This is a genomic window from Rouxiella sp. Mn2063 (assembly GCF_049319665.1).
In the GTDB taxonomy this organism is placed as follows: domain Bacteria; phylum Pseudomonadota; class Gammaproteobacteria; order Enterobacterales; family Enterobacteriaceae; genus JBMOUD01.
Genome location: NZ_JBMOUD010000001.1, coordinates 57,672 through 115,342, shown reverse-complemented (window position 1 = coordinate 115,342; position 57,671 = coordinate 57,672). Strand labels below are relative to the sequence as shown.

48 protein-coding genes (1 of these 48 only partly in view) are annotated in these 57,671 nt (G+C 48.1%); 14 read left to right on the top strand and 34 right to left on the bottom strand.

What is annotated here, in order from left to right; all coding sequences use genetic code 11:
- Positions 1–218: the 5' end (the start) of a two-component system sensor histidine kinase RcsC gene (gene rcsC / locus ACL9RG_RS00515; protein WP_422790615.1), read on the bottom strand. The gene continues 2,641 nt to the left of window position 1, outside the view; only the first 218 of its 2,859 coding nucleotides appear in the window; its start codon is at positions 216–218; the stop codon falls past the left edge of the window.
- Between the two features lie 167 nt (positions 219–385).
- Positions 386–3,034 carry a DNA topoisomerase (ATP-hydrolyzing) subunit A gene (gene gyrA, locus ACL9RG_RS00510; RefSeq protein WP_422790614.1) on the bottom strand — a complete coding sequence of 883 codons (2,649 nt, stop codon included), beginning with the start codon at positions 3,032–3,034 and terminating at the stop codon, positions 386–388.
- A 405-nt stretch (positions 3,035–3,439) separates the two neighbouring features.
- Between gyrA and ubiG the strand changes: the two genes are divergently transcribed.
- The 4 genes from ubiG to yfaE all read left to right on the top strand — a co-directional run bounded on the left by ubiG (position 3,440) and on the right by yfaE (position 8,481).
- Positions 3,440–4,177, top strand: a complete 738-nt coding sequence (gene ubiG / locus ACL9RG_RS00505; protein ID WP_422790613.1) for a bifunctional 2-polyprenyl-6-hydroxyphenol methylase/3-demethylubiquinol 3-O-methyltransferase UbiG — start codon at positions 3,440–3,442, stop codon at positions 4,175–4,177.
- A 499-nt stretch (positions 4,178–4,676) separates the two neighbouring features.
- On the top strand, positions 4,677–6,956 hold the full coding sequence (gene nrdA, locus ACL9RG_RS00500) for a class 1a ribonucleoside-diphosphate reductase subunit alpha (protein ID WP_422790612.1): 2,280 nt from the start codon (positions 4,677–4,679) through the stop codon (positions 6,954–6,956).
- A gap of 126 nt (positions 6,957–7,082) precedes the next feature.
- Positions 7,083–8,213 carry a class Ia ribonucleoside-diphosphate reductase subunit beta gene (gene nrdB / locus ACL9RG_RS00495; protein WP_422790611.1) on the top strand — a complete coding sequence of 377 codons (1,131 nt, stop codon included), beginning with the start codon at positions 7,083–7,085 and terminating at the stop codon, positions 8,211–8,213.
- A gap of 1 nt (position 8,214) precedes the next feature.
- Entirely contained in the window at positions 8,215–8,481 is a 267-nt protein-coding gene (gene yfaE / locus ACL9RG_RS00490) for a class I ribonucleotide reductase maintenance protein YfaE (protein WP_422790610.1), read from the top strand.
- Between the two features lie 145 nt (positions 8,482–8,626).
- Here yfaE and ACL9RG_RS00485 read toward each other — a convergent pair whose 3' ends face one another.
- Both ACL9RG_RS00485 and ACL9RG_RS00480 read right to left on the bottom strand, forming a co-directional pair.
- Positions 8,627–9,820, bottom strand: coding sequence for a nicotinamide mononucleotide deamidase-related protein YfaY (locus ACL9RG_RS00485; RefSeq protein ID WP_422790609.1), 1,194 nt, complete (start codon positions 9,818–9,820; stop codon positions 8,627–8,629).
- Between the two features lie 251 nt (positions 9,821–10,071).
- Positions 10,072–10,620, bottom strand: a complete 549-nt coding sequence (locus ACL9RG_RS00480) for a YfaZ family outer membrane protein (RefSeq protein ID WP_422790608.1) — start codon at positions 10,618–10,620, stop codon at positions 10,072–10,074.
- 441 nt (positions 10,621–11,061) lie between these two features.
- Between ACL9RG_RS00480 and ACL9RG_RS00475 the strand changes: the two genes are divergently transcribed.
- A complete protein-coding gene (locus ACL9RG_RS00475) occupies positions 11,062–12,498 on the top strand; it encodes a catalase (protein ID WP_422790607.1) in 1,437 nt (478 codons plus the stop codon).
- 706 nt (positions 12,499–13,204) lie between these two features.
- Here the strand turns inward: ACL9RG_RS00475 and ACL9RG_RS00470 are convergent.
- From ACL9RG_RS00470 to lrhA, 17 genes are all read right to left on the bottom strand, one after another.
- Positions 13,205–14,524: an MFS transporter gene (locus ACL9RG_RS00470; RefSeq protein ID WP_422790606.1), complete on the bottom strand. Its 1,320-nt coding sequence runs from the start codon at positions 14,522–14,524 to the stop codon at positions 13,205–13,207.
- A 312-nt stretch (positions 14,525–14,836) separates the two neighbouring features.
- On the bottom strand, positions 14,837–15,160 hold the full coding sequence (locus ACL9RG_RS00465; RefSeq protein ID WP_422790605.1) for a DUF883 family protein: 324 nt from the start codon (positions 15,158–15,160) through the stop codon (positions 14,837–14,839).
- A gap of 235 nt (positions 15,161–15,395) precedes the next feature.
- On the bottom strand, positions 15,396–16,859 hold the full coding sequence (gene nuoN / locus ACL9RG_RS00460) for an NADH-quinone oxidoreductase subunit NuoN (RefSeq protein ID WP_422790604.1): 1,464 nt from the start codon (positions 16,857–16,859) through the stop codon (positions 15,396–15,398).
- A gap of 6 nt (positions 16,860–16,865) precedes the next feature.
- Entirely contained in the window at positions 16,866–18,395 is a 1,530-nt protein-coding gene (nuoM, locus tag ACL9RG_RS00455; protein ID WP_422790603.1) for an NADH-quinone oxidoreductase subunit M, read from the bottom strand.
- A gap of 101 nt (positions 18,396–18,496) precedes the next feature.
- Positions 18,497–20,341, bottom strand: coding sequence for an NADH-quinone oxidoreductase subunit L (gene nuoL / locus ACL9RG_RS00450; protein ID WP_422790602.1), 1,845 nt, complete (start codon positions 20,339–20,341; stop codon positions 18,497–18,499).
- Positions 20,338–20,640: an NADH-quinone oxidoreductase subunit NuoK gene (gene nuoK, locus ACL9RG_RS00445; RefSeq protein WP_422790601.1), complete on the bottom strand. Its 303-nt coding sequence runs from the start codon at positions 20,638–20,640 to the stop codon at positions 20,338–20,340. Before nuoK ends, nuoL begins: the two co-directional genes overlap by 4 nt.
- Positions 20,637–21,191 (bottom strand): NADH-quinone oxidoreductase subunit J, encoded by a 555-nt coding sequence (nuoJ, locus tag ACL9RG_RS00440; protein ID WP_422790600.1) that lies wholly within the window; start codon positions 21,189–21,191, stop codon positions 20,637–20,639. The genes nuoK and nuoJ overlap by 4 nt, the downstream gene beginning before the upstream one ends.
- A gap of 12 nt (positions 21,192–21,203) precedes the next feature.
- Complete coding sequence (nuoI, locus tag ACL9RG_RS00435) at positions 21,204–21,746, bottom strand: NADH-quinone oxidoreductase subunit NuoI (RefSeq protein ID WP_422790599.1); 543 nt, start codon at positions 21,744–21,746, stop codon at positions 21,204–21,206.
- Positions 21,747–21,765: 19 nt separating this feature from the next.
- A complete protein-coding gene (gene nuoH, locus ACL9RG_RS00430; protein WP_422790598.1) occupies positions 21,766–22,752 on the bottom strand; it encodes an NADH-quinone oxidoreductase subunit NuoH in 987 nt (328 codons plus the stop codon).
- Positions 22,749–25,475: an NADH-quinone oxidoreductase subunit NuoG gene (gene nuoG / locus ACL9RG_RS00425; RefSeq protein ID WP_422790597.1), complete on the bottom strand. Its 2,727-nt coding sequence runs from the start codon at positions 25,473–25,475 to the stop codon at positions 22,749–22,751. Before nuoG ends, nuoH begins: the two co-directional genes overlap by 4 nt.
- Before the next feature lie 154 nt (positions 25,476–25,629).
- Complete coding sequence (nuoF, locus tag ACL9RG_RS00420; protein ID WP_422790596.1) at positions 25,630–26,994, bottom strand: NADH-quinone oxidoreductase subunit NuoF; 1,365 nt, start codon at positions 26,992–26,994, stop codon at positions 25,630–25,632.
- Positions 26,991–27,539: an NADH-quinone oxidoreductase subunit NuoE gene (nuoE, locus tag ACL9RG_RS00415; protein ID WP_422790595.1), complete on the bottom strand. Its 549-nt coding sequence runs from the start codon at positions 27,537–27,539 to the stop codon at positions 26,991–26,993. The genes nuoF and nuoE overlap by 4 nt, the downstream gene beginning before the upstream one ends.
- Positions 27,540–27,541: 2 nt before the next feature.
- A complete protein-coding gene (gene nuoC, locus ACL9RG_RS00410; protein WP_422790594.1) occupies positions 27,542–29,341 on the bottom strand; it encodes an NADH-quinone oxidoreductase subunit C/D in 1,800 nt (599 codons plus the stop codon).
- 130 nt (positions 29,342–29,471) lie between these two features.
- Positions 29,472–30,146 (bottom strand): NuoB/complex I 20 kDa subunit family protein, encoded by a 675-nt coding sequence (locus tag ACL9RG_RS00405; RefSeq protein ID WP_422790593.1) that lies wholly within the window; start codon positions 30,144–30,146, stop codon positions 29,472–29,474.
- Between the two features lie 18 nt (positions 30,147–30,164).
- Entirely contained in the window at positions 30,165–30,617 is a 453-nt protein-coding gene (locus tag ACL9RG_RS00400) for an NADH-quinone oxidoreductase subunit A (protein ID WP_422790592.1), read from the bottom strand.
- A 275-nt stretch (positions 30,618–30,892) separates the two neighbouring features.
- Positions 30,893–31,084, bottom strand: coding sequence for a hypothetical protein (locus tag ACL9RG_RS00395; protein ID WP_422790591.1), 192 nt, complete (start codon positions 31,082–31,084; stop codon positions 30,893–30,895).
- A gap of 233 nt (positions 31,085–31,317) precedes the next feature.
- The gene (gene lrhA / locus ACL9RG_RS00390; RefSeq protein ID WP_422790590.1) at positions 31,318–32,259 is read right to left on the bottom strand and encodes a transcriptional regulator LrhA; all 942 of its coding nucleotides are present in this window, start codon (positions 32,257–32,259) and stop codon (positions 31,318–31,320) included.
- A gap of 995 nt (positions 32,260–33,254) precedes the next feature.
- Between lrhA and ACL9RG_RS00385 the strand changes: the two genes are divergently transcribed.
- Together ACL9RG_RS00385 and yfbR are read left to right on the top strand one after the other, a co-directional pair.
- A complete protein-coding gene (locus ACL9RG_RS00385) occupies positions 33,255–34,469 on the top strand; it encodes a pyridoxal phosphate-dependent aminotransferase (RefSeq protein WP_422790589.1) in 1,215 nt (404 codons plus the stop codon).
- A gap of 135 nt (positions 34,470–34,604) precedes the next feature.
- On the top strand, positions 34,605–35,204 hold the full coding sequence (gene yfbR, locus ACL9RG_RS00380) for a 5'-deoxynucleotidase (RefSeq protein ID WP_422790588.1): 600 nt from the start codon (positions 34,605–34,607) through the stop codon (positions 35,202–35,204).
- Between the two features lie 112 nt (positions 35,205–35,316).
- Here the strand turns inward: yfbR and ACL9RG_RS00375 are convergent, their stop codons facing one another.
- Together ACL9RG_RS00375 and yfbV are read right to left on the bottom strand one after the other, a co-directional pair.
- Positions 35,317–35,970, bottom strand: a complete 654-nt coding sequence (locus ACL9RG_RS00375) for a sugar phosphatase (protein WP_422790587.1) — start codon at positions 35,968–35,970, stop codon at positions 35,317–35,319.
- Positions 35,971–36,076: 106 nt separating this feature from the next.
- Entirely contained in the window at positions 36,077–36,532 is a 456-nt protein-coding gene (gene yfbV / locus ACL9RG_RS00370; RefSeq protein WP_422790586.1) for a terminus macrodomain insulation protein YfbV, read from the bottom strand.
- Between the two features lie 353 nt (positions 36,533–36,885).
- Between yfbV and ackA the strand changes: the two genes are divergently transcribed.
- The gene (ackA, locus tag ACL9RG_RS00365) at positions 36,886–38,088 is read left to right on the top strand and encodes an acetate kinase (protein WP_422790585.1); all 1,203 of its coding nucleotides are present in this window, start codon (positions 36,886–36,888) and stop codon (positions 38,086–38,088) included.
- Positions 38,089–38,265: 177 nt separating this feature from the next.
- Positions 38,266–40,395: a phosphate acetyltransferase gene (gene pta / locus ACL9RG_RS00360; RefSeq protein WP_422791151.1), complete on the top strand. Its 2,130-nt coding sequence runs from the start codon at positions 38,266–38,268 to the stop codon at positions 40,393–40,395.
- 108 nt (positions 40,396–40,503) lie between these two features.
- On the opposite strand, the gene ACL9RG_RS00355 is transcribed toward pta, so the two are convergent.
- The 3 genes from ACL9RG_RS00355 to ACL9RG_RS00345 all read right to left on the bottom strand — a co-directional run bounded on the left by ACL9RG_RS00355 (position 40,504) and on the right by ACL9RG_RS00345 (position 42,888).
- Positions 40,504–41,871: a PTS ascorbate transporter subunit IIC gene (locus ACL9RG_RS00355; RefSeq protein ID WP_422790584.1), complete on the bottom strand. Its 1,368-nt coding sequence runs from the start codon at positions 41,869–41,871 to the stop codon at positions 40,504–40,506.
- A gap of 167 nt (positions 41,872–42,038) precedes the next feature.
- Positions 42,039–42,311: a PTS sugar transporter subunit IIB gene (locus tag ACL9RG_RS00350; RefSeq protein ID WP_422790583.1), complete on the bottom strand. Its 273-nt coding sequence runs from the start codon at positions 42,309–42,311 to the stop codon at positions 42,039–42,041.
- A gap of 133 nt (positions 42,312–42,444) precedes the next feature.
- The gene (locus tag ACL9RG_RS00345; protein WP_422790582.1) at positions 42,445–42,888 is read right to left on the bottom strand and encodes a PTS sugar transporter subunit IIA; all 444 of its coding nucleotides are present in this window, start codon (positions 42,886–42,888) and stop codon (positions 42,445–42,447) included.
- 388 nt (positions 42,889–43,276) lie between these two features.
- Between ACL9RG_RS00345 and ACL9RG_RS00340 the strand changes: the two genes are divergently transcribed.
- On the top strand, positions 43,277–44,293 hold the full coding sequence (locus tag ACL9RG_RS00340) for a LacI family DNA-binding transcriptional regulator (protein WP_422790581.1): 1,017 nt from the start codon (positions 43,277–43,279) through the stop codon (positions 44,291–44,293).
- Between the two features lie 80 nt (positions 44,294–44,373).
- Here the strand turns inward: ACL9RG_RS00340 and yfcD are convergent, their stop codons facing one another.
- Positions 44,374–45,003 carry an NUDIX hydrolase YfcD gene (gene yfcD / locus ACL9RG_RS00335; protein WP_422790580.1) on the bottom strand — a complete coding sequence of 210 codons (630 nt, stop codon included), beginning with the start codon at positions 45,001–45,003 and terminating at the stop codon, positions 44,374–44,376.
- Positions 45,004–45,315: 312 nt separating this feature from the next.
- Between yfcD and yfcG the strand changes: the two genes are divergently transcribed.
- Both yfcG and ACL9RG_RS00325 read left to right on the top strand, forming a co-directional pair.
- Positions 45,316–45,939: a GSH-dependent disulfide bond oxidoreductase gene (gene yfcG / locus ACL9RG_RS00330; protein ID WP_422790579.1), complete on the top strand. Its 624-nt coding sequence runs from the start codon at positions 45,316–45,318 to the stop codon at positions 45,937–45,939.
- A gap of 141 nt (positions 45,940–46,080) precedes the next feature.
- The gene (locus tag ACL9RG_RS00325) at positions 46,081–46,974 is read left to right on the top strand and encodes a TIGR01777 family oxidoreductase (protein ID WP_422790578.1); all 894 of its coding nucleotides are present in this window, start codon (positions 46,081–46,083) and stop codon (positions 46,972–46,974) included.
- A 396-nt stretch (positions 46,975–47,370) separates the two neighbouring features.
- Here ACL9RG_RS00325 and ACL9RG_RS00320 read toward each other — a convergent pair whose 3' ends face one another.
- A complete protein-coding gene (locus ACL9RG_RS00320) occupies positions 47,371–48,579 on the bottom strand; it encodes an FAD-dependent oxidoreductase (RefSeq protein ID WP_422790577.1) in 1,209 nt (402 codons plus the stop codon).
- An 821-nt stretch (positions 48,580–49,400) separates the two neighbouring features.
- Positions 49,401–50,993 carry an ABC transporter substrate-binding protein gene (locus ACL9RG_RS00315; RefSeq protein WP_422791150.1) on the bottom strand — a complete coding sequence of 531 codons (1,593 nt, stop codon included), beginning with the start codon at positions 50,991–50,993 and terminating at the stop codon, positions 49,401–49,403.
- A gap of 126 nt (positions 50,994–51,119) precedes the next feature.
- Between ACL9RG_RS00315 and pepT the strand changes: the two genes are divergently transcribed.
- Positions 51,120–52,358, top strand: coding sequence for a peptidase T (pepT, locus tag ACL9RG_RS00310; RefSeq protein WP_422790576.1), 1,239 nt, complete (start codon positions 51,120–51,122; stop codon positions 52,356–52,358).
- Positions 52,359–52,429: 71 nt separating this feature from the next.
- Here pepT and ACL9RG_RS00305 read toward each other — a convergent pair whose 3' ends face one another.
- Entirely contained in the window at positions 52,430–53,320 is an 891-nt protein-coding gene (locus tag ACL9RG_RS00305) for a LysR family transcriptional regulator (protein ID WP_422790575.1), read from the bottom strand.
- A 126-nt stretch (positions 53,321–53,446) separates the two neighbouring features.
- On the opposite strand from ACL9RG_RS00305, the gene ACL9RG_RS00300 reads away from it, so the two are divergent.
- Positions 53,447–54,268: a nuclear transport factor 2 family protein gene (locus ACL9RG_RS00300; protein WP_422790574.1), complete on the top strand. Its 822-nt coding sequence runs from the start codon at positions 53,447–53,449 to the stop codon at positions 54,266–54,268.
- Between the two features lie 70 nt (positions 54,269–54,338).
- Here the strand turns inward: ACL9RG_RS00300 and hisP are convergent, their stop codons facing one another.
- From hisP to ACL9RG_RS00280, 4 genes are all read right to left on the bottom strand, one after another.
- The gene (hisP, locus tag ACL9RG_RS00295) at positions 54,339–55,112 is read right to left on the bottom strand and encodes a histidine ABC transporter ATP-binding protein HisP (RefSeq protein WP_422790573.1); all 774 of its coding nucleotides are present in this window, start codon (positions 55,110–55,112) and stop codon (positions 54,339–54,341) included.
- 41 nt (positions 55,113–55,153) lie between these two features.
- On the bottom strand, positions 55,154–55,870 hold the full coding sequence (locus tag ACL9RG_RS00290; protein WP_422790572.1) for an ABC transporter permease: 717 nt from the start codon (positions 55,868–55,870) through the stop codon (positions 55,154–55,156).
- Entirely contained in the window at positions 55,867–56,553 is a 687-nt protein-coding gene (locus tag ACL9RG_RS00285) for a histidine ABC transporter permease HisQ (protein WP_422790571.1), read from the bottom strand. Before ACL9RG_RS00285 ends, ACL9RG_RS00290 begins: the two co-directional genes overlap by 4 nt.
- Before the next feature lie 136 nt (positions 56,554–56,689).
- On the bottom strand, positions 56,690–57,469 hold the full coding sequence (locus ACL9RG_RS00280) for a lysine/arginine/ornithine ABC transporter substrate-binding protein (RefSeq protein ID WP_422790570.1): 780 nt from the start codon (positions 57,467–57,469) through the stop codon (positions 56,690–56,692).
- Positions 57,470–57,671: the final 202 nt, after the last annotated feature.

Sequence of the window (57,671 nt, the reverse complement as noted above, 5' to 3'; positions counted from 1 at the left end):
ATATCGCGCACAATGTCCGCGGTATTTTTCATATAGCTCTGCGCCTGACTATAATTCAGGTTATCTTCTTCGCGGATTTCGGCTTCTTTGGTGTGGAAGATATTTAACACATAAAAGGTGGTCAGCAGCGCGCCAAGCGACCACAGCATAATCGCCAATACCCGGAACAGGTAGCGGGAGATGCGCAGTGTTGTTCTAAATGAGGTTAAATACTTCAAGCGGTTACCATTACCATGCAGGGACAGACCGAGATCAACGGCGATCGGGATACACTACTTATATCAACGGAAAAAAGCCAGTTCTACACCATGTAACAAAACAAAGGGCATAGCACGTTATATGCTATGCCCTTCAGATTGCGACATTCACTCGCTGCTAAAGAAGATTACTCGTCGTCAGCAGGTTGCTCATCATCTTCAGCATCGCTTTCATCTGGCGCATCACTCGCGCGCGCAGCTTCCAGTTCACCTTCTTCAGTCGCAACGGCATCGAGTTCTTCGTCTTCAACCGGTTCAGCCACGCGTTGTAAGCCAACAACATGTTCATCTTCCGACGTACGAATAAGCGTGACACCTTGAGTATTACGGCCCACGGTACTGACTTCTGATACGCGGGTACGAACCAGAGTGCCCGCATCAGTAATCATCATGATCTGGTCAGCTTCATCAACCTGGATCGCACCAACTACCGGACCATTACGCTCACTGACTTTAATCGAGATAACCCCTTGCGTCGCACGCGACTTGGTTGGGTACTCGCCAGATTCAGTACGCTTACCGAAGCCATTTTGCGTCACGGTCAGGATACAGCCGTCGCCACGAGGAATAATCAACGAGACAACGCTATCACCTTCGCCCAGACGAATACCGCGCACACCAGTGGCTGTACGACCCATTGAGCGTACCGCTTCTTCAGAGAAACGCACCACTTTACCCGCCGCGGAGAACAGCATGACTTCATCTTTACCGTCGGTCAGGTCAACACCAATCAACTCATCACCCTCATTGAGGTTGATAGCGATAATCCCGGCGCTACGTGGACGGCTGAAATCTGTCAGTGCGGTTTTCTTCACGGTGCCGCTGGCGGTTGCCATAAACACATGACGCCCTTCTTCATACTCACGTACTGGAAGGATAGCGGTAATACGTTCGTTCGGCTCAAGCGGCAACAAGTTGACGATTGGACGTCCACGCGCACCACGGCTGGCTTCAGGCAGTTGATAGACTTTCATCCAGTACAGACGACCGCGGCTTGAGAACATCAAGATCGTGTCGTGAGTATTAGCAACCAACAAGCGGTCAATGAAGTCTTCTTCTTTTATACGTGCCGCAGACTTACCTTTACCACCGCGGCGCTGGGCTTCGTAATCGCTCAGCGGCTGATATTTCACGTAGCCTTGATGCGACAACGTCACCACAACGTCTTCCTGATTAATCAGGTCTTCGATGTTGATATCAGAAGTATTAGCCGTAATTTCGGTACGACGCGCATCGTTGTACTGGTCACGAATCGCTTCGAGTTCTTCACGAATGACTTCCATCAAACGATCTGGGTTTTCCAGAATAAACATCAACTCTGCGATTTGTGTCAGCAACTCTTTGTATTCATCGAGCAGTTTTTCGTGCTCAAGGCCGGTCAGTTTCTGCAAACGCAGATCCAGAATCGCCTGCGCCTGTTGTTCAGTCAGGAAGTATTTTCCATCATGAATACCAAACTCTGGCTCCAACCATTCAGGACGTGCCGCGTTATCACCAGCACTTGCCAGCATAGCCGCAACGTTGCCTAACTCCCACGAGCGCGCGATCAATCCCGCTTTTGCTTCGGCTGGTGTAGGTGCAGCACGAATCAATTCGATAATTGGATCGATGTTTGCCAGCGCAATCGCCAATGCCTCAAGGATATGAGCACGGTCACGCGCTTTGCGCAGTTCAAAGATAGTACGACGAGTCACAACTTCGCGACGGTGGCGGACAAAGGCAGAAAGAATCTCTTTCAGACCGAGGATTTTCGGCTGCCCTTGGTGCAATGCCACCATGTTGATACCAAAAGAGGTCTGCAACTGGGTCAGTGAGTACAGATTGTTCAGTACCACTTCGCCGACTGCATCACGTTTAATCTCAATAACGATACGCATCCCGTCTTTATCAGACTCGTCGCGCAGCGCACTGATACCCTCAACACGTTTTTCTTTAACCAGCTCAGCGATTTTCTCGATCAAGCGCGCTTTGTTCACCTGATAAGGGATCTCGTGAACAATGATAGTTTCACGGCCTGTTTTCGCGTCAGCTTCCACTTCAGCACGAGCACGGATGTAGATCTTACCGCGACCAGTGCGATAAGCATCTTCAATTCCGCGGCGGCCATTGATAATGCCGGCAGTTGGGAAGTCAGGGCCTGGGATATGTTCCATCAGCCCTTCAACGCTGATGTTTTCATCGGCGATATAAGCCAGACAGCCGTTGATAACCTCAGTCAGGTTATGCGGCGGAATGTTGGTAGCCATACCAACTGCGATACCGGAAGCACCATTAACCAACAGGTTAGGAATGCGCGTCGGCATCACCGCAGGAATTTGCTCTGTACCGTCGTAGTTCGGTACGAAATCTACCGTTTCTTTTTCCAGATCGGCCAGCAATTCGTGGGCAATTTTGGACATGCGGATTTCGGTATAACGCATCGCAGCAGCGGAGTCGCCATCTACTGAACCGAAGTTACCCTGTCCATCCACCAGCATATAGCGTAGTGAGAACGGTTGAGCCATACGAACAATGGTGTCGTAGACCGCGGTATCACCATGTGGGTGATATTTACCGATAACGTCACCGACCACACGGGCGGATTTTTTATAGGCTTTATTCCAGTCATTACCCAGAACGTTCATGGCGTAAAGCACGCGCCGGTGCACCGGTTTCAAACCATCGCGAACATCTGGCAGCGCACGCCCGACGATAACGGACATGGCGTAATCCAGGTAAGAGTTTTTCAGCTCTTCTTCGATGTTAATCGGTGTGATTTCTCTGGCAAGATCGCTCATGGAGCTGCTATCCCTCTACTGATTATTCATTGCCGGTGCCTGTATAGGCAAAGGTGTAAAATTATACCACAAACTCACGAATCGTGGGAAAGAACTGCACGGTGTTGCAGACTATTATCCAACATCTTTCAATTCGTTGCGTATCGAATGTCCATTTTGGACAAAGAGTGACCACAAAGACAAAACTGAACCTAGACCTCGGAATATGTATAATCAGCGCATATTGCTAAGAGTCTATCCTAGTAGGCGTTATTGTTGCAGGCATGTTGGACACGGACAGAAACCGGTACGTACACGCAGTACGTGAGGATTTCGAGCACTGTCCTGGTTCAACATGGCAAATTAAATAGCCTTGGGGATAGGTTCTAAATCTGTGCATGCTGTTATTAAGGAGCGCCTGGTCTAATGACAACCCAATTGAATACCGAACCACAAAATATCGACCACAGCGAAATTGCTAAATTTGAGGCGCTGGCCTCACGCTGGTGGGACCTCGAAGGTGAATTTAAGCCTTTGCATCGTATTAATCCTTTACGCCTAAGCTATATCCTCGATCGCGCCAATGGACTCTTTGATAAGAAAGTGCTCGATGTTGGCTGCGGCGGCGGTATTCTCAGTGAAAGTATGGCCAGCGCTGGTGCACATGTGACCGGACTTGATATGGGCGGAGAACCACTCCAGGTTGCCCGCCTGCATGCGCTGGAAAGCGGCGTTAGCGTCGAGTATGTCCAAGAAACTGTCGAAGCCCACGCCGATGCGCACGCTCAGCAATATGACGTTGTTACCTGTATGGAAATGCTTGAGCATGTTCCCGACCCTGCATCCGTTGTTGCCGCCTGTGCTCGTCTAGTAAAACCCGGCGGCCATGTATTCTTCTCTACTATCAATCGCAACAGTAAAGCGTGGCTGATGGCGATTGTCGGCGCAGAATACGTATTGAAGATGGTGCCGAAAGGCACGCACGACATTAAAAAGTTTATTAAACCTTCAGAATTGCTTTCTTGGGTTGATAACACGCAGCTACGTGAACGAGACATCATCGGTTTACATTACAATCCGCTGACCAACATCTTCAAATTGGGTGCCAATGTAGATGTGAACTACATGTTGCATACTCAATCACAGGACCCTGTCGCAAACTGACATTTCGTCAAGGTCTAAAAAACCTTTCGGGGCCAATAAAATGGCATTTTTGCATGATTGCGCCCCGCGAGTTTCTATTAAAAGCTTAGTTTTTAGCGTATTGGCCCAATCTACTACCCCAACATGATTTTTTAGAATAGTTATACACATCAATATAGCGTTTTTTTCTAATGTTTAATAAACCGGCAGTCGATCATATTTTCTAAAAATATAAGAAAATCCTATCTGGGATATTGACACTTCTCTCATCCCAGACACGCTGGGCGCTGTCGAGCCTCGTTAAAAATTCTTCCCCAAGTTATCCACAAATCTGGCGATTTTGTCCTATTGCAAAGCTGAGGATCGATCACTATCTTGTCTCCCCAGAATAACAAACCCACAATATGTTGTGTTTATATCCTGACCAATGACTACACTTTGTTTACCCATGTGTAGATTATTGTGCTGCCAGTCGGCACGGATGTCAGTTTTTCTATAAACCCTTAAGGTAAAGCGCCCCATGAATCAGAGTCTGCTTGTTACTAAACGCGATGGCCGAACAGAACGTATCAATCTTGATAAAATTCACCGTGTCATTGACTGGGCGGCTGAAGGTCTCCAAAACGTCTCAGTTTCACAAGTAGAACTGCGCTCGCATATCCAGTTTTATGACGGCATTAAAACTGCTGATATCCATGAAACCATCATCAAAGCAGCGGCTGATTTGATTTCTAAAGATGCACCAGATTATCAATATCTGGCTGCGCGCCTGGCCATTTTCCATCTGCGTAAAAAAGCTTACGGCCAGTTTGAACCGCCAAAACTACTCGACCATGTGACTAAAATGGTTGAGATGGGTAAATACGACAAACATCTGCTGGAAGACTACACCAGTGAAGAGTTCGAGCAGATGGATAGTTATATCGACCATTGGCGCGATATGAATTTCTCTTACGCTGCGGTAAAACAGCTGGAAGGGAAATATTTGGTGCAGAACCGCGTTAGCGGTCAGATTTATGAAAGCGCTCAGTTCCTGTACATTCTGGTTTCAGCATGCCTGTTCTCTGGCTATCCGCGTGAAACCCGTCTGGATTACATCAAGCGTTTCTATGATGCCATCTCGACCTTTAAAATTTCGCTGCCAACGCCAATTATGTCCGGCGTTCGTACCCCGACTCGTCAGTTCAGCTCTTGCGTATTGATCGAGTGTGGCGACAGCCTGGATTCAATCAATGCCACCTCTAGCGCCATTGTGAAATATGTTTCTCAACGCGCAGGCATTGGTATTAACGCTGGCCGCATTCGCGCATTGGGTAGCCCAATCCGCGGCGGTGAAGCTTTCCATACCGGCTGTATCCCGTTCTATAAGCATTTCCAAACTGCTGTTAAATCCTGCTCTCAGGGCGGCGTGCGCGGCGGTGCGGCTACGTTGTTCTATCCAATGTGGCATCTGGAAGTTGAGAGCCTGTTGGTTCTGAAAAACAACCGTGGTGTTGAAGGCAACCGCGTCCGTCATATGGACTATGGCGTGCAAATCAACAAACTGATGTATCAGCGTCTGGTAAAAGGCGGGGATATCACCCTGTTCAGTCCATCTGACGTGCCGGGCCTGTACGATGCATTCTTCGCCGATCAGGACGAGTTTGAGCGTCTGTATACGCAATATGAGCAAGACGACAGCATCCGTAAACAGAAAGTAAAAGCGGTTGAGCTGTTCTCCTTGATGATGCAAGAACGCGCCTCTACCGGCCGTATTTACATTCAACACGTTGACCATTGCAATACTCATAGCCCGTTTGACCCAGCGGTTGCACCAGTGCGTCAATCTAACCTGTGCCTGGAAATTGCCTTACCAACGACACCATTGACCGATATCAATGATGAAAATGGTGAGATTGCGCTATGTACACTGTCAGCATTTAACCTTGGCGCCATCGATAGTCTTGATGACCTTGATGAGCTAGCAACGCTTGCCGTTCGTGCACTCGACGCCCTGCTCGACTATCAGGACTACCCAATTTTGGCCGCTCAACGTGGCGCAATGGGCCGTCGTACGCTGGGTATTGGCGTGATCAACTTCGCTTACTATTTGGCGAAAAATGGCGTGCGTTATTCAGATGGCAGTGCGAACAATCTGACTCACAAAGCCTTTGAAGCTATCCAGTATTACCTGCTAAAAGCCTCAAATGAGCTGGCGCGTGAGCAAGGCGCTTGTACCTGGTTCAAAGAAACTACTTATTCACAGGGCATTCTGCCAATCGACACCTATAAAAAGGATCTCGATACCATTTGTGACGAGCCGCTGCATTACGACTGGGAAACCCTGCGTCGTAACATTCAAGAGCACGGTCTGCGTAACTCGACGCTGTCAGCATTAATGCCATCAGAAACCTCGTCGCAAATTTCCAATGCGACTAACGGTATTGAGCCACCTCGTGGTCACGTGAGTATTAAAGCTTCAAAAGATGGGATCTTGCGCCAGGTTGTTCCAGAATATGAGCGTCTGAAAGATCAGTACGAATTACTGTGGGATATGCCAAGCAACGACGGTTACCTGCACTTGGTTGGCCTGATGCAGAAGTTTATCGACCAGTCGATTTCTGCTAACACCAACTATGATCCATCTCGCTTTGCCAACAGCAAAGTGCCGATGAAGCAATTGCTTAAAGACCTGCTGACGGCTTACAAATTTGGAGTAAAAACCCTTTACTACCAAAACACCCGCGATGGTGCAGATGACGTGCAAGAAGACATGAAAGCTGAGGTTGACGACTGCGAAAGCGGCGCCTGCAAAATCTAAGCCCTCTGCTAATAACTGCCCCTCAATAGGGGCAGCTTATTCTGAACGTGATACTCGCCCCACTATTTCGGGTCACATGACCCATAACTGATTTTGTTTTGCCTAATCGATTTCCCCGAGGATGTCATGGCCTATACCACTTTCTCTCAAAATAAAAATGACCAACTGCTTGAACCGATGTTTTTTGGTCAATCGGTCAACGTTGCGCGTTTTGATCAGCAAAAACATGAAATTTTTGAAAAACTGATCGAAAAACAACTTTCCTTCTTCTGGCGTCCTGAAGAAATTGACGTTGCGCGCGATCGCATCGACTTTGCCGGTTTGCCAGATCATGAAAAGCACATCTTCCTTAGCAATCTGAAATATCAAACGCTGCTCGACTCAATTCAAGGCCGTAGCCCGAACGTCGCACTGCTGCCGTTGATTTCTATTCCAGAGCTGGAAACTTGGGTTGAAACCTGGGCATTCTCAGAAACTATCCATTCCCGCTCTTATACCCATATCATCCGTAACATCGTTAACGATCCGGCGCTGGTATTCGACGATATCGTCACCAACGAAGAGATCCTTAAACGTGCGAAAGATATCTCCGGCTACTATGATTCGCTGATCGAAATGACCAGCTACTATCATTTGCTGGGTGAAGGCACACATCAGGTCAACGGCAAAACAATCGTCGTGAATCTGCATGAGCTGAAGAAAAAACTGTACCTGTGCCTGATGAGCGTTAACGCGCTGGAAGCCGTGCGTTTCTACGTCAGCTTCGCCTGCTCATTCGCTTTCGCTGAACGTGAATTAATGGAAGGTAACGCGAAAATCATCAAAATGATTGCCCGCGACGAAGCCTTGCATTTAACCGGTACTCAGCATGCACTTAACCTGTTGCGTTCTGGTGCTGATGATCCCGAGATGGCGGAAATTGCTAAAGAGTGTGAGCAAGAGTGTTTTGACCTATTCGTCCTGGCAGCTCAGCAAGAGAAAGAGTGGGCTGAATACCTGTTCCGTGACGGCTCGATGATTGGCCTGAACAAAGACATCCTGTGCCAATACGTGGAATACATCACCAACATCCGTATGCAAGCCGTTGGTCTGAAAGCACCGTTCCAAACACGTACTAACCCAATTCCATGGATTAATGCCTGGTTAGTATCAGATAACGTGCAGGTTGCTCCGCAAGAAGTCGAAGTGAGTTCTTATCTGGTCGGCCAAATTGACTCTGAAATGAACGCTGATGACCTGAGCGATTTTGAGTTCTGATATGAGTCAGCCTCGCCCCACGGTAACGCTGAATCATTGCGGCAAAAAGCTGGCCTGTCAGGCCAGCCATAGCAATTTGCTGGAAGTGTTTGAACATCATCAGGTGCAAGTGGAATATCAGTGCCGCGAAGGCTATTGTGGCTCCTGCCGCATGCGGTTAGTGAAAGGCCAGGTTGCCTATCAACAGCAGCCCCTCGCGTTTATTCAGCAGGGCGACATCCTGCCCTGCTGTTGCCTGCCAATAGAAGATATTGAGCTAGAACTGTAAGCCGATCAAAGCCGTCACCCCACCAGACACAAGCAAATCCCGTTATTAGGGAGAGCATCGCGTTGGGGGGCGTAGCGGCTCGCCCCTAGCGCTGCTATGCCAGGGTATCTCAGTCTTCCAGACGACGATTCATCCCTCACAGCGATTAGATTTTCTCTACTCTATCCAGCCACGGGTAATCTGCCACTACGGGCCAACCATTAAGATAACGACGCAACATATCCATCCCAACCATCACAATCGTTTCTTGACGCAACGTCAATCCATGGCGAGTTGCGGTATAACGGATAGTTAATCCATTTGAGCCTGTAGGCGTATAGAGCGCCAAACTAATCACCCCTTCAGATAAAGAACTCACCGCGAGTGCTAAGTCTGCCCCGCTACGTTTGCCAATATCTTCCGCTCTCTGCACCGTTGATAACAACGCAGCTTGGCTATCATTGGGTAATAACTCGCCATTCACTAAGGGAACTGCAGCACTTTGCAAACGCCAATTGAGCAAACCCGCGGTAAAACTTTCGCTAACAGCCAAGCGCAAATTTTTAGCAGATAAACGCAGTGCTAATTGTTCTGGCAAGCTACTCACGCCTTCAAAAATCGTACTCTCGCCAGCGACTTCTCTTACCCGTTCAAACGCCTTTTGCATGGCGATTTCTTCACTACGGGGCCCGGTCAATTTGAGCTCAATAATTGGCGAAGAAGAACGATAACCCATCACAACACCTGCGGGTAAAACCAAGCCATCCAGCTCATTGGCCAAATCACTTTCACCGCGTCCGAAAGTCGTTAATCGCAAGCATAACTGCTCTGCCAATGCTGGGAATTGCTGGTGCAGGCGCGGAATAATTTGCTGTTCCACCATTACCTTAAACTCGGAAGGCACGCCCGGCGTAAAGAAGATTTGGCAACGATTGAGGATGACTTTAAAACCACAGGCTGTGCCGACCGGATTATCCAACACTTCGGCATTAGCAGGGATCTGCGCTTGTTTACGATTTGACGCCGCCATTGGTCGACCGCGCTCTGCAAAGAAAGCCTCCATTTTGGCCAGCCACGCCGCATCCTCAACCAATTCCACACCACAGGCGGTTGCAGCGGCTAACGCGCTTAAATCATCGCTGGTTGGGCCTAATCCGCCGTTAACGATCAAGACATCGGCAATATGACTACGTTCAACTAATACATCGATCAATGCCTGCAAGCTGTCGCCGACCGTTTCACGGCTGGTCATCGGCAACCCTTGCTCGAAAAGAATATTCGCCAACCATGCAGAATTGGTATCTACAATTTGGCCATGTAGTACTTCGTCACCCGTGCTGAGCATCTCAACCCTAAGCATTGTTTTTTCCTTCATTCATTGTTTTGCTGCGGTAATTGGTTTATTGCGGTAACCGTTTTACTGCGTTTTAGCTGATAGCAAACACTGTAGAAAGGCTAAGAGAGAAACACAATCGCTGAGCGGATAAAAGCGAGGGAAACCAATAGAGGAAGGACAAAAAAGCATGACAAAATATTGCTGAACAGCAGATATCTCAATACTTAAAACGATTTGGGTACCAAATTTAGGGGCTGCATGCAGCCCCCTGGTATTTAGAAATTAAACGCTGCACCGACGTAAGGGCCGTCAGAGATAACATTATTCAAATTACCATGCTCGCCATTAAGCGCGGTATAACGATAACCCACATCAACGCTCAACAAAGGAATTGGCTTCAAACGCACGCCTGCATTGGCTTCTTTATAATTGTTAATCCCGCTAGTCAGCGCGTTAGGCGCGTAATAAGCCTCACCATAGAGAGACAGATAACGGTTCATCGACCATTGTAAGCCGCCCCCCAAAGGAATCGCATAACCACTCCGGCCATCATCAGGGCGAACATAAAGCGCCTTCGCCCCAACCGTCGCCATAAAAGGTCCAACAGGAATATTATATCCCAGCCCCAGGCCACCAAAATCACCATCACGACTGCTATGCGACCAATTACCGCTCAGCGCAATGCCGGACGTTGTCGTGCCTAACCCGATACCAACGTTAGTGTAATGTTTGCCCACTTCAGTGCTCACACCAATCGCGTTAGCTGATGAGGCAACGGCCATTAATGCGGCAGTAGCGATACCAGCAGCAAGGATCTTTTTCATGTGTTATCCCGAATAATCATAAAATAGCGATATTTGCCGCCAGTATATGCAGTCTTATAGTTGGTGCAATCAGGTAATGGATTAAAACTGCATTTTTTAATAACAAATTATGAGGTTATGTATCGCATATACCTAAGAAACGTCGAGATACAGGTCGGAGGCAATTAAGAAAATCCCCTGAAGCTTAGATAACTAAGTGACCGGGGTAAGCGAGTGCAGCCCCCCCTGCAACTTGAAGTATGACGGGTATATACCCCGCCCGATTACATTGATACCCCCTGCCTATTTGCCCCTGATCAACAAGTGGTCTAAAACTAACGAGTAGAGTGAATATCTCCGCAAAGTAGTAACTCAGTATTAAAGCGAGATGATGTCTCTCATAAAAACTGTCTGTCGTCTTTATTTTCTTAGCCACCCTATTGTTTACTGGAAGGAATTATCATGACTAAACGAGGTTTAACCACTGCTGCTGGCGCCCCCGTCGCCGATAACAACAACGTTATTACTGCCGGTCGTCGTGGTCCGTTGTTGCTGCAAGATGTGTGGTTTTTAGAAAAGCTGGCCCATTTTGACCGCGAAGTCATTCCCGAGCGTCGTATGCACGCTAAAGGTTCTGGGGCCTACGGAACATTTACCGTGACACATGACATCAGCAAATTTACCCGAGCGAAAATTTTCTCCGACATTGGTAAACAAACCCCAATGTTTATCCGTTTTTCGACCGTAGCTGGCGAACGTGGCGGTGCGGATGCCGAGCGTGATATTCGCGGCTTTTCGATGAAATTCTACACCGAGCAAGGTAACTGGGATTTAGTCGGTAATAATACGCCAGTATTTTATCTGCGTGACCCGCTGAAATTCCCTGATTTGAACCACGTGGTAAAACGCGATCCACGCACTAACCTGCGCAACCCAGCGTATAAGTGGGATTTCTTCTCTCATCTGCCAGAAAGCCTGCACCAATTGACCATTGATGTTAGCGACCGTGGCCTGCCAAGTTCCTATCGTCACATCCACGGTTTCGGTAGCCATACTTATAGTTTCATCAACGAAGATAACGAGCGTTTCTGGGTTAAATTCCACTTCCGTTGCCAGCAAGGCATTCAAAACCTGATGGATGACGAAGCAGAGAAAATCATTGGCTCCGATCGTGAAAGCTCACAACGTGATTTGTACGATGCGATTGAACGTGGTGATTTCCCACGCTGGAATCTGCAAGTGCAGGTGATGCCGGAAAAAGAAGCCTCGGAACTGCCATATAACCCGTTTGACCTGACTAAAGTCTGGTTACATAGCGACTATCCGCTGATTGACGTCGGTTATTTCGAGCTGAACCGCAATCCAGATAACTACTTTGCCGAAGTTGAGCAAGTCGCTATGAGCCCGGCAAATGTGGTACCAGGCATTGGTTTCTCTCCGGACAGAATGCTACAAGGTCGTCTGTTCTCCTACGGCGATGCGCACCGCTATCGTTTAGGTGTTAACCACCATCAGATCCCCGTTAACGCACCAAAATGCCCGTTCCATAACTATCACCGTGATGGCGCGATGCGCGTGGATGGTAACAGCGGCAATGGTGTTACCTATGAGCCAAACAGCGCGGGCCTGTTCCAAGAGCAGCCTGATTTCAGCGAACCACCATTAAGCATTGAAGGCGCGGCGGATCACTGGAACCACCGCGAAGATGAAGATTACTTCAGCCAACCGCGTAAGCTGTTCCAACTGCTGTCGGATGAAGAGCATCAACGCATGTTCGATCGTATCGCTGGCGAATTGAAGCACGCTTCTCTGGAAACCCAGAAGCGTCAGGTTGGTCTGTTTACACAGGTTGACCCGGCATACGGAGAGGGGGTTGCTAAGGCGCTTGGCCTTAGCTGATCCGCGGGCTGGTTTTTAGAAAACCAGCGGAAAATAACACAATATAATTTCTGGTTTTATAAGCAATGACCGTGCTTTTTTCGGTTATTAGAACCAGAAAAGTGGATTTTTCGGCTTATCAAATGCAGTGTTCAATGTAACATTGCAGCCTAAGCCGCCTTAAGGGTAGCGCGCTACCCTTAAGAATCCCGCGCTTTTTTGATACTTCAATATCCAGTTCAGTGGCGGCCATGTTTCAGCTACCGCAACGACAGGCGCAAATTTCATGGCTCCGCCATCCCCTCCTCGGATTCAAGCCAGCTCAATAAAACCTTCGCCGTCTCTCCATCGCTCGTCAGTGAAATTTTGAGTGCGCCACCAAACTTTTACTTCAAAAGCTAAACTGCCTTTGCTTCTGTCTTGTTGCTGTTGATTTAAAAGCCGCTAAGCGCACTCAAAATGCCACCGGTGGAGTGGTGAAAGACAATGGAACTATCGTTGGCTTGAACCCGGAGGCGGGAAGCCCGGAGGGCTGGCATTTACGCTATCACAGAAGCTACTGAAACATGGCCTCCACTGGACTGGGAGTTAATGTTTGAAAGGGCGCAGGATCGCAAAGGAACGCGCCTTCGTTCCTTTGCTCGATTCCGGCTGCGTGGTCACATTGAACACCGCATTTGAGAAACCGAAATATTCACCGTTTCATTTTAAAAATCCCAGCGTTGATTCAAACGCCAGCCCTCGTCGCCGAAGAAATGGCCCGCTCCCGTGAGGTAATCCTCGGTAACACTAATACCGCGATCAACCCGCACACTGCGGCGATTGAGAGCCATACGCCCGGCATTGCTTTATTCCCAGTGACATGAATCATATAACTCGATATTGCCGGGGTGAAACCACCAAAAATAGCGGTAGCCAGGCTATATGCCATCGAGAAGCCCGTTGCGCGGACTTCAGCAGGCATCAATTCGGTCAGGGCCACAACCATCGCTGAGTTATAACTGGCATACATAAATGATAACCACAGCTCAACTTCAATCAAACGAGCAAAGCTTGGTGCACCGACAAGCCAATTTAGCGCGGGGTAAGACGTCACGAGAATCAACGCACTGAATACAATCAGCAATGGGCGGCGACCAACTTTATCCGAAAACGCCCCCATCACAGGCAGCCAAAAAAGATTAGAAATCCCCACGCATAAGGTCACGATAAAACTTTGCTGTTCGCTAAATTGCAGCACACTTTTGCCGTAGGTTGGTGTAAAGGCAGTAATCATGTAAAACGATACTGTTGTGGTGACTACCATCAACATGCCGACTAAAACAATCGGCCAGTTAGCACCGACTGAGCGAACAATTTCACTCATTGCAGGGTGACGACGACGCTGTTTGAATTCATCGGTTTCCTCCATCATGCGACGGATCCAAAACAGGAAAGGAACAATCAGGCAACCAATCGCAAAAGGAATACGCCAGCCCCACTCATCCATTAGTGTTTTACCCAGCAGATGATTCAATAACACGCCGAGCAAGGCGGCAAAGACCACAGCAACTTGCTGACTGGCTGATTGCCAACTGACATAAAACCCTTTTTTACCCGGAGGTGCGATTTCAGACAGATAAACCGACACGCCTCCCAGCTCGACACCGGCAGAGAATCCCTGTAGCAGACGCCCGAGTAAAATGAGTACCGGAGCCATCACACCGATACTGTTATATCCCGGTACACAGGCAATAGTCAGCGTACCAAGCGCCATTAGACCAAGCGTGATCAATAGCCCCTTGCGTCTGCCGTGATGGTCGATATAGGCACCGAGTACAATAGCGCCAAGCGGGCGCATCAAGAAACCGGCACCGAAGGTCATTAGGGTCAACATTAATGACGCAAAAGGATTAGAGCCTGGGAAAAAGGTATGAGCAATTGCGCTGGCATAATAACCAAACACCATAAAATCATACATTTCCAGAAAATTGCCGCTAGTGACGCGGAAAATATTAGTTGCCGTTCCTTGTCGAGTACCAACTGAACTACTGCTATGTGATGACATAATGTCGACTCCTGATTTTTATTATCAAGTAGTTAACATTTTTTTATCATTTTTCAGTGTGATCTAACCTGCATTTCCTTGTGGCTTAACGAGCCTTTAGGTAACACAATGTAAATCTAGGAGATTGATTTGATTCGTTTTATTTTTGGATAATCACACTATAGCTAATAGTGGGAACACTGAAGGATAGACAATGAATGTGGAGTTACATTTTAGATTTGGAACTAGAGAGAAAGTACGGATGCTTAAATAATACTTGCCGCCCCATCATCAAAAACGGATAAAAGGCGGCATCTTACTAAAGATATACCCTTAACGTCGTAACAGTAGCCCGATAACTAACCCTACCGCAGCACCAATACCTACGCCCTGCCAAGGTTTCTCGCGCACATAGCTATCGGCATGCTCAGCAAGATCTTTTACCTTTGCACAGCACGAATCTTTGCCAATCGACAGTCGTGACTGCACATCACTTAACGCCTGTTCAGCACGAGATTTAATCTCTTGATACTTTTCATCGGCTTTATCACCAGATGATTTCAGGACTTCTTCTAGTGTTTCACTGAGCATTCTCAGATCATCATCTAAAGAGCTTTGCTGTGCTTCAAATTGTTGTGATTTAGATTGGGTGGGCATTGTTATCTCCTTGTCTTGTCATTAATACAACGCCTATTAACCCTAGCGTAAATTTCGATATTACGCTTTGTGGAATATTGGCATCAGGATAATTAATTGCCTTTTAAGAACGTTCTGACACTTTTCGAGCGTTGCCCGCGAAGCCATTTAATTGCACTTATTTTGAGCTCAATGCACAAAAAAGCCGCCCATCTAAGATGGGCGGCTTATTCACTTCGCAACTACGCTGTATCTATTAGAACAACGGCTGTGCCATTTGAACTATGTTGATCAGCGGTTGTGGGTAAACACCGAATACTACAACTAAGATGGCAGAAATGAGTACCACGATACCACCGGCAGTTAATGCCCAGTTGTTTGGGGTATCACGCTGCAGACTCGCTGGGGCACTCAAGAACAAACTGACAGTAACGCGCAGGTAATAATAAATACCAATCGCACTACCTGCCACGACAGCACCAGTCAGCCACCACAGATGTGCAGTCACACCCGTTGCCAGCACGTAGAATTTACCGATAAAGCCGAGTGTCAGCGGGATACCAGCCAGTGACAACATCATCGTTGTCATAACTGCTGCCAAAATCGGCTTATGCCAGAACAAACCACGGTAAGAGAACAGAGATTCAGCATCTGCGCCCCCGCCTTTGTAAGGGCTGGACATCAGGCTAACCACACCGAATGCACCTACGGTAGTGAACAGATAACCCGCTAAGTAAACGCCAACGGTTTCCATCGACAATACGTGTGTTTGTACGGCTACCAATGCCACCAGCAGATAACCCAAGTGAGCAATAGAAGAGTAGCCCAGCATGCGCTTGATGTTGCTTTGGCTCAGCGCCATCAAGTTACCAACCAGAATCGAGCAGAAGGCAATGATGCCCAGCACCAGGCGGATTGAATGGTTTTCTGCCACAGGCACGTAGAGGAATAAACGCATGACCACTGCAAAAATCGCAATCTTGCTGGCGGTAGCCAGGAAGGTTGAAACAGGTGCAGGTGCGCCTTGATAAACGTCTGGCGTCCACAGGTGGAAAGGAACCAACGACAGTTTAAAGCCAAGACCAACAATCATCAGTCCTACGCCTGCCAACAATAACGGCTGGTGAACGGCTGAATCGGCCAAGCTTTTGCCCAATGCAACGAAAGACAAATCGCCAGATTGTGCATACACCAACGCCATACCAAACAGCAGGAACGATGATGCTGCCGCAGACAGAAGCATATATTTGATACTGGCTTCCAGCGAACGGTTGAGGCGGTAAGCGTAACCAACCAGACCAAACAGTGGCAGAGAGATAAGTTCAATCCCTAAGAACAATGAGGCCATATGATTAGCGCAGGCCAGCAAGATGCCGCCCATTGCCGCGATAAGTACCAGCAAGTAGAACTCTTCGCGGTTATCTGGGTAACCCTGCAACCATGGATAGGCAAATGTACTGGTTGCCAAACTGGCCAGCAGTACCAACCCAACGTAGAACATTGAGTAGCCATCAACACGAATCAGCGGAGTAACATCCTGTACACCAGCGTGTCCCACAAAATAAAGTGAAATCAGCGCCAGATTCAGGCCAATTACCGTCAACGTGGCATTAACAAAGTGGTCGCGTCGCCACGCAATGGATAGCATCACTACCACCACAGTCAATCCGACGATCAACAGTGGTGACAGTGCGATCAGATTTTGAGGAGTAATTGTCATGGCGAGTTACGGCCTTGTCGTTGAAATTGATGAAACAGATGATCCGAACCAGTGCTGCACATTACTCATTGCAGCGCTTGAGGTGTCTAGAATCGGTTGTGGGTAAACGCCCAACAACACCAGCAAGACGACCAGCAGCAGGATAATCGACATTTCACGAGCGGTCATACCTTGCAGAGGTTCTTCAGATTTTGGCGCGCCGTAATAAGCACGTTGCATCATGATCAGAGAGTAAACTGAAGCGAAGACCAGAGCGAAAGTAATGATAACCGTGATCGTCGGCACCAGAGGGAAGCTGCCGAACAGGATCATGAATTCACCGACGAAGTTCCCTGTCCCCGGCATACCAAGGTTGGCAACCGCAAAGAACAGCGCCAATGCTGGCAGGTATTTAATTCTTCCCCACAAGCCGCCCATTTGACGTAAATCACGAGTATGCAGACGCTCGTAAATCTGACCACAGATAATGAACAGACCAGATGCAGACAGACCGTGAGCAATCATCTGAATTACCGCACCTTGGTAAGCCAACTGGCTACCGGTGAAGATGGCAATCAGTACGAAGCCCATATGCGAGATACTGGTGTAAGCAATCAGGCGCTTGATATCGGTTTGTGAGAAAGCCATCCACGCACCGTAGAAGATACCGATAACACCTAACCACATTGCAATAGGTGCAAACTCGTGTGAAGCATTCGGGAAGAACGGCAAGCTAAAACGCAACAGACCATAAGCTGCGGTTTTCAGCAAAATACCTGCCAGGTCAACAGAACCCGCGGTTGGCGCCTGACTGTGTGCATCTGGCAACCAGCCGTGTAATGGAACAACCGGCATTTTCACCGCGAAGGCGATAAAGAAGCCCAGCATCAATACATATTCAACATTATGTGACATTGGCGTTTTCAGCAGTTGTTCATAGCTGAAAGTCCACACGCCTGTTGCGTTGAAATGTACAAATACCAAACCAAGGATCGCCACCAACATAATCAAGCCGCTGGCTTGCGTATAGATGAAGAATTTGGTTGCGGCACTGATACGGGTTTTGCCGTCCGATCCTTTATGGCCCCAAAGTGCGATCAGGAAGTACATCGGTACCAGCATCATCTCCCAGAAGAAGAAGAAGAGGAACATGTCGATGGACAAGAACACCCCGATAACGCCGCCGAGGATCCACAGCATATTCAGGTGGAAGAACCCCTGATGCTTTTGAATCTCACGCCATGAACAGAGTATCGCAAGAATACCGAGCAACCCGGTCAAGACCACCATCAGCAGTGACAAGCCATCTAAAGCCAGATGGAAGCTAATGCCGAAACGCGGGATCCACGGCAGTTCAAACTCTGACTGCCACTGAGGAATACCTTTAGGTGTTGCTAGTGTATAGCCTCCCTGCAACCACAATTGCAGGGAAAGGGCTAAGGTCAACCCCATTGCAATTAAGGCGATCCAGCGCGGTACTTTGCTACCGATGCGCTCAGACTGCCAACATAACAGCCCGCCAATGAAGGGGATAAGAAGTAGCCAAGGTAATAGCATGGCAATATGTGTCCCTATTTGAATAAACTTAAAACTTGCTACCGGGTGTCTTTGGTCGCATAGGCTCCTGCCACCCGGTACCGTTTACAATGTGTTATTCATTAAACAATTAACAACAGCGCCAGAACGACCACTGCACCCAATCCCATCGACGCGACATACCAACGCGTTTGACCATTCTCACTCAACGTCAGCCCACGGTTACCCAAACGGGAAACCAGCGCTGGCAAGTTCATCACCGAGTTGAGCGGATCGCGTTTCAGCAGATACGCCACGGCAAGGTACGGCTTAACAAAGACCTTGTCGTACAACCAGTCGAAGCCCCAGGCATGGAACCACCACACCGTGAAGAAACGGCCAGGTGCGCTCTTAGCAATGCTGTTAACCAGTGAACGTTTACCAAGGTAAAGTGCCGCAGCCAGCAAGATACCGACGATAGCTACGATGCCTGAGGCGATTTTCAGCGTCAGCTCGCTACCGTGAGCCAAATCTGTGGTTTCAGGCAATACGCCTTTCAACGGTGGCACAATCAGCGCGCCAACGAAGGTAGACAATACCAACAGAACCAACAGTGGCAGATGGTGAGTAATACCTTTACCCGCATGTGCTTTAATCTTCTCTTCGCCATGGAACACGATGAAAATCATACGGAAGGTATACAGAGAGGTCATGAATGCACCGGCCAGGCCAGCAACCATCAGATTCAAATGGCCATTTGCCCAAGCACCCGCCAAGATCTCATCCTTACTGAAGAAGCCGGATGTGATAAGTGGCAAGGCAGACAACGCCGCGCCACCGACCAGGAAGCAGACATATACCAGAGGGATAGACTTACGCAGCCCACCCATTTTGAAAATGTTTTGCTCGTGGTGACAGGCAAGAATGACCGAACCAGATGAGAGGAACAGTAACGCTTTAAAGAACGCATGAGTCATCAGGTGGAAAATTGCTGCATCCCAAGCTTGCACGCCTAACGCCAAGAACATGTAGCCGATTTGGCTCATAGTCGAGTACGCGAGAACACGCTTGATATCGGTTTGCACCAACGCAGCAAAACCTGCCAACACTAAGGTGACAGCACCGATAACACCAACCAGATGCAGAATCTCTGGCGCCATCAGGAACAGGCCATGAGTACGAGCAATCAAATAAACGCCCGCGGTTACCATGGTTGCGGCGTGGATCAATGCAGATACTGGCGTTGGACCCGCCATCGCGTCTGCTAACCACGTTTGCAATGGCAACTGCGCCGATTTACCGACTGCGCCGCCAAGCAACATCAAGGTCGCCCAAGTAATTGCCGTATCGCCAACCGCCAGTTTTTGCGGTGCCAATATCATCAGCTCACGAATGTTCAGGGTGCCCAGTTCGCGATAAAGGATAAACAGTGCGAAAGCCAGGAACACGTCACCCACGCGAGTCACGATAAAGGCTTTCATCGCCGCAGCGCCATTAGCTGGATTGGTGTAGTAGAAACCGATCAGCAGGTAGCTACACAGCCCCACCCCTTCCCAACCGAGATACATCAGCATCAAGTTATCAGCCAGCACCAGAACAACCATGCTGGCAATAAACAAGTTGGTGTAAGCGAAGAAGCGAGAATAGCCCTCTTCACCACGCATGTACCATGACGCGAACATGTGGATGAAGAAACCAACGCCGGTAACGACAGACAACATGGTCAGTGACAGACCATCTAATGTCAGCGTGGCGGCGATATTGAAATCGCCAACGCTCATCCAGTTCCAGAGGTTCTGGCTAAACGCTTCTCCCGCCGCTTTATGGCTCAGGAAATCAACGGCGGCATAGATAGTCACCAATGCTGCAAAGCCGATTGAACCAACACCTACAGTTGCTGAAGTATTCTCAGACCAGCGGCCGCGTGAAAAGGCCAATAAGAGAAAGCCAATCAGCGGGAACAGTATTGTTAAATATAATAGGTTCATCCGTGCATCTCACTGATAGTGTCAATATTCAGGGTATGACGACGACGGTAGAGCTGTAGCAACAACGCCAGACCAATACTGGCCTCCGCTGCGGCTAAGCTAATTGCCAGGATATACATCACCTGTGCATCTGCCTGCCCCCAATAGCTACCGGCAACGATAAATGCCAGCGCTGCCGCATTGATCATCACTTCAAGGCTTATCAACATAAACAGCAGATTACGACGGACTAACAGACCGGTAAGCCCTAACACGAACAAAATAGCCGCCAGAATTAGGCCATGCTGTAGAGGGATCATGCTCTCTCCTCCGTTTTTCTCTTCGCCATTTCACTGCCAGGTGCGGTATTCAATACTTCACCCGGTTTGTGTTCACGGCCAATATGGAAGGCAACCACCAACCCTGCAAGAAGCAACATTGACGCCAATTCCACTGCCAATACATAAGGCCCAAACAGGCTAATGCCGACCGCTTTAGCATCAACAATCGTGCCTTTAATTTCGCTGCCCGGAAGACCGTGGATAGACGCGATAATGACGGCGAGTAACACCAACGCCAGAATCGAGGGTCCGATCCAGGTAGAAGGCTTCAGCCATGCGCGTTCCTGCTCTTGGACATTACCCAAGTTGAGCATCATCACCACAAATACGAACAGCACCATAATGGCCCCGGCGTACACAACGATTTCCAACGCACCGGCAAAATAGGCGCCGAGCGAGAAGAACACCGCAGCGATGGCTAACAGTGAAACAATGAGGTACAGCAGTGCATGCACCGGATTGGTATGCGTTATTACGCGCAACGTCGCCAACACGGCCACCAAGGCTGCAATATAAAATGCAAATTCCATGCTTGCGGCTCCTTAAGGCATCAGGCCTTTGACGTTGATCGGTTTGGCTTCATTTTCTGCATCGCCTTTCGACTTGCCGTCAATTGCCATACCGGCCATCCGGTAGAAGTTATATTCCGGATATTTACCCGGACCAGAAATCAGCAAATCTTCTTTCTCGTATACCAAGTCCTGACGCTTAAACTCGCCCAGCTCGAAATCCGGTGTTAACTGGATAGCGGTAGTAGGACAAGCTTCTTCACACAGGCCGCAAAAAATACAGCGAGAGAAGTTGATGCGGAAGAACTCTGGATACCAGCGACCGTCTTTCATCTCGGCTTTCTGTAGTGAAATACAGCCAACCGGACAAGCAACAGCACACAGGTTACAAGCTACGCAACGCTCTTCACCGTCTGGATCGCGAGTTAACACGATGCGCCCACGGTAACGAGGCGGCAAATAAACCGGCTCTTCCGGGTACATCAGCGTTTCGCGCTTGGAGAATGTGTGCAGCCCGATCATCCACAGGCTACGAACCTGGGTACCAAAGCCGACGAGTAACTCTTTCAATGTCATGGTTTTTCGCCCCAATTATTTACGGCAAAGAGTGCGCGTTGTACAAAATGACCGCAGCGGTCGCCAGCAGGTTCAATAACGTCAGCGGCAGGCAGATTTTCCAGCCGAATGACATAACCTGGTCATAGCGAGGACGCGGCAATGCTGCACGGATCAAAATGAACATCACCATGAAGAAGGCAGTTTTCAGCGCGAACCAAATAAACGGAGGCAAGAATGGACCCTGCCAGCCGCCGAAGAACAGCGTCACGATCAGTGCAGAAACGGTCACAATCCCGATGTATTCACCGACAAAGAACAGACCGAACTTCATGCCGGAATATTCGATGTGATAACCATCAGACAACTCTTGCTCAGCTTCTGGTTGGTCAAATGGATGACGGTGACACACGGCCACACCGGCAATCGCAAAGGTTAAGAAGCCAAAGAATTGCGGGATGATGTTCCACATATGCGCTTGTGAAATCACAATGTCTTGCAGATTGAATGAACCTGCCTGAGCAACAACACCCATCATTGATAGACCGAGGAACACTTCATAGCTCAGCGTCTGGGCCGAAGCACGTACCGCACCTAATAACGAGTATTTGTTGTTACTTGACCAACCTGCAAATAACACACCATAAACTGCCAGGCCTGCCATCATCAGGAAGAACAAAATACCGATATTAAGGTTCGCGCCGTACCAAGTCGGTGCAACAGGAACGATAGCGAATGCTGCCAGCATTGAGCTGAAAGCGATCATCGGTGCCAGCGTAAAGATCATGCGATCGGTAAAGCGCGGCACCCAGTCCTCTTTAAAGAACATTTTGATCATGTCGGCAACTAATTGCAGTGAGCCGCCCCAACCGACACGGTTTGGTCCGTATCGGTTTTGGAACAGGCCAAGCAAGCGACGTTCAGCAAAACTCATAAACGCACCAACGCCGACAACCACAAGCAAAATCACCACCGCTTTAACGACGGCAATAATTGTTTCGATCACTTCCGGTGTAAACCAACTCATCGGGTTGCCTCCCGCAGATTTTCAATCGTTGCGCCCACCAGCACCGGAGGAATACCCGGTAAGCCCAGTGGTAAACCTAGCTGCCCTTGATTAAGGGTGGCGCTCAGACGAACAGGCAACGTCAGGGTTTGACCTGCACAGGTAAACTCAACCTGCGTTCCTTGATTGACACCGAGAGCGGCCGCATCTTCTGGGTTAACCATGACGTAGGCTTGCGGCATACGGCTTTGGATAACAGCAGAACGTTGTGACATCTCTTCACTACCAAACAGGTGGTAGTAAGGCGCAACACGCCAGTGTTGATTGCCAGCAACGAAAGCAGCAGGAATTTGAGTAAAGTACTCAAGACTCCCCTCACCCGCTTCGATCAGACGCACACCTGGATCACCGTGACGCAGCTTGCCACCCACTTCGCTCTGGAATTTGTTCCAGGCTTGTGGTGAGTTCCAACCTGGAGCCCAGGCAAATGGAATCTGCTGACGATTAGCGGTTGGGCTGTTGTTCCCTTCCATTGAGAAGGCAAACATAGTGTCTTTATCTTGTGGCTGACGCGGCTCATGTACGCTGATATTAGCGCGCATAGCGGTACGACCACTGGAACGATGCGGAGAACGCGCCAGTTTTTGACCACGGATACGGAAACTAGCATCTGGAGCCGCATCAACAATACCCTGCAATTGTGGCAGTTCGTTAACACAAGCGGCGATGACATGATCCAACTGTGTCCAGTCGATTTCGCGGCTGTTGATCGTTGATTCCAGAGAATGCAACCAACGCCAGCTTTCGAGCATGCTGACTGTCGTATCGTAGTAGGCAGGATCATAAACCTGGAAGAAGCGCTGAGCGCGACCTTCCTGATTGACCAGTGTACCGTCACTCTCTGCAAAACTCGCAGCAGGCAGGATCAAACGCGCTTTATCCATAATGCTGGTACGTTGATGATCAAGCACTAACAGGTTTTTAACCTTATCAAGTGCAGAGTCAACTTTAGCCAATGGCGCATGACGATAAAGATCATTTTCCATCACGATGGCGCTATCAACACCGCCGGCTTCCAACACATTAAGTGCATCATCTAGCGAGCCGCCGCCCATCATTGCCAAGCCGATGCTGTTAGCAGAGGAAGCAACGAAGGTAATGCCGACATCCAGACCACGGACTTTCAACGCTTTAGCAACGTTAGCGGCAGCCGCAATAATCGCATCACTACCTGCATTGCTACCGGTGATGATTAACGGTTTTCTTGCTCCGGTCAGCGCTTGTACGATGACATCAACTTTCTTATTTAGCCCTTCAGCCAAATCCGTCACCGCAGGCGCAGATGAATCAATAGCATTGGCGATAGCAAAGCCAAAACGTGCTTGTTCATCCACCGGCGCGCGATAGTTGTAAGCGGCGATGTCGTCGAGTTTGGTGTTATCAACGTTAGTGATAAACAGCGGATGCTTAGAATGCTGGCCAATGTTTTGTATTGCAGCAATCTGCCAGTCTGCAACGCGCTGCGCCGCAGCCATTGCACGAGCTTTGCCTTTCACAGCCTGACGAACGGACAGCGCAATACGCGCACCGGTTTGCGTCAAGTCTTCACCCAACACCAACACGGCATCATATTCTTCAATTTCGCGCAGCGCTGGCGTGTGAACACCGCTGTTTTTCAACACATTGAGCATCAAGTCAAGACGACCCTGCTCTTGTGCGCTGATACCGGTATAAAAGTTCTCAGCACCAACGAGTTGACGCAATGCGAAGTTACTTTCCAGGCTGGCACGCGGCGAACCGATACCGATAGTTTTCTCTGCCTGACGCAGAATATCGGCAGCACCTTGCATCGCCTGCTCGGCATTAAGCTCGATCCAGTCATTACCACGGCGTTGCTGTGGTTTTTTAGGACGATCTTTCAGATTAACGTAACCATAACCAAAGCGACCACGGTCACAAAGGAAGTAGTGGTTTACGGTACCGTTGTAACGGTTTTCGATACGGCGTAATTCACCGTAGCGCTCACCAGGGCTGGTATTACAGCCTACGCTGCACTGATGGCACACGCTTGGGGCAAACTGCATGTCCCATTTACGGTTATAGCGCTCAGAATGCGTTTTATCGGTGAACACACCGGTTGGACAGACTTCAACCAGGTTACCCGAGAATTCGCTTTCCAGCGGACCGTCTTCTGGGCGACCAAAGTAGACGTTGTCATGCGCACCATAAACACCCAAATCAGTACCGTCAGCATAATCCTTGTAATAACGGACGCAGCGATAACAGGCGATACAACGGTTCATTTCGTGAGAAATAAACGGACCGAGGTCTTGGTTGTTATGAGTACGTTTGGTGAAGCGGTAACGGCGCATACTGTGGCCGGTCATCACTGTCATATCCTGCAGATGACAGTTCCCCCCTTCCTCACAGACTGGGCAGTCGTGAGGGTGATTAGTCATTAACCACTCAACCACGCTTTCACGGAACTGTTTGGCTTCCTGATCGTCGATGGAAATAAAGGTTCCATCAGACGCAGGCGTCATACATGACATCACCAAACGACCGCGAGTATCTTCCGCGTTTTGGTATTGCTTAACCGCACATTGGCGGCAAGCGCCGACGCTTCCTAGCGCCGGATGCCAGCAAAAATAAGGAATATCAAGGCCAAGAGAGAGGCAAGCCTGTAGAAGGTTGTCCGCTCCGTTAACATCGTATTCTTTGCCGTCTACATGAATCGTAGCCATAGTCAGCATGCTTCCATGAGGCCCACTTTATCGCGGGCGTTAATCAAAAATTCTGGCCGGGTTGGTGATTATCAGTTTGGCAACCTGCCCCTAATACAGGGCTTATCTCTTTTTAGCGGGCTCACCGTCCGCCAATAGTTGCCTTAACGACTAATTACCAACGCTCTTTAAGCAGGTTATTCGGCTGAATACCGCCAATACTGCGTGCGTTGTTGTAAACCTGTTTGGCTATTCCGGCTTCAAACTCGCCGCGGAAGTACTTGATCGCACTTTGCAGCGGTTCAACAGCACCCGGCGCATGAGCACAGAACGTTTTACCCGGGCCAAGTTGGCGGCAAAGTTGCTCAAGGGTTTCAATATCCCCTGGCTGACCTTCGCCACGCTCAAGTGCGCGCAATATTTTGACGCTCCACGGCAATCCGTCGCGGCACGGCGTACACCAGCCACAGGATTCACGAGCAAAGAACTCTTCCAGGTTACGCACCAGCGATACCATGCCAATCTCATGGTCCACCGCCATTGCCAACGCAGTACCTAAACGGCTGCCAGCTTTACCAATGGTGCCGAATTCCATCGGCAAATCGAGGTGTTGTTCAGTCAGGAAGTCAGTCCCTGCACCGCCTGGCTGCCAGGCTTTAAATTTCAGCCCATCGCGCATGCCGCCGGCATAATCTTCAAGAATTTCGCGCGCGGTAGTACCGAAAGGTAATTCCCATACGCCAGGGTTCTTCACACGACCTGAGAAGCCCATCATCTTGGTACCAGCGTCTTCACTGGTAGAAATGCCCTTGTACCAGTCAACGCCATTAGCAATGATTGCCGGAACGTTAGACAGGGTTTCGACATTGTTTACGCAGGTTGGCTTGCCCCAGACACCCGCCGAAGCAGGGAAAGGTGGTTTAGAACGTGGGTTAGCACGACGGCCTTCAAGGGAGTTGATCAGCGCCGTTTCTTCACCGCAAATATAGCGGCCCGCACCGGTATGAACCACCAGCTCAAAATCAAAACCGGTACCGAGGATATTTTTACCCAGCAGGCCGGCAGCTTTGGCTTCATCGATAGCACGGCGCAAATTCACTGCCGCTTCGATATATTCGCCGCGCAGGAAGATATAACCGCGGTAAGCTTTCAGTGCGAATGCGCTGATCAGCATACCTTCAACCAGTTGGTGAGGCATTTTTTCCATCAGCAAACGGTCTTTATAGGTGCCCGGCTCCATTTCATCAGCATTACACAGCAGATAACGGATGTTCATGGACTCGTCTTTAGGCATCAGGCTCCACTTCAAACCGGTAGAGAAACCTGCACCGCCACGACCTTTCAGACCAGCATCTTTAACCTGATTAATGATTTCGTCAGGAGCCATGCCTTTCAACGCTTTTTCGGCACCGGCGTAGCCGTTTTTACTACGATATTCATCGATAAAAACAGGCTGACCATCATCACGCATACGCCAAGTCAGCGGGTGCATCTCCGGCGTGCGCTGAATAACTTTTGGGGTAAACCCGTTGATTGTCATGAGTAACGCTCCAGAAGCTCTGCAATTTCTTCAGGCTTCAGATAGCTGTGAGTGTCTTCGTCGATCATCATGGTCGGACTCTTATCACAGTTACCCAGACAACAGGTTGGTAGCAGCGTGAAGCGGCCATCTTCCGTTGTTTCGCCTGGTTTGATCTTCAGCTTTTCTTCAATCGCTGCCTGAATGCCCTGATAGCCGGTGATATGGCACACAACGCTATCGCAATAGCGGATCACATGGCGTCCAACAGGCTGGCGGAAGATTTGGCTATAGAAAGTGGCTACGCCTTCTACATCGCTCGCTGGAATATCAAGAATTTCTGCAATGGCGTAAATAGCGCCATCTGGCACCCAACCACGCTGTTTTTGCACGATCTTCAACGCTTCGATCGACACGGCACGCGCATCTTCGTAGTGGTGCTTTTCATGCTCAATTGCTTCACGTTCCACACTGCTCAGTTCAAACGTTGGCTTTACCGCAGGGGCAGAAACGTTGATGTACTGTAGGTCGGTGTTTTTATCGCCGTTATTTATTAAGTCTGTCATCGTTAGCGGTCCACATCTGACATTACAAAATCGATACTGCCCAGATATACGACCAAGTCGGATACCAGGCTGCCACGGATAACTGACGGGATCTGCTGCAAGTGTGGGAAGCTTGGGGTACGCACGCGAGTACGATAACTCATGGTACTGCCATCGCTGGTCAGGTAGTAGCTGTTGATCCCTTTGGTCGCCTCGATCATCTGGAACGACTCGTTCGCTGGCATCACTGGTCCCCAAGATACTTGCAGGAAGTGAGTGATCAGCGTTTCAATGTGCTGCAACGTCCGCTCTTTTGGCGGGGGCGTAGTCAACGGGTGATCGGCTTTGAATGGGCCTTCTGGCATGTTGTCCAGACACTGTTGCAGAATGCGCAGGCTCTGCCACATCTCTTCAACTTTCAACATCACACGTGAGTAGCAATCGCTGACACCATCGCCGACCGGCACTTCAAAATCGAAGTTCTCATAGCCAGAATATGGGCGCCATTTACGCACATCGAAATCGATACCGGTTGCACGCAGACCTGCGCCAGTGGTACCCCAAGCTAACGCATCTTCTGCGTTGTAAGCCGCGATACCTTTAGCACGAGCAATCAGTACGGTGTTTTTCAGCGCAGCCTTAACATAAGAGTCAAGACGTTTTGGCATCCACTCCAGGAAGTCGCGTAGCAAACGATCCCAGCCTTTTGGCAGGTCATGGGCAACGCCACCGATACGGAACCAAGCCGGGTGCATACGGAAGCCAGTAATCGCTTCCACAACATCATAAATTTTCTGGCGGTCGGTAAAGGCGAAGAAGACCGGTGTCATCGCACCGACGTCTTGAATAAAGGTACTGATGTACAACAAGTGGCTGTTAATACGGAACAGCTCTGACAGCATGACGCGGATGGTGTTTACACGATCGCCAACGGTGATTCCAGCCAGTTTTTCAACCGCCAGCACGTAAGGCATTTCGTTAACACAACCACCAAGGTATTCAATACGGTCAGTGTAGGGAATGTAGCTATGCCAAGACTGGCGTTCGCCCATTTTCTCAGCACCACGATGGTGATAACCGATATCTGGTACGCAGTCGACGATCTCTTCACCATCAAGCTGCATCACAATACGGAATGCACCGTGCGCAGATGGGTGGTTAGGACCGAGGTTAAGGAACATGAAATCTTCGTTTTCAGTGCCGCGCTTCATGCCCCATTCTTCGGGTTTGAAGGTCAGCGCTTCCATTTCCAGATCTTCTTTTTGCTTGGTCAGTTCGAACGGATCGAACTCTGTCGCGCGCGCAGGATAGTCTTTGCGCAGCGGATGTCCTTCCCAAGTCTGCGGCATCATGATACGCGTCAGATGTGGGTGACCATCAAAAGTAATACCAAACATTTCCCAGGTTTCGCGCTCATACCAGTTGGCATTAGCAAAAATCTTGGTCAGTGTTGGCAAATGCAGATCGTTTTCCGCCAGCGCAACCTTGAGCATGATATCGCGGTTACGCTCAATGGAAATCAGGTGATAGAAAACGGAAAAATCCGCGGCCGGTAAACCGTCGCGGTGAGTACGTAAACGCTCATCAACGCCATGCAAATCGTAAAGCATGACATAAGGTTTTGGCGATTTACGTAAGAAGGTAATGATTTCCAGTATCTGTTCGCGTTTTACCCATACCACCGGGATACCGGTACGAGTCGGCTGAACAGTAAAGGCCTCTGGCCCAAAACGGTTACGCAATTCGCCAATAACTGGATCATCAAGATGATCACGAGTTTGCCATGCTGGCTGGGCGAGGTCTTGCGTCGTCAAATCTGTCATATTTTTTCACCACACAAAATGGTCATTTATGCCTAAGGGGAAGAGCGTCACATTTGTTAACTAGTCAAACGGTATATCACCTAGCTACATCGCAAAGATCTTGTTTCTCCCCTCAGGGTTGACGGACAATTTAAATCTCGTCAGGTGTACGCAGGTTAGTCACGGCAATACGTTCTGCGCGCTTACGATCTTTTTCAGATTGCATATTGGCGCGGTAAACGCCCTGTTCACCAACAACCCATGAAAGAGGTCTTCTCTCTTTGCCAATGGACTCTTGCAACAGCAACAATGCCTGCATATAAGCTTCAGGACGTGGTGGGCAACCCGGGATATAAACATCAACCGGCAAGAACTTATCGACACCCTGGACGACTGAGTAGATGTCGTACATGCCACCAGAGTTAGCACAAGCCCCCATGGAGATAACCCATTTAGGTTCAAGCATTTGATCGTACAAACGCTGAATAACTGGTGCCATTTTGGTAAAGCAAGTACCGGCCACAACCATGAAGTCTGCCTGGCGAGGTGAAGCACGGATAACTTCAGAACCAAAGCGCGCAACGTCATGGACAGCGGTGAAAGAGGTAGTCATTTCTACATAACAACATGAAAGACCGAAGTTAAACGGCCATAAAGAGTTTTTACGCCCCCAGTTGACCATGTTATGCATCGCATCTTCGAGTTTCCCCATATACACGCTGCGGCCAACTTCTTGTTCGATAGGATCGGCGACTGTTTCTTTTTTCTGAAGAGGGTAACGGTCGTTCTCACCGTCCGGGTCTATGCGTGTGAGCGTATAGTCCATGTTAATGCCTCACTATATTTATTGGCGATGATTTTGCGAATGACCGCTGGTATCAATTGCTGGGCTAGGTTTGACAGAGTCTCTTTTTGAACGGGTTGGCGTCCAATCCAGAGCGCCAATGCGAACCAGATAGAAGAGACCAGCTAACAGTACCAAAATGAAAATGGCAGCTTCGATGAATCCGATCCATCCGCTTTCACGAATTGACGTTGACCATGCATAGAGATACAAAGCCTCGACGTCAAAAATCACGAAAAACATCGCGACCAGATAAAACTTGGCTGACAAACGCAACCGAGCCGAGCCTACAGAGGCAATACCGGACTCAAATGGCGTTTCTGTATTACGTCCCCGGGTTTTTCCACCAAGAAACGCTGCACCAAGTAACATCAGGCAACAAAGACCTATTGCAACGACAAGAAATACTGCGAATGCCCAGTTATGAGCGATAACTTCAGTGGTTGTTGACATAACTCATGCTTACTCATCAAAAGCGGCGCTTCGCATCTGCTCTTTGGTCGGCAGTTTGCACACCACATCGATTCAAGGGAAGGATAATAACCACAAGAAAACAAGGCCTAACCACAAGCTAAACCAGTGTTTTTCTGTGGGCTTTTTACCTTTTTCTATAACCTTCTGTCAACTTTGACAAAAGAAACTCCACATTAGTTTACACATCTATCATTTTATTAACATAACATGCGCTGACTGGAGCTAAATCGTGTCAGTAATAAAAAGTCGATAAATCAGGTGCATACTGCTGAAGGAGAGTGTTTTGCTCTTACTCCTCTTATTGTCGCAGGAATATCTGCTTCTTCCACCCAATTAATAGGGGTATTTTTTGATCCAGCGCAAATTTTTGGCAAATTTGTTAAAATAAAACCGGTAGATTTATCAACTCTTGTTGAATCTATAAAAATACGATGACGGTTTTCCAACTATTTTTCGTACAAAAAAAACGCCAATTCAAGATCAGCATCCCAAACTAATTTCTCAAAGAGAATAAATTTCTTTAGCCGTTTTTTTTACGAATATGGATAAGGGTTTGCAGCAAAAATAGAGGTTATAGCGGAGTTTAATGGCGAGGCGTTTGTTTTTATAACTTTACTAAATCAATACCACTTCTTTAAGCCCTCTAATGTATAGAGGGCTTAATAGGAGAAAAGATTGATTACTGTGGCTCGATGAAAAACTCTTGGTCGTCATCCTGAATCGGCTGTTGGGTAGATATACTGTGCAGATAAGGATCGGCCCCTTGCTCCACAGCAGTGAAGATAGCCATAGCCAAATCGTTTTCACAACGATCATTTTTACACAACACATACTGAGTATTAGGCAGGCTTGGTAATCCTTCCTGCTCGCCGAGTACCCTTAGTTCAGGGCTCATCATTTCAATTGGCCTTGCGGTGATACCCAGCCCCGCTTTTACCGCAGCACGTACAGCAGAAAGCGTAGAAGCAACATAGGCAATGCGCCAAGATACCCCTGCGTTCTCAAGATGCTCGATAGCCATTGAACGATAAGGACTTGGTTCATCCAGAACAACCAACGGTACGGTATCTCCCGCATGATAAGAAAAATCCGCAGCGCAGTACCACAGTGTTGGTGATGTACGCAGAACAACATGCGAATGATCGGTAGATGTCACTGTGGTGATAGCTAAATCGACCTCTTCATTTTCCAACATCGGAAGCATGTAAGGATTGCGTTTCACCCTAACATCGATTGATAGCTTTGGATAAACCGACGTTACTCGGTTTAACAAAAACGGCAGAATTGTATCTGCGGTATCATCAGAGGCACCGATCGTCACCCCTCCTTGCACATCGCTGTACATGAGTGATGCACAAGCCTCATCATTAAAACGTAGTATTTTTCTTGCATACCCCAGCAATTGAATACCATGTTCCGTGAGTAATTTATTGCGCCCGTGCCGGGCAAAAAGCTCTTTGTCGACTAATTGCTCCAGACGTTGCATCTGTTGACTCACTGCTGATTGAGTACGGCAAACAGCTGCTGCAGCGGCAGCAAATGTATTTAAATCAGCTACAGCTACAAAAGTCCTAAGCAGATCAAGATCAAGATTGAGAATTGGACGATTTGCATTTGTCATAGTTTTTCTTCACTTTTAAAATCTAATAACACGCTACCCTGGAAGTGTGTAAAACATCACACATCGCGCAGAATAACAGATATGTAAGGCGCTCACTCGTTAGATAATGAAGAAATATGAAATATTTGTACGCCACCACTCAATCTTAAGGATGCACTGCGTCAGGTGTCTTTAAATCATATTTAAATTCAATTAATTAAAAATCGCTTTACGGAAAGTTTTTATATGCTCATTCAGTAAAATTACTACTGTATAGGTATCTAAAGTCAGTAGATTGATGCTCACGAAGAAGTAAAAACCAACCGATTGATAATGTTGGCCTTTTATATGACAGCACTGACAACCACAAGAAAAACAGTACAATTATTTTATATGATTACATTGGTTTATTCTTATGATTCTATCGATGTAAATCATTAAGAATTATCTTATCTTAATCTTTTTCTTATTATTAGATGTGCAATTCATTATCTTTACTTACCAAATATTCGGATACTTTAACTCATTACTTACCAAGCTTATTTGTTATGTGATAATCTTTATTGTTCACAAAGATTTAACATGGGGTTTATTTTGCGCTGCATAAAAAGTCAAAAAAATATCAGGCATAATGAGGCATGTTGATTTCATTTAAAACTTCATCACTTTTTAACTTAAGAAAAATAACCAGAATAAAAATATGGTCTTATTCTCACTTTATTAAACAACAACTATCTGAATATGTAAGATAATCCATACAATAGCTGAGACCTTTAGTACCTCATTTAGATTTTCGTGCTAAAAGATTATTTTATGACAACCTGATCAACCAGATACATGAGAATAAACACCAGCGAATGATACATCGTGATGCAGCAAGAACCTGTTTTGCACTAAAGCGATGCGTCCCCCTTCAAAAACCCCCAAGGTGAGAGTAAATTGTTTGCTTAGCATTGTTGCAAGTAAGCCCTGTTAAAGGATAAAGAACAGGTTTAACCCAAAAGGCCCACACTGACATGTCCCCTATTGAAAAATCGCATAAACTAGACAACGTTTGCTATGACATTCGCGGTCCAGTACTAAAAGAAGCAAAACGTCTCGAAGAAGAAGGCAACAAAGTTCTAAAACTGAATATCGGCAACCCTGCCCCTTTTGGTTTTGACGCTCCGGACGAAATCTTGGTTGATGTCATCCGTAATCTGCCAACTGCACAAGGCTATTGTGACTCCAAGGGTCTGTTCTCAGCCCGTAAAGCCATCATGCAACACTATCAAGCGCGTGGAATGCGAGATATTACCGTCGAAGATATTTATATCGGTAACGGCGTGTCAGAGCTGATTGTGCAATCAATGCAAGCCCTGCTTAATACAGGCGATGAAATGCTAGTCCCGGCACCGGACTACCCGCTTTGGACCGCAGCAGTTTCGCTTTCCGGTGGCAAAGCCGTGCACTATATGTGCGATGAAGGAGCCGATTGGTTCCCGGATCTTGAAGACATTCGTGCAAAAATCACCCCGCGCACTCGCGGTATTGTGATTATCAATCCGAATAACCCAACAGGTGCGGTCTATAGCAAAGAACTGCTAATGCAGGTTGTCGAGCTGGCTCGTGAACATAACCTGATCATTTTCTCCGACGAAATTTACGACAAAATCCTTTATGACGAAGCAGAGCATATTTCTATTGCTGCACTGTGTCCGGACTTACTGACCGTCACCTTTAACGGATTATCCAAAACGTACCGTGTTGCTGGTTTCCGCCAAGGTTGGATGGTGCTTAATGGGCCAAAGAAACACGCAAAAGGCTATATCGAAGGTTTGGAAATGTTGGCATCCATGCGTCTGTGTGCCAACGTTCCAATGCAACACGCCATTCAAACTGCGCTCGGCGGTTATCAGAGCATTAGCGAGTTTATTCGCCCCGGCGGCCGTCTGGTTGAACAACGCGACAGAGCCTGGGAGCTTATCAATCAGATCCCAGGCGTATCTTGCGTAAAACCACGCGGTGCGTTGTATATGTTCCCGCGTATTGATGCTAAACGCTTCAATATTCATGACGACCAAAAACTGGTGCTGGACTTGCTGTTACAGCAAAAAGTCCTGCTGGTTCAAGGTACGGCCTTTAACTGGCCTTATCCGGACCACGTGCGAATTGTTACTCTGCCTCGCGTTGATGAGCTGGAAATGGCGGTCAATAAATTAGGTCGTTTCCTCGAAACCTATCGCCAGTAATTTCGCCTAAAAAACCTCAAGGTGCAGATTATCTGCACCTTTTTTCTTTCTACACCTTGACGCTATTTCGCAATTGCATAACGGATACATACTGCTCACAATAACCGCCTGTTCACGCTGTTGTCGGAGAGACTTATGAACCAAAGCCACTTTTTTGCCCACCTGTCGCGCATGAAATTAATCGGCCGCTGGCCACTGATGCGCAATGTCCGTACTGAAAATGTCTCCGAACATAGCCTCCAGGTTGCTTTTGTTGCCCATGCCTTAGCATTGATAAAAAATAGAAAATTTAACGGTAATCTGAATGCGGAGCGCGTGGCATTGCTGGCGATGTATCACGATGCCAGCGAAGTACTCACCGGCGATTTACCCACGCCAATCAAATACTATAATCCGCAAATTTCTCATGAATATAAAAAGATAGAAAAAATCGCCCAGCAGAAGCTCATTGAGATGCTACCAGAAGATCTACAGGATGACTTTCGTTGCCTCATCGATGAAAATCACTATAGCGATGATGAAAAAAGTACCGTTAAACAAGCTGATGCGCTATGCGCTTATTTGAAATGCTTGGAAGAGTTGGAAGCCGGGAATAATGAATTCAAGCTGGCCAAAGCGCGCTTGGAAAAAACGCTGGCTCAGCGCCAAAGCCCAGAAATGGATTACTTTATGGAAGTATTTATCCCCAGCTTTAGCCTATCTTTAGACGAAATAAGTTTTGACTCCCCATTGTAACCATCAACACTTGCGCTTTACCTAAGCTCACTTTTATCTAAGATGAAAAAAAGCCCCGATAAATTCGGGGCCTCTATAAAGCCGTATTATCAATCTTGGTAGCGATGACAAGCTATACCAAAGAAACGGTGACCAAATCTGCACGTTGATTGACTTGCAATGTATCAAGACTGCTCAGCACCATATCGACTCGCTCAATTCCTGGCGTATCCTCAGGCGCATTCACTGCGATGACTTTACAGCCTGCAGCCAAACCAGACATGACACCCGCAGGCGCATCCTCCACCACGACACAGTCCTCAGGCGCCAAGCCAAGTCGTTCGGCTCCCAATAAATAAGCGTCAGGACGAGGTTTACCATGCTGAACCTGCTCTGCGGTAATAAAGACTTCCGGCTTAGGCAGATTTGCTGCTGCATGACGCGCGCTGGCGACAGGGATTGATCCCGACGTCACAATAGCCCACGGAATATTTTGACGATTGAGCTCATTTAGCAACTTATGCGCGCCCGGTAGCGCCGTTACACCAGCGGTATCTTCGGCTTCATTCTGCTCCAATGCCAAAAAAGCCTGCTGAATCTGTTCCTCACTCTCCCCCGCCATAAAATGCCGCAACGAAGTTATCGCCTGCTTACCATGGATAAAAGCCAGCACCTCTTGCGGATCTTTACCGTAACTCAAGGCCCAATTACTCCAGGCACGTTCTACGGCAGGCAATGAATCCACTAGCGTTCCATCAAGGTCGAACAGAAAACCTTTGCACTCCACAGGCGACTCCTTAATAAGTCTTAACCATTAAAAATCGCGCAGTGAGTACTGCGCTTGGGCAATTGATCAATTCGTTAAGTTGCACACTCTGCTGGAAGGCAGAGTGCTATAGATCGTCCAAAAATGTTTTGTCTAACTGTTTAAACGCACGTTTGAGTACATCTGCCAAGGACTGGTAGGTTGGTTCACCTTCTATAGGTGCTAACGCCTGGCCAGCTTCGCTTAGTTTGTGGCGCACTTCATGAAACCAATTCAATAATGTTGGTGGCAGTGGCGTAATAGAACGACGCCCTAACCACCACAAGCCTTGCATCGGCAAACTACAGGCAAAAATTGATGTTGCCACGGCCGGTCCCAACTGCCCACCAAGAGCGATTTGCCATGTCAGAGTAAACACGGCCAATGGCGGCATAAAGCGCACCGCAAAACGCGTTGCAGTCGAGATCCGGTTTTCAGGAAACACGGGTGCCAGACGCTTGTTTGACGGCCAGGTTTTCATGTAATGCTGACCACGTTGGAAAACCTGGAACCAACCGATTGAACCTGATGGTTTACTCGTCATATTCACCTCAACTTCACATGTAATTTTTAAAAAATAGTTTTAAGAAGCAAACTGGATTTTATCATGGCTAAATATATTTTGTTTTTATAACGGGCTATCGGTATCCTATACCAGCCTTCTGGTCACTGTTCTACTTGGTTTGAGAAGCCGTTTTATTGCTTTTCACGATCATGCTAACTAACAGTCTGCGGCATGACGTTAATCATCTTTATCAACACCATTATGCGCTACGCTTGGTGCCTGATTGACTGTATATTAACCAAGTGTTTTGTTTTTACTTGCTCCCCCGCCCGTGCTTAGTGCCATTTATCGGGGAAGCGTGAACGACACCAACTCATATAATAGGACCATCCATGTCAAGTAAGTTAGTATTGGTGCTTAACTGCGGTAGCTCTTCACTGAAATTCGCTATCATTGATGCGGTAAACGGTGAAGAACACATTTCAGGTTTGGCTGAATGCTTCCATCTACCAGAAGCCCGTATCAAATGGAAACTCGATGGCGCAAAACACGAGGCAGCATTAGGTGCTGGCGCGGCGCACAGCGAAGCTCTGACCTATATTGTTAACACTATTCTGGCCGAAAAACCTGAACTTTCCGCGCAGCTCGTGGCTATTGGCCACCGCATCGTTCACGGTGGCGATAAATTCACTAAATCAGCGCTGATCAACAGCGATGTTTTACAGGGTATCAAAGATTCTATCCCATTTGCACCGCTGCATAACCCGGCGCACTTGATTGGTATCGCTGAAGCATTGAAATCCTTCCCAAAACTGGCTGATAAAAATGTTGCGGTATTTGATACTGCCTTCCATCAGACCATGCCGGAAGAATCATATTTATACGCGCTGCCGTACTCTCTGTATAAAGATCACCACATTCGTCGTTACGGCGCACACGGCACTAGCCACTTCTATGTGACTCAAGAAGCGGCCAAAGTACTGAACAAACCGGTTGAAGAAGTGAACCTGATCACTTGTCACCTGGGTAACGGTGGTTCTGTTAGCGCCATTCGTAATGGTAAATGCGTTGACACCTCAATGGGTCTGACGCCGTTGGAAGGCTTGGTAATGGGCACCCGTAGCGGCGATATCGACCCTGCGATTGTGTTCCATCTGCACGATGCTTTGGGTATGAGCGTTGAGCAAATCAACAAGATGCTGACCAAAGAATCTGGTCTGCTCGGTTTGACCGAAGTAACTAGCGATTGCCGTTATGTTGAAGACAACTATGACAGCAAAGCCGATGCTAAACGTGCAATGGATGTGTTCACTCACCGCCTGGCTAAATACATTGGTGCTTATGCAGCGCTGATGGAAGGCCGTCTGGATGCAGTTATCTTCACCGGTGGTATTGGTGAGAACTCTGCGCTGGTACGTGAACTGACGCTGAACAAACTTGGCCTGCTGGGTCTGGAAGTTGATGAAGCACGCAACCTAGCGGCTCGTTTCGGCAAATCAGGTCCAATCCATAAAGAAGGCACCCGCCCTGCTCTGGTTATCCCAACCAATGAAGAGCTGGTGATCGCTCAAGACGCAGCGCGTCTAAGCGCATAACGTTATATAAACTGCCGGTCTTTAACCGGCAGTTTTTCATTATAGGTGAGCGTTGTGAGTTGAACATCAAGGTCACTTAAGCAGTCATGCTCAGGTCACACCAATATCGTTTTCCTCCACGTCGCTCTCCTGCCAGGTAGTAAATAGTCAAAGAGGTTTACCGTGTCCCGTACAATTATGTTGATCCCGACAGGCACCAGCGTCGGCCTGACTAGCGTCAGCCTTGGCGTGATCCGTGCCATGGAACAGAAAGGCGTCAGCCTAAGTATCTTCAAGCCTATCGCGCAGCCGCGTAATGATGCTGATGAACTCGATCAAACCACCACCATCATTCGCGCCCACTCTTCAGTGCCAGCTGCCGAACCGCTGAAAATGAGCCATGTTGAAAGCTTGCTGAGCAGCAACCAGCAAGATGTCCTGATGGAAGAGATCGTCGCTCGCTATCACGCCAACACGCAAAATGCCGAAGTCGTGCTGGTTGAAGGCTTGGTACCAACACGTAAGCATCAGTTTGCGAACGCCTTGAACTATGAAATTGCTAAAACACTGAACGCTGAAATTGTTTTTGTTCTGGCACTTGGTAATGACTCGCCCGATCAACTCAAAGAGCGTATTGAACTGGCGCGCACCAGCTTTGGTGGCAGCAAAAATACCAGCATCACTGGCGTCATCATCAACAAACTTAATGCTCCCGTTGATGAGCAAGGCCGTACTCGTCCTGATCTGTCTGAAATCTTTGATGATTCAAACAAAGCTAACGTCGCGCACATCGATCCTCAACAGCTGTTTGCCGACAGCCCGCTGCCAGTTTTAGGCTGCATTCCATGGAGCTTCGAACTGATCGCGACTCGTGCTATCGATATGGTTAAGCACTTGAATGCTTGCGTGATCAACGAAGGCGATATCAATACTCGCCGCGTTAAATCTGTGACCTTCTGTGCGCGCAGCATTCCACATATGCTTGAGCATTTCCGCCCAGGCTCACTGTTAGTGACTTCAGCTGACCGCCCAGACGTATTGGTTGCGGCCTGCCTGGCAGCAATGAACGGCGTTGAAATTGGCGCTATTTTGCTGACCGGTGGTTATGAAATTGATGACTCCATTAACAAACTTTGCGAGCGCGCATTCCAGACTGGCCTGCCTGTCTTCCGCGTCAACACCAATACCTGGCAGACCTCTCTGAACCTGCAAAGCTTCAGCCTGGAAGTACCGGCGGACGATCACCAGCGTATCGAGAAAGTGCAGCAATACGTTGCTTCACATATCAATAGCGAGTGGATTGACTCACTGACTGCACATTCAGAACTGTCTCGCCGCCTGTCTCCACCGGCGTTCCGTTATCAGTTGACCGAACTGGCTCGCAGCGCTAACAAACGTATCGTGCTGCCAGAAGGCGATGAGCCACGCACCGTCAAGGCCGCTTCTCTTTGTGCTGAACGCGGTATCGCAGAATGTGTGTTGCTGGGCGATCCGGAAGAGATTAAACGCGTTGCAGCTGTACAAGGCGTTGAACTGGGTAAAGGCATTAAGATTGTCGACCCGGTTGCCGTGCGTGAAGAGTACGTTGCCCGTCTGGTTGAACTGCGTAAAAGCAAAGGCATGACCGAAGTTGTTGCCCGTGAGCAGTTGGAAGACAACGTAGTTCTCGGCACCTTGATGCTGGAGAAAGGTGAAGTTGATGGGCTGGTTTCTGGTGCCGTGCACACTACTGCTAACACCATTCGTCCACCGTTGCAGTTAATTAAAACCGCACCTGGCAGCTCATTGGTTTCCTCTGTGTTCTTCATGTTGCTGCCGGATCAAGTTTTAGTTTACGGTGACTGCGCGATCAACCCAGATCCTACCGCAGAACAGCTGTCTGAGATTGCTATTCAGTCTGCAGATTCTGCTGCCGCCTTCGGCATTGAGCCACGTGTTGCGATGATCTCCTACTCAACCGGTAACTCTGGTGCGGGTAGCGACGTCGAGAAAGTCCGTGAAGCAACGCGTTTAGCACAGGAAAAACGTCCAGACCTGATCATCGACGGCCCTCTGCAGTACGATGCGGCCATCATGGCTGACGTAGCAAAATCCAAAGCACCAAACTCTCCGGTTGCAGGTAAAGCGACTGTGTTCATCTTCCCTGACTTGAACACGGGTAACACCACCTACAAAGCGGTACAACGTTCAGCAGACCTGGTGTCTATCGGGCCAATGCTGCAAGGTATGCGTAAACCGGTCAACGACCTGTCACGCGGTGCACTGGTAGACGATATCGTTTACACCGTGGCGCTGACCGCGATTCAGTCTGCGCAAAACGAAGGCTAATCTGCATAACGCTTTGCTCGATACTGAGCATCAGGCTAATGCAAAACGCCGACCATATGGTCGGCGTTTTATTTTCTACTGCTTAAACAGAACACACGCGGTCGGCGGTTACTCTGCTTCTTTCTTAGGTGCTTTTTTACCCAAGTAGTTATAAGCGACCAGCGCAGCAAAGATAGCGATAATCAGCCCCATAATTGCTTCTTTAGACATAAAGCGTGCCAGATTACCAAACACAATCCCCAGTACACCAAAGTCGGCATCAGAGAACGTCGTGTTAGCAAAACCAAGCGCACCAAGAACCGGCAACAGTAACACTGGCAAGAAGGTGATTAGCAGTCCGTTGGCAAATGAACCCGCCATCGCACCACGACGCCCGCCTGTTGCATTACCGAATACACCAGCCGTTGCCCCGGTAAAGAAGTGCGGTACCACGCCAGGCAGAATCAACACCAGCTTCATTTCCCCCAGCAGGAACAATCCAACCAAACCGCCAAGGAAGCTGAATAAGAAACCAATTAACACGGCATTAGGTGCGTAAGGATATACAATTGGGCAATCCAATGCCGGACGCGCATTAGGTACCAATTTTTCTGAGAAACCAACAAAAGCAGGAATGATCTCAGCCAAAATCAGACGTACGCCTTGCAGAATGATAAACACACCCGCCGCAAAGGTAATCGCCATGATGATGGAATAAACCAGATAGTTTTGCCCTTCACTGTAAGTCTTCTCAACAAAAATCTGCCCGGCAAACACTGCCAGAATCAGATAAATAACAATCATGGTCAGCGAGATAGAGATTGAACTATCGCGCAAGAAACTGAGGTTCTTCGGTAAATTCATCTCTTCCGTAGAACGAGAGTTTTTACCAACGATACTGCCGACCCAGCCCGAAAGCATATAGCCAAAAGTACCGAAGTGGCCCAGAGCAACATCATCACTACCGGTCACTTTACGCATATAAGGATGCGCAAATGCCGGGAAGAACGCCATGATAAGACCTAATAACAGTGAACCAGTAAATACCAGCGTGACGCCTTCAAAACCTGCAACGGTTAAGATTACGCTAATCATACAAGCCATATAGAAAGTATGATGACCGGTCAGAAATACGTATTTTAAGCGAGTAAAACGCGCAACAATTAAGTTGGCGACCATACCAAAAGCCATAATCAATGCAGTAGGTGCACCAAATTTTGCCATGGCGATAGAGACGATCGCTTCATTATTAGGAATGATCCCTTGAATATTAAACGCATGTTCAAACATGCCACCCAATGGATTAAGTGCACCAACTAATACCGTCGCACCACCGGCTAAGACTAAAAATCCTAATATTGTTTTTACTGTGCCTTTCACGACATCAGAAAAACCTTTTTTCTGTGCAACCAATCCTATTAACGCGATAAGACCAACCAATACTGACGGTACTTTTAATATATCAACAACAAACTTGAGCGTTTCTTGGATAAACATATCCACCTCATCTGTATCTAAAATACACCCGTGATACTTCAAGAAACAGGGGTAATGGCTTCCCTCGCTCACCTGATTCTCGACACTTTGGGCATATATCCTTTGCCCTTCAAGGTGCAGGAAAAGTGACGACCAGCATCTTGAAGTTACTTGGATAATAAATTAGGTTACTTATTCTCGAAGTAAGCCGTCAGCTTGGTTTCAAGTTCTTTAATATCAACCAGATTAGTAATAACAACCAGTTGATTGTCAGGAATATTAGCACTCGCAGCAATATCTTTTGCCATCACAAAAAGATCGGCTTCGCTTGGAATAGCGGAAGATAAATCAGCATGTGCGACTTCGGCAGTAATATTGAGTTTTTTTAATACTTTCTTAATATTCATCTCAACCATAAAGCTACTGCCTAAACCGTTACCGCAAATCGCCATAATTTTCATTTTCTTCACCTGTGTTTAAATGTAGGGAACTACACCATAATTATTCTGATGTTAACAGCATAGTGGAACACTGACTTATAGTGGAACACTGATTTTATTTCATGGCTTTATGCCATCTATTTTATATTCCCTACTAATAGCGGGAAATAATATCCTCTATTGTGGCGATATCCTCCGCCTGCCCGATCCTCAACATATCTTCTTCGTTTGAAAATAACTCAGCTAACTCGGAGATCAATTCAATATGACTGTGTTTATCAGGAGCTGATAACATCACCACGCTGTATACCGGATCATTATCTTCAGAATTAAACACTACACCCTGCGGCAAGGTAACCAGCGATAATCCTAACGCATTCGCGCCGTCCTCTGGTCTGGCGTGTGGCATAGCAATGCCTGGAGCCAATACGAAATAAGGCCCCAGTTTTTCATGCTGCTCAAAAATAGCCGCAACATAAGCCGGGGTAATCGCCTTATTACTTAACAACGGGGCGGCACTGGCTTCAATTGCCTCACGCCAATCATTGATATCAGGTCTTCTTTGTATAGTTTCTGCTGTTAGCCAGTCTTTCAGCATGGCGCTACCTTTTGTTTTATCGGTGTTTGCTTAATGTATGTTGTTACTTATAAACATCTTGTTCTCAGTATCTTGATGTCGGTTATGACATCAATCGTAACGATCCAGACTCTAATCAAGGGTAGCGGTAACATCTGTGAGCAAAGTCACAAAGATAGCGCTACCAAAAATTGATTATCTGGAACTGTGATAGCGCTATCATAATTACCATCAAGCAAATCACAGCATTCATCTCAGCCCACGAAATAGCGATATACTTTGCCGGAGAATGGTCGATAATCTTGCCACTACTTTAACCGCACTCCCTGCGTAGATCCCCAGAGCGGCTAACGATGACAATTTCTCGCCTATTGTGCGCATGATGCGCAATTGAACGTCAGGATGTTACATGTCGATTAATAAAAAACGACGCAGTACCGGAAGAGTTACACTAGCTGACGTTGCGCAATTAGCCGGCGTAGGCAGCATGACCGTCTCTCGTGCACTGCGTACACCAGAACAAGTCTCAGACAAACTGCGAGAAAAAATTGAAGAAGCGGTAAACCAATTAGGCTATCTACCAAACCAGGCCGCCAGTTCCCTCGCCTCAGCTTCCTCGTTCACCATCGCGATGGTAGTGCCGAGCATGGCTGAATACGGCTGTGCTGAAATGTTTGCCGGATTACAAAAAATTCTGCAACCTGCCGGTTATCAAATCATGCTTGCCGAGTCAGGGCATCGTATTGAGCGCGAAGAAAAACTGCTGGAAACCTTGCTATCTTATAATCTTGCGGCCGCCATTTTGCTCAGTGTAGAACATTCGTCCAACGTACGTAATTGGTTAGACAATGCGTCGATCCCGGTACTGGAAATTGGAGCCCTGACCGACTCCCCTATCGATATGAATATCGGTATCGATAATGCGCAAGCGATGTTCCAGCTCACTCAAACGCTGACAGCCAAAGGCTATCGAAACATTGGCATATTATGCGCTAATCAGGAGCAGTGGATTTTTCAACAGCACCTGCAAGGTTGGCATAAGGCTATGTTGCGTGCGCATATCTCGCCACATCGAGTAATCAACTCAGCGGAACCCGCCAACTTTTCCACTGGCGCACGGCAGTTACCCGAGTTTTTGCTGGCTTGGCCGGAGCTTGATGCTTTGGTTTGCGTATCTGATGAACTTGCCTGTGGTGTGCTCTATGAATGCCAACGCCGCCATATTCGCGTACCAACAGATTTAGCAGTAGTAGGTTTTGGCAATAGTGATATCAGCACAGTTTGTCAGCCGCCCCTGACCACGATTTCTATTCCCCACAAAGAAATAGGTATTCGCGCAGCACAGGCCTTATTAGCACGTATTAATGAGCAGGAATGGGAGGAAGTGACCATTGCTGCCTCGCTATGTAAGCGTGACAGTTGTTAGTACGACAGGCAGGATTATCAATAAAAAATTATTCTACGCCAGCGGCAATAACGAGAACTACCGCTGGCGTTAAGTGAATCTTACTCTGGATTGTTCACATCTTTTTCAACGCCAGAAAATGCAGAATCTAGCGGTTCTAAAGGCTCAGCGGCAATCACTCGCGGCTCGGCACTTAACGGCTTACCATGATCTTTCTCATTGTTACGACTCATCCATAAAGATAACGCTTTCAATGAATCTGGCGTGAACTCATCACAACGCGCCGTGATCTCTTCAGGACTCATCCAACTGACTTCATCCACTTCTTCCTCCTGCAAAGCAAAAGGACCGTGTGATACACAGCTAAAGAGTGCGCCCCAAACTCGGCATCCTGTCTCTTCAAAATAAAACATGCCATGCTCAGCAAAAGGCACGCCTGCAATACCCAGCTCTTCTTCTGCTTCGCGACGCGCTGAGTCCAAAATGTTCTCACCGCTTTGAACAACACCGCCTGCCGTAGCATCTAGCCAGCCAGGATAAAAATCTTTCGTCTCGGTTCTACGCTGTACAAGAATATTTCCCATGCCATCATGCACCACTATATAGCTGGCGCGATGACGCAAGTTTTGAGCACGCATTTGTTGCCGACTAGATTGGGCAATCACTTCATTTTGCTCACTGACGATATCAACCCACTCTTCGCTTTCGGGCTGGTGTACTTGTTCCGTCATCCTATGAAACCTTCTCGCTGAGCGCGTAGTTGTCGCGCATTTATTTTTCACCAGGGTGCACTGATTCTATCTGTCTCAGTCGTATGTCATCAATAACAACTTATGTGCTTGTACAAGATAAAAGTTATAGTTGCAGGGTTGACAAACTATCAAACTAATCTGACATTGCCTGCTATCATTAGCATTTCTGTTACTCTATTAGACTAGAACAAATATTTAAAAAGCTGCTTGTCAGGCAAATATCCGCATCCAGCCCATCTGCATAACAGCATCAACGCTGATGGATGAAATACAAAATACGCAGGAGGCAATATGATCGACCTTTATTACGCACCAACACCCAATGGTCATAAAATCACCTTATTCCTTGAAGAAGCAGGGCTGGCTTATCGTCTTTATCGCATCAATATCAGTGCTGGCGATCAATTTAAACCCGAGTTTTTAGCTATCTCCCCTAATAACAAAATTCCAGCAATTGTTGACCATCAACCCGTTGATGGCGGCGCACCGATTAGCGTGTTTGAATCGGGTGCTATCTTGCAATATCTGGCGGAAAAAACAGGGAAACTGCTCAGTAAAGAGCTGCGTGAGCGCACCGCCACATTACAATGGTTGTTCTGGCAAGTCGGTGGATTTGGTCCGATGCTCGGGCAAAACCACCATTTTACCCACTTCGCGCCACAGCCTGTTCCTTATGCCATTGAGCGTTATCTGCAAGAAACTAAACGCTTATACGGCGTATTAAATACCCAACTGACGAAAAACGCCTATCTGGCTGGCGAGCATTACAGCATAGCGGATATTGCCACTTACCCTTGGGCCGTTTCACATGAACGCCAACGCATTGACCTGGAAGACTATCCAGCAGTCCGCAACTGGTTTGAGCGCATCAAAAACCGCCCCGCAACGCAAAAAGCTTACGCACTGGCTAAATAAGCTCAATACCTCGTCCACCGGCGACTCGTTGGTGGACTTTTTTTTGCGAGCCCCCTTCTGATTGTCATGTAAAACATCTACATTCAGCTATGCTGATGTATAAGGTTAAATTTATGTTAACTCATGTTCAGGAAGGTGATTATGCAGATTTTGATAACCGGTGCGACCGGGCTTATCGGACGCAAACTCACTGAGCAACTCCTCAGTCAATCCCATCAAATTACCGCGTTAACGCGTACGCCAGAGCGAGCACAAAAGATACTTGGTGCCAGTGTTACGCTGTGGCACACCCTGGCGGATAAAACATCGCTCGATGGTTTTGATGCCGTGATTAATCTGGCCGGCGAACCTATTGCCGATAAGCGCTGGACGAAAGAACAAAAACACAAACTGTGCCACAGTCGCTGGCAGCTTACTGAGCGACTCGCTCAGTTGATTAACGCCAGTAAAAAACCGCCAGCGGTATTGATTTCGGGTTCAGCGGTGGGCTATTACGGCGATCAAGGGCAATCGGTGGTTGCCGAAGACGAGCCGCCAAATAAGCAATTTACCTGGCAGCTTTGCGATCGTTGGGAAGCCTTAGCTCTGGCGGCCGAAAGCGATAAAACCCGCGTTTGCCTGTTGCGTACCGGCATCGTTCTGGCCAAAGGCGGTGCGCTGGCAAAAATGAGTCTGCCATTTCGCGTAGGTCTCGGTGGGCCTTTCGGCGACGGTCAACAATATATGCCGTGGATCCATATCGACGATATGGTCAATGCTATTATTTTTCTACTAACCCATGAAACCTTAAACGGTCCATTCAATCTGGTTTCTCCCTATCCCTCGCATAATGAACAGTTCAGCGCAACATTAGGGGAAGTGCTACATCGCCCAGCCTTTATGCGTGTTCCCGCCAGCGCAGTACGCCTGCTCATGGGCGAATCAGCGATATTGGTACTGGGAGGTCAGCGGGCAATCCCGCGGCGATTAGAAGACGCCGGGTTTGTATTTCAATATTCAGAGTTGAAGCTAGCGCTGGAGAACGTTTTAGTTTGAGGCCAGGCAGAGCCTCACTGGCGGCGAAAATTTCAATGTTCAAGCTTAACCAAGCTTGGTAGGGTTTTATTAAAACCGGAATGGTGTAAATTTCGGTTCTTTAAATGCGGCGTTCAATGTGGCCTTACTGTCCGAACCGACATAAGAGGAAAAATGGGCTTTCCTCTTATGAATCTCCAGCCCTTTTAATACATTAGCATCCGATCCAGTGGAATCCATGTTTCAGTCACTTCCGTTATCGCAGCGGCACCTGAAACATAGCCTAATTGAAATCCTGTATAACACATTGAAAAGGCGAGGGATGCCGAAGGGTTCCGCCCGGTATAAACCGAAACATTCGCAGCTCTAAGATTTTCCCAAACTGTATCAAGCACAGTTATTGCTTGATAAATCGTCCTAATCTCGCTCTTGATTCATTTCATTCATTAGAGCGGCCATTTGTTTAGCCCCATCCTCTGAGATACATAAATCCAGATTAGCATCGCTTTGCTCGGCAGCGGGTTTGGAATAGGCAAACATCTTGGCTTCATAGATGCTAATAGCCTCGGCATAGTCATCGGCATTTAGCACAGCACGGGCTAATTCCACGGCATCAAGCATCGCAAGGTTTGCGCCTTCACCGGCAAAGGGTGACATCAGGTGCGCGGCATCGCCTATCACCGTTACATCCGGTCGGCTACGCCAAGTCAGCCCAACAGGCAACATGTTAATAGGACGCAGTTGGAAACTGTCGTCACAAACACGGATCAGATTAGTTAAATGCGTCGCCCAATCAGAGAACAGCGCCAGTAGTGCATTGCGTGCTTCTTCAGGTTGGTCGAGCGGGAGGTTTAATGCCGCTAAAGCCTCCTCAGGAAGTCGCAGCGCAATATAAATTCGTATTCGACCATCGCCATTACGCTGTGCCATTAACCCTTTGTTGTCAGACAGGGCGCAAAAAGAACCTAGTCCAACCATTTCAGCTATTTCTGGATGACGATGTTCAGCATCAGGAATACCAATTTCGACAAAGCTCACACCGGTATAATGGGGATTAACATCAGACAAAAGCGCGCGAACGCGTGACCACGCCCCGTCTGCCCCTACCAAAGTACCAGCATGGATACGTAAGCCATTGTCGAAATGAAGCAAATGACCACCGCTGACAGCAATCTCACTGGCCGTGAGCTTATGCCCCCAACGCACCGTGCCAGGATGTAAAGAATCGAGTAATAGATCACGAAGCTTGGCGCGATCCACTTCTGGCCGCTCAAAATTATCTGGCGTACTGCTGGGATCGGCGCTCTCCTGCCAATACACAAGACCTGCCTTGTCGACAATACGCAGTCCCTGCCCTTCAGGACGAGCAATCGCCCGAAACGCATTCTCCAATCCCGCTTCCCTAAGCGCCAGTTGTCCCGATTCAACATGCATATCAAGCGAACCACCCTGACCGCGAGCATCTCGAGCAATATCCGCTTCGAAAATAACGACAGCCATCCCGTGTTTTTGCAGAATACGTGCCAACGTTAGCCCACCCAGCCCGGCACCGACGATAACAAACGGATAAAACTCAGGTGTTATTGCAATTGCCGCGGTTGCAGATGCTTTCTCGCTATAGATCATTAAGTGCCCAATCAATATTGCTTCGGTTTTGTAAAACCGGGAAACGGTGAAGATTTCGGTTTATTCAATCTAGACAGCGATTGTACGTTTTTTTCAAGCTTAACCAAGCTTGGTAGGGTTTTATTAAAACCGGCATCGTGAATATTTCGGTTCTTTAAATGCAGTGTTCAATGTGACCTTGCAGTCCGAACCGACATAAGAGGAAAAGTGGGCTTTCCTCTTATGGATCTCCAGCCCTTTTAATACATTAGCATCCGATCCAGCGGAGGCCATGTTTCAGTCACTTCCGTTATCGCGCAAATGCCAGCCTTCCAGGCTCCCCGTCTCCGGGTTCAAGCCAACGATAATTCCATTGTCTTTCACCACTCTACCGGTGGCATTTTGAGTGCGCTTAGCGGCTTTTAAGGTCAAGTTCAAAGGCAGAGGCAGAGGCAGAGGCAGAGGCAGAGGCAGAGGCAGAGGCAGTTTATCTTTTGAACTTAAAAAACCATTGAGGCGCACTCAAAATTTCACTGACGAGCGGTGGAGAGACAGCGAAGTGTTTATTGAGCTGGCTCGAATCCGAGGAAGGGATGGCGGAGCCATGAAATTTGCGCCTGTCGCAGCGGCACCTGAAACATAGCCTAATTGGAATCCGGTATCACACATTGAAAAGTCGCGGGATGCCGAAGGGTTCCGCCCTGAACCCTTCGGTCGGTTTCGGCTACAATGCCAAAGTAATCGCTATACTTGAGCAAACCGAAACATTCACTATTCTAAGATTTTACCAAACCGTATCAAGCACGGTCATTGCTTGAAAAACCACCCCAAGCCCGGTCTGGCTACTTTATATCGGTTTGATAAAAAATATGTTTCCCGAACGGGTCGACTTCATAGCCGGTGACCTCTTTGCGTACAGGCTCAAAGATTGTCGAGTGGGCAATCATGACCGCTGGCGCTTGATCGTGCATCATTTGTTGGGCTTGCTGATATAACTCAACACGCTTTTGATGATCGGTGGTTTCTTTAGCTTCACTGATCAACTTATCAAACGGCGGGTAACACCATTTGGCTGAGTTGGAACCACCTTGCGCTGCTTTACAGGTAAACAGCGGGCCAAAGAAGTTATCTGGGTCGCCATTCGCTGTGGTCCAGCCCATCAGCGCGGCCTGATGTTCACCATTGCGGATACGGGTTTGGTATTCGCCCCATTCATAGCTAATGATATGCGCTTTAACGCCAATTTTCGCCCAGTCTGCCTGAATCATCTCGGCCATACGACGTGCATTAGGGTTATAAGGCCGTTGTACCGGCATTGCCCACAGGTCGATATCAAAACCATTCGGGTAACCCGCTTCCGCTAACAAGGCTTTGGCTTTTTCCGACGAGTAAGGGTAGTCAGCGATGGCATCATCTGCACTCCATACTCCCGGTGGCAGCAGGTTTTTAGCTACCGTGCCGGTGCCATGAAATACCGCATCAATAATCGCCGCTTTATTTATTGCCATAGTCAGCGCCTGGCGCACTTTCACATTATCCAGCGGCTTCTTTTGAGTATTGAATGACAGGAATCCGGTGTTTAACCCTGATTTACTCATCAAGTTAATGTCTTTATTGGCGCGTAAACGATCGAGGTCTGCCGGATTCGGGAATGGCATTACCTGGCACTCGTTTTTCTCCAGCTTCGCCATACGTATTGAGGCATCTGGCGTGATGCTATACACCAAGCGGTCAATCTTGGATTTACCCTGCCAATATTCAGGGAAGGCTTGATACAAGATACGGGTATCTTTTTGGTACTGCACCAGCTCAAATGGCCCGGTACCAATTGGTTGCAAATCAACCTTCTCCGGCGTACCGGCTTTAAGCATGGCATCTGCGTATTGCGCGGATAAAATTGAGGCGAAATACCAGCTAAGATCGGCGATAAATGGTGCTTCAGGACGGGAAAGATTGAAGCGTACCGTATAATCATCCACTTTATCGATGCTGCCGATCAAGTTAGCCATATCCAGGCTACTAAAATTGAGATAGGTGCCGTTAGAGACGTTGTGGTAAGGGTTGTTGGGATCCTTCTGGCGCATAAACGAGAAAATCACGTCATCAGCATTGAAGTCGCGGGTTGGCGTGAAAAGTTTATTGCTCTGAAACTTCACCCCTTTGCGCAAATGAAAAGTATAGGTTTTGCCATCAGGGCTGATATCCCAACTTTCCGCCAGACTCGGGATAAGATCTGTGGTGCCTGCTTTGAAATCGACCAAGCGGTTATAGATAGGTACCGCACTGGCATCAACCGAGGTTCCCGCGGTATAGAGTTGAGGGTTGAACAACTCTGGCGAGCCTTCTGAACAGTAGACCAGCGTTTTTGCCGACGCCCCTGCCATCATGCTTAAGGCCAGCAGCCCTAAGCTCAGTTTTGTTATTTTTCTTGTCATCATTATTCCCTGTCAGCGAATGTTTATAGATTTATTTCATCAGACACCTGAAGAAAAATAGATTAACATCCAAGCAACACTTGGCAATATTCCGCGCTATATAAAAATATTATTTAGAGAACTAAGATGCCGACACCACTCGCAAAACAACTCACCGACCGCTTCTTCCGTTATCTGGCGATCTCTTCACAAAGTGATGCCAGCGCGACAACCTTACCCAGCACGCCAAGCCAGCACGATATGGCCGCACTGCTGGCGCAAGAGTTACACACGCTGGGCTTAGTCGATATCGAAATTGATAATTATGCGACGGTGACCGCTCGCAAGCCTGGTACAAAAATGGGTGGGCCACGTATTGGTTTTATCACCCATATTGATACCGTCGATGTTGGGTTAAGCCCGCATATCCACCCGCAAATCTTGCCATTCACCGGTGAGGATTTGTGTCTAAATAAAGCCGAGGATATTTGGTTACGCACCGCAGAACGGCCAGAAATCCTGCCTTATAAAGGTCAGGATATTATTTTCGGTGATGGTACCAGCGTACTTGGCGCAGATAATAAAGCTGCGGTAACCGTCGTGATGACCCTGCTGGAAAACCTGACTGACGAGCAGCAATATGGCGATATCGTTGTCGCCTTTGTGCCCGATGAAGAGATTGGCCTGCGAGGTGCCAAAGCGCTTGATCTACGCCGCTTTGACGTCGATTTTGCCTATACCATCGACTGTTGTGAGCTGGGCGAAGTCGTCTATGAAAACTTCAATGCCGCCTCCGCCGATATCACCTTTACCGGGGTCACTGCTCATCCAATGTCGGCCAAAAACGTACTGGTCAACCCGCTATTGATGGCGCATGACTTTATCAGCCATTTTGACCGGCAGGAAACGCCAGAAAATACCGAAGGCCGCGAAGGTTATGTGTGGTTTAACGATATCAGTGCCAATCAGCAAGGAGCAAAACTAAAAGTCAGCATTCGCGATTTCGACAGTGCCAGTTTTGCCGCCCGTAAGCAGAAGATTGAGCACGTTGCCAAGATAATTGCCGATCAATATCCTACGGCGCAGGTTGCGGTAAGTATTAGCGATATCTACAGCAACATCAGCAGCGCTATCGGTGAAGACCGCCGGGCGATTGACCTGATTTTTGCCGGATTAGAAGCCATCGGCGTTGAACCAAAAGTGATCCCAATGCGTGGCGGCACCGACGGCGCCGCGCTGTCGGCCAAAGGGTTATTAACGCCGAATTACTTCACCGGTGCGCACAACTTCCATTCCAAATATGAATTCTTACCGGTGAACTCATTTATCAAATCCTATGAGCTCACCGAACAAATCTGCCTGTTGGCAGCGAAAACGCAAGGCTGAGAGTCGCCATGAGATGATTTATGCCAGCCAATTTGCCGGCTGGCATAAACAGATAATGATTCATGCGCCTATTAACCAAAGTCAGAGAATGCTGACTGATGCCGAGCTAACAATACCTTGAGAAACTCGGCGACTACACGAATACGTAGTGATTGCCGTAAATCAGCCTGAGTCACCAGCCAAAGATCCTCAGAAAATACCTGTTCAGATGGGATGACTTGAACCAAATCATCGTTTTCTACCGCTAAAAAACAAGGCAGCAACGCTAAGCCTATTCCCGCTTTTACCGCCGCATATTGCGCCGCAACGCTGGTTGTCACCAATGCGGGATTGAGATCATAAGCCCGCTCTGCCAGCCACGTGGCACTCGGTAAATGAGCGAAGGACTTATCCCACACCACAAATCTACGCCCGCCAACGGGCGGAGTTTCTTCTGGCGGATGCTGACGCAGATAATCAACAGATCCATATACCGCAGACGCCATTGATCCCAATTTTTGAATCACCAGATTGCCATGCGAGGGGCGTACCAAACGCAGTGCCAGATCGGCCTCATAACGGGGTAAATCAACCATATCCGTACTGGTAATGATCTCTAAACACAGATGTGGGTAGCGTGCGGAAAACTCGGGTAAGGCCGGAATAATCAAACTGACAGCCAAAGTTTCGGCGGTGGCCAATCTAACAACGCCGCTCGCACTGTTATCAAGTCCCGTTAATCCCTTTTCCAGCGCCATAATGCTGTCTTCAACCGCCTGAGCGCGGCGTAAAACATCCTGCCCCCGGTCGGTCAGAAAATACCCGGTCGCGTGACGAACAAACAGTTGAGTACCGAGACTCTCTTCCAACGCAGTAATTCGCCTCGAGACCGTTGATTGGCTGACATGCAACGCAGCCGCCGCGCCGGTCAGACTGCCTGTGCGGGTCACGCTCAGGAAATAACGTAGATCATTCCAGTCCATATTTTCTATTTTTGGAAACCTTATTGCCGATTTTGTCTGTAGTTTTGCATTAAGTGATTAATGATAATTCAAATAGCGACGCGCCGCTATTTCCCCCACTCCCCTATATTTCAGGAACAATTCATCATGGCAATAAACAATGTTCTTCTCTCACCACAGCCCCTGATCCAAAACTATTTCGCGGCGTTCTCTCGTGGTGATATTGCAGGCGCGCTCGCACTCATGACTGAAGATGTCGTGTGGCATATCGATGGCACGCTGCAAGTATCTACCGTTGGTCTGCTGCGTGGGAAAACTCAGGTAAAACAGTGGCTGGCGTCATTCCCGATACACTTCCAGCCACACGCCTTCAGCATCGATCGGCTCATTGAGTCTGATGATACGGTGATCGCACTGGGTCGTTTTCGCCACACAATCATTAGCAGCGGCCATACTATCGATAGCGATTACGCAATCCGCTTTACGCTGCGAGAAGGATTGATTGCTCGTTATCAGATTTTCGAAGACTCTGCGTTATTGGCTCGCGCTTTCGATACCGCCGATCTTTATCACCAGCAGCAAATCCGTATCAACGGAACCCGCTATGCTTATCGCGATCGTGGTGAAGGACCCGTAATGATGTTTGTTGGTAAGGGACGGGCTAATCGGACAGATGTCGATCAATATATTGAGCCATTGATCGCAAACTATCGCTGTATCCTTGTCGATATGCCGGAGAAAAATAAGCACGCGCACGCTTTAAATCAGTCGGAATATCATGATATTGCAGAAGATTTAGCCTTGATGATCGAAGAGCTCTCACTCGGGCCCGTTATCTTTATTGAAATGGGTAGCAAAGCAGAGATAGGCGCTTATCTTACCGCCCAGTATCCGAGCTTAGTGAATCAATCAATACCTATTGCCGAAGGTGAAAATATCCCGTCATTACTGGCAGAAAAATATAAATAGACCAGAAGATTGAATATAAAAAAGGCCGCCAATCTCGGCGACCTTTTTCTTCATCAAAAGTGTAAAACGCTTATTTCAGCGCGCCAGACAGGAACTGCTGTAAACGCGCGCTTTTCGGGCTGCCGAACACGTCACTAGGGTGACCTTGTTCTTCGATTTTGCCTTGGTGTAGGAAAATGACATGGTTAGACACGTGACGAGCAAACTCCATCTCGTGCGTCACCACCACCATGGTTTTCCCTTCTTCGGCAAGCTTTTGCATAATACGCAGCACTTCGCCCACCAGCTCAGGGTCCAGCGCCGAGGTTGGCTCATCGAATAACAGCACCTCGGGTTCCATCGCCAACGCACGTGCAATAGACACACGTTGTTGCTGACCACCGGAGAGGTTTACCGGATATTTAGCCCGCGCACGCTCATCGATGCCGACTTTATCGAGATAACGCACCGCACGCTCTTTGGCTTCCGCTTTACTCAGGCCAAGCACCTGAATAGGCGCTTCCATCACGTTCTCCAACACTGTCATATGGCTCCACAAATTGAAATGCTGGAAAACCATCGTCAGTTTAGTACGCAACAGTTGCAGCTGTTTTTTGTCGAAAACTTTCAGCTGTCCGTCGGTATCACGCACCATACGGATATCCTGATTATTTACGCTGATCGAGCCTTCGCTCGGCTTTTCAAGAAAGTTGATGCAGCGTAAAAACGTACTTTTACCCGAACCCGATGAACCGATAATACTGATGACATCGCCCGCATTAGCTTGCAAGGAAACGCCTTTCAGCACTTCGTGTTCACCGTAGTTTTTATGTAGATCAATGACTGCTAATTTATGCTCTGCCATGTTGTTTCCCGCACAGGTTTACAGTTTTATAGTTTTCACGGTTAATGACTGGATTGCGGCTTAATATGCGCCAGCCAGCGTTTTTCCGCCTTGCGGAACAAACTGATCAACACAAAAGAAATGACCAGGTAAATCACCGCCGCAATGCCAAAGGCATAGAACGGCTGATAAGTCGCAGAGTTAATATCACGGGCCACTTTCAAGATATCCGGCACCGTTGCCGTAAAGGCCAGCGACGTCGAGTGCAGCATCAGGATCACTTCATTACTGTAAGCAGGCAACGCCGTGCGCAGTGCCGAAGGCAAAATGATGCAGGTATATAGCTTGAAGCGTGAGAAACCATAAGCATTTGCGGCTTCAATCTCACCATGCGGTACCGCGCGAATTGCACCGGCAAAAACCTCGGTCGTATAAGCACAGGTGTTAAGCGTCAACGCTAAAATAGTACAGTTCAGACCGCTGCGGAAAAATGCATTGAGGAAATCGGTCTGACGAACAATTTCCAAGCTATACATACCGGAATAAAACACCAGCAACTGTACATACAGCGGCGTACCACGAAATACGTAAGTGAACAGCCAGATAGGCAGGCGAATGGCGCGATTAGAGGACACTCGCCCGACGGCCAAAGGGATCGCCATCAAACCGCCCATCACCACTGAGCTGACTAACAGCCACAGCGTGACCGCCAACCCGGTAAAGCGATAGCCATCGCTCCACAGTAACGACATACCATATTGGTGCAGGATATCCATCATAGCTCAGACCTCTTCACGCCCAGCGAATAGCGACGGTTAAGCCATAAAAGCACACCGTTGGATACCGTGGTAAACACCAAATAAATCACCCCTGCGACGATAGCAAAATAGAACGGTTGGTAAGTGCCCTTGCCCGCCAGTTGCGTCGCCTTAACCACATCTTCCAGCCCCAGTAATGAGACCAACGCCGTCGCCTTCAACACCACTTGCCAGTTATTGGCAATGCCTGGTAAGGCATAGCGCATCATCGCCGGGAACAAAATGCGGCGGAAAATTTGTGCATGGCTAAAGCCATAGGCCACAGCCGCTTCGATTTGACCGCGAGGTACCGCCAAAAACGCACCGCGAAATGTTTCGGTAAAATAAGCGCCGTAGATAAAGCCCAGCGTGATAATCCCCGCGCTGAGTGGATCAATATCTATTTGACTCATTCCAAGGAATTCAGTCACGTTGTTTAACGCGATCTGCAATCCATAAAAAATCAGCAGCATTAACACCAAATCGGGAACGCCACGAATTAACGTCGTGTAACCGGTAAAGACGCTGGAAATTATACGGTTTTTAGACAGTTTCCCGCCTGCGCCGATAAGCCCAATCACCACGGCAAGCAGCACCGAGGAAAGCGCCAACTCCAGGGTAACAAGGGTTCCCTGAATAATTACGTGGGAATAGCCATAAAACATGGTCTTGTCCTGTCTTAGCAGTAAATCGGACGCTGTTGTGCAAGCGTATGGGGCTTCACTAAACGTGGCCTGTCCCTATTGGCACAGGCCACCACTTACTGAGTGAAGAAAACGTTACCTGCACACAGGCAAAACATTAACCGCCGTATACATCAAAATCGAAATACTTCTTGGCCAGTTTGTCGTAAGTACCATCTTTACGGATTGAGTCAAATGCCTTATCCAGCGCGGCTTTCAGCTCGGTATCATCTTTACGCAAGCCCATACCCGTGCCCACGCCAAAGAAAGTGTCATCCTTCACAGCAGGACCGGCGAATGCATAGTCTTTACCGTTAGGTTGTTTAAGGAAACCTTCGCTCCCCGCCACTTCATCTTGGAACGCCGCATCCAGACGACCGGACGCCAGGTCAGCGTAAATCAGGTCTTGGTTCTGGTAAGGCACAACGTTGATGCCTTTTGGCTGCCAGTTAGCGTTAGCGTAAGCTTCTTGCGTTGAACCTTGCAGCACGCCAACGTTTTTACCTTTCAGGCCATCCAGAGTTGGGACAATTTTGGAACCTTTTGGCGCAATTAAACGGGCATTAGCCGCATAGAGTTTTTCGGTGAAGCTAATTTCTTCTTCACGTTTTGGCGTAATCGACAACGAGGAAATAATGGCGTCAATTTTCTTCGATTTCAGAGACGGGATCAGCGAGTCAAAATCGCCTTCAACGAAGGTGCATTTGATTTCAGCACGTTTACACATCTCGTTAGCCAAATCGATATCAAAACCGACTAATTTGCCGGAAGAGTTTTTAGACTCGAAAGGTGCATAAGTTGGATCTGTACCGATTTTGATGTCTTTTGGCGCAGCGGCAAAAGCACTAACGCTGGTCATCGCTAATACCAGAGGAAGAACCTTGAACAATTTTCTCATAAATTACCCTCAGCCATTGGTTATGTGTTGTCGTTTGTTTTTTATGTTGCCTAAGCAACTTTTATTGTGAGCCGCCGTTTTATATTGGCGACCTCTGATTGCACTACCCTGCAAGATATCTAGTAATGCCTTGCATTGATTCACGCTATGCAGCACTTATGCAAATATTATGCAGCTTTCATGCCGCTTTTTCGCCATTGCG

Excerpts from the sequence above, each read along its gene's own strand:
- ACL9RG_RS00350 (WP_422790583.1), bottom strand. The coding sequence starts at position 42,311 with ATGAAAATTATGGCGATTTGCGGTAACGGTTTAGGCAGTAGCTTTATG.
- pta (WP_422791151.1), top strand. The coding sequence starts at position 38,266 with ATGTTGATCCCGACAGGCACCAGCGTCGGCCTGACTAGCGTCAGCCTT.
- ubiG (WP_422790613.1), top strand. The coding sequence starts at position 3,440 with ATGACAACCCAATTGAATACCGAACCACAAAATATCGACCACAGCGAA.
- yfbR (WP_422790588.1), top strand. The coding sequence starts at position 34,605 with ATGAACCAAAGCCACTTTTTTGCCCACCTGTCGCGCATGAAATTAATC.
- ACL9RG_RS00480 (WP_422790608.1), bottom strand. The coding sequence starts at position 10,620 with ATGAAAAAGATCCTTGCTGCTGGTATCGCTACTGCCGCATTAATGGCC.
- gyrA (WP_422790614.1), bottom strand. The coding sequence starts at position 3,034 with ATGAGCGATCTTGCCAGAGAAATCACACCGATTAACATCGAAGAAGAG.
- nuoE (WP_422790595.1), bottom strand. The coding sequence starts at position 27,539 with ATGACAGACTTAATAAATAACGGCGATAAAAACACCGACCTACAGTAC.
- ACL9RG_RS00475 (WP_422790607.1), top strand. The coding sequence starts at position 11,062 with ATGACTAAACGAGGTTTAACCACTGCTGCTGGCGCCCCCGTCGCCGAT.
- yfaE (WP_422790610.1), top strand. The coding sequence starts at position 8,215 with ATGAGTCAGCCTCGCCCCACGGTAACGCTGAATCATTGCGGCAAAAAG.
- nuoF (WP_422790596.1), bottom strand. The coding sequence starts at position 26,994 with ATGACAATCAACGGGTTTACCCCAAAAGTTATTCAGCGCACGCCGGAG.
- pepT (WP_422790576.1), top strand. The coding sequence starts at position 51,120 with ATGCCGACACCACTCGCAAAACAACTCACCGACCGCTTCTTCCGTTAT.
- ACL9RG_RS00305 (WP_422790575.1), bottom strand. The coding sequence starts at position 53,320 with ATGGACTGGAATGATCTACGTTATTTCCTGAGCGTGACCCGCACAGGC.
- nuoG (WP_422790597.1), bottom strand. The coding sequence starts at position 25,475 with ATGGCTACGATTCATGTAGACGGCAAAGAATACGATGTTAACGGAGCG.
- ACL9RG_RS00465 (WP_422790605.1), bottom strand. The coding sequence starts at position 15,160 with ATGCCCACCCAATCTAAATCACAACAATTTGAAGCACAGCAAAGCTCT.
- ACL9RG_RS00290 (WP_422790572.1), bottom strand. The coding sequence starts at position 55,870 with ATGATGGATATCCTGCACCAATATGGTATGTCGTTACTGTGGAGCGAT.
- ACL9RG_RS00345 (WP_422790582.1), bottom strand. The coding sequence starts at position 42,888 with ATGCTGAAAGACTGGCTAACAGCAGAAACTATACAAAGAAGACCTGAT.
- ACL9RG_RS00300 (WP_422790574.1), top strand. The coding sequence starts at position 53,447 with ATGGCAATAAACAATGTTCTTCTCTCACCACAGCCCCTGATCCAAAAC.
- yfcG (WP_422790579.1), top strand. The coding sequence starts at position 45,316 with ATGATCGACCTTTATTACGCACCAACACCCAATGGTCATAAAATCACC.
- ACL9RG_RS00320 (WP_422790577.1), bottom strand. The coding sequence starts at position 48,579 with ATGATCTATAGCGAGAAAGCATCTGCAACCGCGGCAATTGCAATAACA.
- nrdA (WP_422790612.1), top strand. The coding sequence starts at position 4,677 with ATGAATCAGAGTCTGCTTGTTACTAAACGCGATGGCCGAACAGAACGT.
- ACL9RG_RS00400 (WP_422790592.1), bottom strand. The coding sequence starts at position 30,617 with ATGTCAACAACCACTGAAGTTATCGCTCATAACTGGGCATTCGCAGTA.
- nuoJ (WP_422790600.1), bottom strand. The coding sequence starts at position 21,191 with ATGGAATTTGCATTTTATATTGCAGCCTTGGTGGCCGTGTTGGCGACG.
- ACL9RG_RS00405 (WP_422790593.1), bottom strand. The coding sequence starts at position 30,146 with ATGGACTATACGCTCACACGCATAGACCCGGACGGTGAGAACGACCGT.
- nuoM (WP_422790603.1), bottom strand. The coding sequence starts at position 18,395 with ATGCTATTACCTTGGCTACTTCTTATCCCCTTCATTGGCGGGCTGTTA.
- nrdB (WP_422790611.1), top strand. The coding sequence starts at position 7,083 with ATGGCCTATACCACTTTCTCTCAAAATAAAAATGACCAACTGCTTGAA.
- nuoH (WP_422790598.1), bottom strand. The coding sequence starts at position 22,752 with ATGAGTTGGTTTACACCGGAAGTGATCGAAACAATTATTGCCGTCGTT.
- ACL9RG_RS00470 (WP_422790606.1), bottom strand. The coding sequence starts at position 14,524 with ATGTCATCACATAGCAGTAGTTCAGTTGGTACTCGACAAGGAACGGCA.
- ACL9RG_RS00340 (WP_422790581.1), top strand. The coding sequence starts at position 43,277 with ATGTCGATTAATAAAAAACGACGCAGTACCGGAAGAGTTACACTAGCT.
- ACL9RG_RS00355 (WP_422790584.1), bottom strand. The coding sequence starts at position 41,871 with ATGTTTATCCAAGAAACGCTCAAGTTTGTTGTTGATATATTAAAAGTA.
- nuoN (WP_422790604.1), bottom strand. The coding sequence starts at position 16,859 with ATGACAATTACTCCTCAAAATCTGATCGCACTGTCACCACTGTTGATC.
- nuoL (WP_422790602.1), bottom strand. The coding sequence starts at position 20,341 with ATGAACCTATTATATTTAACAATACTGTTCCCGCTGATTGGCTTTCTC.
- yfbV (WP_422790586.1), bottom strand. The coding sequence starts at position 36,532 with ATGACGAGTAAACCATCAGGTTCAATCGGTTGGTTCCAGGTTTTCCAA.
- lrhA (WP_422790590.1), bottom strand. The coding sequence starts at position 32,259 with ATGACAAATGCAAATCGTCCAATTCTCAATCTTGATCTTGATCTGCTT.
- ACL9RG_RS00285 (WP_422790571.1), bottom strand. The coding sequence starts at position 56,553 with ATGTTTTATGGCTATTCCCACGTAATTATTCAGGGAACCCTTGTTACC.
- ACL9RG_RS00315 (WP_422791150.1), bottom strand. The coding sequence starts at position 50,993 with ATGACAAGAAAAATAACAAAACTGAGCTTAGGGCTGCTGGCCTTAAGC.
- yfcD (WP_422790580.1), bottom strand. The coding sequence starts at position 45,003 with ATGACGGAACAAGTACACCAGCCCGAAAGCGAAGAGTGGGTTGATATC.
- nuoC (WP_422790594.1), bottom strand. The coding sequence starts at position 29,341 with ATGACAGATTTGACGACGCAAGACCTCGCCCAGCCAGCATGGCAAACT.
- nuoI (WP_422790599.1), bottom strand. The coding sequence starts at position 21,746 with ATGACATTGAAAGAGTTACTCGTCGGCTTTGGTACCCAGGTTCGTAGC.
- ACL9RG_RS00280 (WP_422790570.1), bottom strand. The coding sequence starts at position 57,469 with ATGAGAAAATTGTTCAAGGTTCTTCCTCTGGTATTAGCGATGACCAGC.
- ackA (WP_422790585.1), top strand. The coding sequence starts at position 36,886 with ATGTCAAGTAAGTTAGTATTGGTGCTTAACTGCGGTAGCTCTTCACTG.
- ACL9RG_RS00325 (WP_422790578.1), top strand. The coding sequence starts at position 46,081 with ATGCAGATTTTGATAACCGGTGCGACCGGGCTTATCGGACGCAAACTC.
- nuoK (WP_422790601.1), bottom strand. The coding sequence starts at position 20,640 with ATGATCCCTCTACAGCATGGCCTAATTCTGGCGGCTATTTTGTTCGTG.
- ACL9RG_RS00385 (WP_422790589.1), top strand. The coding sequence starts at position 33,255 with ATGTCCCCTATTGAAAAATCGCATAAACTAGACAACGTTTGCTATGAC.
- hisP (WP_422790573.1), bottom strand. The coding sequence starts at position 55,112 with ATGGCAGAGCATAAATTAGCAGTCATTGATCTACATAAAAACTACGGT.
- ACL9RG_RS00485 (WP_422790609.1), bottom strand. The coding sequence starts at position 9,820 with ATGCTTAGGGTTGAGATGCTCAGCACGGGTGACGAAGTACTACATGGC.